53 protein-coding genes and 1 pseudogene (2 of these 54 only partly in view) are annotated in these 55,698 nt (G+C 65.2%); 22 read left to right on the forward strand and 32 right to left on the reverse strand.

The genetic code is table 11. The features are described 5' to 3' along the window. Both cysD and cysN read left to right on the forward strand, forming a co-directional pair. Positions 1 to 739, forward strand: the 3' portion of a protein-coding gene (gene cysD, locus CupriaWKF_RS29510) for a sulfate adenylyltransferase subunit CysD (protein WP_276101956.1). It extends 158 nt beyond the left edge of the window; the window shows 739 of its 897 coding nt (coding positions 159–897); the start codon falls outside the window, past its left edge; the stop codon is at positions 737 to 739. Next, entirely contained in the window at positions 739 to 2,661 is a 1,923-nt protein-coding gene (gene cysN, locus CupriaWKF_RS29515; protein ID WP_276101957.1) for a sulfate adenylyltransferase subunit CysN, read from the forward strand. Before cysD ends, cysN begins: the two co-directional genes overlap by 1 nt. Before the next feature lie 59 nt (positions 2,662 to 2,720). Here the strand turns inward: cysN and CupriaWKF_RS29520 are convergent. Continuing rightward, positions 2,721 to 3,133: pseudogene (locus CupriaWKF_RS29520) on the reverse strand (Hsp20/alpha crystallin family protein). A 24-nt stretch (positions 3,134 to 3,157) separates the two neighbouring features. After that, positions 3,158 to 3,598: an Hsp20/alpha crystallin family protein gene (locus CupriaWKF_RS29525; RefSeq protein ID WP_276101958.1), complete on the reverse strand. Its 441-nt coding sequence runs from the start codon at positions 3,596 to 3,598 to the stop codon at positions 3,158 to 3,160. 808 nt (positions 3,599 to 4,406) lie between these two features. On the opposite strand from CupriaWKF_RS29525, the gene CupriaWKF_RS29530 reads away from it, so the two are divergent. From CupriaWKF_RS29530 to CupriaWKF_RS29540, 3 genes are all read left to right on the forward strand, one after another. Further along, positions 4,407 to 5,540 (forward strand): helix-turn-helix transcriptional regulator, encoded by a 1,134-nt coding sequence (locus CupriaWKF_RS29530; RefSeq protein WP_276101959.1) that lies wholly within the window; start codon positions 4,407 to 4,409, stop codon positions 5,538 to 5,540. Between the two features lie 934 nt (positions 5,541 to 6,474). Further along, positions 6,475 to 8,130, forward strand: a complete 1,656-nt coding sequence (locus CupriaWKF_RS29535; protein WP_276101960.1) for a S53 family peptidase — start codon at positions 6,475 to 6,477, stop codon at positions 8,128 to 8,130. Positions 8,131 to 8,179: 49 nt separating this feature from the next. Next, complete coding sequence (locus CupriaWKF_RS29540) at positions 8,180 to 9,790, forward strand: peptidase S1 (protein ID WP_276101961.1); 1,611 nt, start codon at positions 8,180 to 8,182, stop codon at positions 9,788 to 9,790. A gap of 214 nt (positions 9,791 to 10,004) precedes the next feature. Here the strand turns inward: CupriaWKF_RS29540 and CupriaWKF_RS29545 are convergent, their stop codons facing one another. The 6 genes from CupriaWKF_RS29545 to CupriaWKF_RS29570 form a co-directional block, all read right to left on the reverse strand. Beyond that, the gene (locus CupriaWKF_RS29545) at positions 10,005 to 10,568 is read right to left on the reverse strand and encodes a hypothetical protein (protein ID WP_276101962.1); all 564 of its coding nucleotides are present in this window, start codon (positions 10,566 to 10,568) and stop codon (positions 10,005 to 10,007) included. Positions 10,569 to 10,756: 188 nt separating this feature from the next. Next, complete coding sequence (locus CupriaWKF_RS29550) at positions 10,757 to 10,981, reverse strand: hypothetical protein (RefSeq protein ID WP_276101963.1); 225 nt, start codon at positions 10,979 to 10,981, stop codon at positions 10,757 to 10,759. Positions 10,982 to 11,141: 160 nt separating this feature from the next. Next, positions 11,142 to 11,810 carry an anti-sigma factor gene (locus CupriaWKF_RS29555; RefSeq protein WP_276101964.1) on the reverse strand — a complete coding sequence of 223 codons (669 nt, stop codon included), beginning with the start codon at positions 11,808 to 11,810 and terminating at the stop codon, positions 11,142 to 11,144. Next, positions 11,800 to 12,414, reverse strand: coding sequence for an RNA polymerase sigma factor (locus CupriaWKF_RS29560; RefSeq protein WP_276101965.1), 615 nt, complete (start codon positions 12,412 to 12,414; stop codon positions 11,800 to 11,802). Before CupriaWKF_RS29560 ends, CupriaWKF_RS29555 begins: the two co-directional genes overlap by 11 nt. 57 nt (positions 12,415 to 12,471) lie before the next feature. Then, positions 12,472 to 12,993, reverse strand: coding sequence for a dethiobiotin synthetase (locus tag CupriaWKF_RS29565; RefSeq protein WP_276101966.1), 522 nt, complete (start codon positions 12,991 to 12,993; stop codon positions 12,472 to 12,474). A 146-nt stretch (positions 12,994 to 13,139) separates the two neighbouring features. Next, complete coding sequence (locus tag CupriaWKF_RS29570; RefSeq protein WP_276101967.1) at positions 13,140 to 13,457, reverse strand: DUF4148 domain-containing protein; 318 nt, start codon at positions 13,455 to 13,457, stop codon at positions 13,140 to 13,142. 309 nt (positions 13,458 to 13,766) lie between these two features. Between CupriaWKF_RS29570 and CupriaWKF_RS29575 the strand changes: the two genes are divergently transcribed. Continuing rightward, entirely contained in the window at positions 13,767 to 15,398 is a 1,632-nt protein-coding gene (locus CupriaWKF_RS29575) for an adenylate/guanylate cyclase domain-containing protein (RefSeq protein ID WP_276101968.1), read from the forward strand. 162 nt (positions 15,399 to 15,560) lie between these two features. Next, positions 15,561 to 17,768 carry a transglycosylase domain-containing protein gene (locus tag CupriaWKF_RS29580; RefSeq protein WP_276101969.1) on the forward strand — a complete coding sequence of 736 codons (2,208 nt, stop codon included), beginning with the start codon at positions 15,561 to 15,563 and terminating at the stop codon, positions 17,766 to 17,768. A 40-nt stretch (positions 17,769 to 17,808) separates the two neighbouring features. On the opposite strand, the gene leuD is transcribed toward CupriaWKF_RS29580, so the two are convergent. The 3 genes from leuD to CupriaWKF_RS29595 are packed head-to-tail and all read right to left on the reverse strand — an operon-like array spanning position 17,809 to position 20,846. Continuing rightward, positions 17,809 to 18,453, reverse strand: a complete 645-nt coding sequence (gene leuD, locus CupriaWKF_RS29585) for a 3-isopropylmalate dehydratase small subunit (RefSeq protein WP_276101970.1) — start codon at positions 18,451 to 18,453, stop codon at positions 17,809 to 17,811. Continuing rightward, complete coding sequence (leuC, locus tag CupriaWKF_RS29590; protein WP_276101971.1) at positions 18,446 to 19,864, reverse strand: 3-isopropylmalate dehydratase large subunit; 1,419 nt, start codon at positions 19,862 to 19,864, stop codon at positions 18,446 to 18,448. Before leuC ends, leuD begins: the two co-directional genes overlap by 8 nt. 19 nt (positions 19,865 to 19,883) lie before the next feature. Beyond that, on the reverse strand, positions 19,884 to 20,846 hold the full coding sequence (locus CupriaWKF_RS29595; RefSeq protein WP_276101972.1) for a tripartite tricarboxylate transporter substrate binding protein: 963 nt from the start codon (positions 20,844 to 20,846) through the stop codon (positions 19,884 to 19,886). A gap of 102 nt (positions 20,847 to 20,948) precedes the next feature. On the opposite strand from CupriaWKF_RS29595, the gene CupriaWKF_RS29600 reads away from it, so the two are divergent. Continuing rightward, positions 20,949 to 21,872: a LysR family transcriptional regulator gene (locus CupriaWKF_RS29600; RefSeq protein WP_276101973.1), complete on the forward strand. Its 924-nt coding sequence runs from the start codon at positions 20,949 to 20,951 to the stop codon at positions 21,870 to 21,872. Between the two features lie 27 nt (positions 21,873 to 21,899). On the opposite strand, the gene CupriaWKF_RS29605 is transcribed toward CupriaWKF_RS29600, so the two are convergent. After that, the gene (locus CupriaWKF_RS29605; protein WP_276101974.1) at positions 21,900 to 22,181 is read right to left on the reverse strand and encodes a hypothetical protein; all 282 of its coding nucleotides are present in this window, start codon (positions 22,179 to 22,181) and stop codon (positions 21,900 to 21,902) included. A gap of 255 nt (positions 22,182 to 22,436) precedes the next feature. On the opposite strand from CupriaWKF_RS29605, the gene CupriaWKF_RS29610 reads away from it, so the two are divergent. Then, positions 22,437 to 22,874 carry a VOC family protein gene (locus tag CupriaWKF_RS29610; protein WP_276101975.1) on the forward strand — a complete coding sequence of 146 codons (438 nt, stop codon included), beginning with the start codon at positions 22,437 to 22,439 and terminating at the stop codon, positions 22,872 to 22,874. A 187-nt stretch (positions 22,875 to 23,061) separates the two neighbouring features. Here the strand turns inward: CupriaWKF_RS29610 and CupriaWKF_RS29615 are convergent, their stop codons facing one another. From CupriaWKF_RS29615 to CupriaWKF_RS29645, 7 genes are all read right to left on the reverse strand, one after another. After that, complete coding sequence (locus CupriaWKF_RS29615) at positions 23,062 to 24,318, reverse strand: TolC family protein (RefSeq protein ID WP_276101976.1); 1,257 nt, start codon at positions 24,316 to 24,318, stop codon at positions 23,062 to 23,064. Continuing rightward, entirely contained in the window at positions 24,315 to 27,428 is a 3,114-nt protein-coding gene (locus CupriaWKF_RS29620; RefSeq protein ID WP_276101977.1) for a CusA/CzcA family heavy metal efflux RND transporter, read from the reverse strand. Before CupriaWKF_RS29620 ends, CupriaWKF_RS29615 begins: the two co-directional genes overlap by 4 nt. Further along, positions 27,428 to 28,516, reverse strand: coding sequence for an efflux RND transporter periplasmic adaptor subunit (locus CupriaWKF_RS29625; RefSeq protein WP_276101978.1), 1,089 nt, complete (start codon positions 28,514 to 28,516; stop codon positions 27,428 to 27,430). Before CupriaWKF_RS29625 ends, CupriaWKF_RS29620 begins: the two co-directional genes overlap by 1 nt. Before the next feature lie 83 nt (positions 28,517 to 28,599). After that, entirely contained in the window at positions 28,600 to 29,070 is a 471-nt protein-coding gene (locus CupriaWKF_RS29630) for a hypothetical protein (RefSeq protein ID WP_276101979.1), read from the reverse strand. A 139-nt stretch (positions 29,071 to 29,209) separates the two neighbouring features. After that, positions 29,210 to 29,527, reverse strand: coding sequence for a type II toxin-antitoxin system RelE/ParE family toxin (locus CupriaWKF_RS29635; protein ID WP_276101980.1), 318 nt, complete (start codon positions 29,525 to 29,527; stop codon positions 29,210 to 29,212). Beyond that, entirely contained in the window at positions 29,524 to 29,802 is a 279-nt protein-coding gene (locus CupriaWKF_RS29640) for a type II toxin-antitoxin system ParD family antitoxin (protein ID WP_276101981.1), read from the reverse strand. The genes CupriaWKF_RS29635 and CupriaWKF_RS29640 overlap by 4 nt, the downstream gene beginning before the upstream one ends. Before the next feature lie 293 nt (positions 29,803 to 30,095). Then, positions 30,096 to 30,560, reverse strand: a complete 465-nt coding sequence (locus CupriaWKF_RS29645; protein WP_276101982.1) for a carboxypeptidase regulatory-like domain-containing protein — start codon at positions 30,558 to 30,560, stop codon at positions 30,096 to 30,098. Between the two features lie 286 nt (positions 30,561 to 30,846). Here CupriaWKF_RS29645 and CupriaWKF_RS29650 point away from each other — a divergent pair, with 286 nt between their 5' ends. Next, on the forward strand, positions 30,847 to 32,403 hold the full coding sequence (locus tag CupriaWKF_RS29650; protein WP_276103278.1) for a bifunctional aminoglycoside phosphotransferase/ATP-binding protein: 1,557 nt from the start codon (positions 30,847 to 30,849) through the stop codon (positions 32,401 to 32,403). Here CupriaWKF_RS29650 and phaZ read toward each other — a convergent pair. The 3 genes from phaZ to CupriaWKF_RS29665 form a co-directional block, all read right to left on the reverse strand. Further along, the gene (gene phaZ, locus CupriaWKF_RS29655) at positions 32,378 to 33,547 is read right to left on the reverse strand and encodes a polyhydroxyalkanoate depolymerase (RefSeq protein WP_276103279.1); all 1,170 of its coding nucleotides are present in this window, start codon (positions 33,545 to 33,547) and stop codon (positions 32,378 to 32,380) included. The two genes, CupriaWKF_RS29650 and phaZ, sit on opposite strands and share 26 nt — an antisense overlap. Positions 33,548 to 33,881: 334 nt before the next feature. Next, a complete protein-coding gene (locus CupriaWKF_RS29660) occupies positions 33,882 to 34,220 on the reverse strand; it encodes a TraR/DksA C4-type zinc finger protein (protein ID WP_346348614.1) in 339 nt (112 codons plus the stop codon). Between the two features lie 52 nt (positions 34,221 to 34,272). Further along, a complete protein-coding gene (locus tag CupriaWKF_RS29665; protein WP_276101984.1) occupies positions 34,273 to 34,695 on the reverse strand; it encodes an Hsp20/alpha crystallin family protein in 423 nt (140 codons plus the stop codon). Between the two features lie 284 nt (positions 34,696 to 34,979). Here CupriaWKF_RS29665 and CupriaWKF_RS29670 point away from each other — a divergent pair, with 284 nt between their 5' ends. Together CupriaWKF_RS29670 and CupriaWKF_RS29675 are read left to right on the forward strand one after the other, a co-directional pair. After that, positions 34,980 to 35,444 (forward strand): DNA-binding response regulator, encoded by a 465-nt coding sequence (locus tag CupriaWKF_RS29670; protein WP_276101985.1) that lies wholly within the window; start codon positions 34,980 to 34,982, stop codon positions 35,442 to 35,444. Next, positions 35,437 to 36,210, forward strand: coding sequence for a helix-turn-helix domain-containing protein (locus CupriaWKF_RS29675; RefSeq protein ID WP_276101986.1), 774 nt, complete (start codon positions 35,437 to 35,439; stop codon positions 36,208 to 36,210). Before CupriaWKF_RS29670 ends, CupriaWKF_RS29675 begins: the two co-directional genes overlap by 8 nt. 79 nt (positions 36,211 to 36,289) lie before the next feature. Here the strand turns inward: CupriaWKF_RS29675 and CupriaWKF_RS29680 are convergent, their stop codons facing one another. The 5 genes from CupriaWKF_RS29680 to CupriaWKF_RS29700 form a co-directional block, all read right to left on the reverse strand. Beyond that, complete coding sequence (locus CupriaWKF_RS29680; RefSeq protein WP_276101987.1) at positions 36,290 to 36,937, reverse strand: response regulator transcription factor; 648 nt, start codon at positions 36,935 to 36,937, stop codon at positions 36,290 to 36,292. Position 36,938: 1 nt separating this feature from the next. Further along, positions 36,939 to 38,045: a PAS domain-containing sensor histidine kinase gene (locus CupriaWKF_RS29685; RefSeq protein WP_276103280.1), complete on the reverse strand. Its 1,107-nt coding sequence runs from the start codon at positions 38,043 to 38,045 to the stop codon at positions 36,939 to 36,941. A 230-nt stretch (positions 38,046 to 38,275) separates the two neighbouring features. Beyond that, positions 38,276 to 39,634 carry an MBL fold metallo-hydrolase gene (locus CupriaWKF_RS29690; protein WP_276101988.1) on the reverse strand — a complete coding sequence of 453 codons (1,359 nt, stop codon included), beginning with the start codon at positions 39,632 to 39,634 and terminating at the stop codon, positions 38,276 to 38,278. Between the two features lie 11 nt (positions 39,635 to 39,645). Beyond that, a complete protein-coding gene (locus CupriaWKF_RS29695) occupies positions 39,646 to 40,476 on the reverse strand; it encodes a universal stress protein (RefSeq protein WP_276101989.1) in 831 nt (276 codons plus the stop codon). 38 nt (positions 40,477 to 40,514) lie between these two features. After that, a complete protein-coding gene (locus CupriaWKF_RS29700; RefSeq protein WP_276101990.1) occupies positions 40,515 to 41,354 on the reverse strand; it encodes a universal stress protein in 840 nt (279 codons plus the stop codon). A gap of 227 nt (positions 41,355 to 41,581) precedes the next feature. Here CupriaWKF_RS29700 and CupriaWKF_RS29705 point away from each other — a divergent pair, with 227 nt between their 5' ends. Genes CupriaWKF_RS29705 through CupriaWKF_RS29715 form a run of 3 tightly spaced genes read left to right on the forward strand, consistent with a single transcriptional unit; the run spans position 41,582 to position 42,872 of the window. Then, the gene (locus CupriaWKF_RS29705; RefSeq protein WP_276101991.1) at positions 41,582 to 42,037 is read left to right on the forward strand and encodes a universal stress protein; all 456 of its coding nucleotides are present in this window, start codon (positions 41,582 to 41,584) and stop codon (positions 42,035 to 42,037) included. A gap of 31 nt (positions 42,038 to 42,068) precedes the next feature. Then, entirely contained in the window at positions 42,069 to 42,347 is a 279-nt protein-coding gene (locus tag CupriaWKF_RS29710) for a DUF1488 domain-containing protein (protein ID WP_276101992.1), read from the forward strand. 54 nt (positions 42,348 to 42,401) lie between these two features. Further along, positions 42,402 to 42,872: a CBS domain-containing protein gene (locus tag CupriaWKF_RS29715; protein ID WP_276101993.1), complete on the forward strand. Its 471-nt coding sequence runs from the start codon at positions 42,402 to 42,404 to the stop codon at positions 42,870 to 42,872. A 10-nt stretch (positions 42,873 to 42,882) separates the two neighbouring features. Here the strand turns inward: CupriaWKF_RS29715 and CupriaWKF_RS29720 are convergent, their stop codons facing one another. Next, the gene (locus tag CupriaWKF_RS29720) at positions 42,883 to 43,719 is read right to left on the reverse strand and encodes a universal stress protein (RefSeq protein ID WP_276101994.1); all 837 of its coding nucleotides are present in this window, start codon (positions 43,717 to 43,719) and stop codon (positions 42,883 to 42,885) included. Positions 43,720 to 44,186: 467 nt separating this feature from the next. On the opposite strand from CupriaWKF_RS29720, the gene CupriaWKF_RS29725 reads away from it, so the two are divergent. From CupriaWKF_RS29725 to CupriaWKF_RS29755, 7 genes are all read left to right on the forward strand, one after another. Then, positions 44,187 to 44,630 carry a universal stress protein gene (locus CupriaWKF_RS29725; RefSeq protein ID WP_276101995.1) on the forward strand — a complete coding sequence of 148 codons (444 nt, stop codon included), beginning with the start codon at positions 44,187 to 44,189 and terminating at the stop codon, positions 44,628 to 44,630. 60 nt (positions 44,631 to 44,690) lie between these two features. After that, the gene (locus CupriaWKF_RS29730) at positions 44,691 to 45,116 is read left to right on the forward strand and encodes a DoxX family protein (RefSeq protein WP_276101996.1); all 426 of its coding nucleotides are present in this window, start codon (positions 44,691 to 44,693) and stop codon (positions 45,114 to 45,116) included. 225 nt (positions 45,117 to 45,341) lie between these two features. After that, on the forward strand, positions 45,342 to 45,845 hold the full coding sequence (locus CupriaWKF_RS29735) for a MarR family transcriptional regulator (protein ID WP_276101997.1): 504 nt from the start codon (positions 45,342 to 45,344) through the stop codon (positions 45,843 to 45,845). A gap of 367 nt (positions 45,846 to 46,212) precedes the next feature. Further along, a complete protein-coding gene (locus CupriaWKF_RS29740; protein WP_276101998.1) occupies positions 46,213 to 46,989 on the forward strand; it encodes a GntR family transcriptional regulator in 777 nt (258 codons plus the stop codon). 78 nt (positions 46,990 to 47,067) lie between these two features. After that, positions 47,068 to 48,144 carry an aromatic ring-hydroxylating dioxygenase subunit alpha gene (locus CupriaWKF_RS29745; protein ID WP_276101999.1) on the forward strand — a complete coding sequence of 359 codons (1,077 nt, stop codon included), beginning with the start codon at positions 47,068 to 47,070 and terminating at the stop codon, positions 48,142 to 48,144. Further along, positions 48,144 to 49,100 carry a PDR/VanB family oxidoreductase gene (locus CupriaWKF_RS29750; protein ID WP_276103282.1) on the forward strand — a complete coding sequence of 319 codons (957 nt, stop codon included), beginning with the start codon at positions 48,144 to 48,146 and terminating at the stop codon, positions 49,098 to 49,100. The genes CupriaWKF_RS29745 and CupriaWKF_RS29750 overlap by 1 nt, the downstream gene beginning before the upstream one ends. Before the next feature lie 169 nt (positions 49,101 to 49,269). Beyond that, a complete protein-coding gene (locus tag CupriaWKF_RS29755) occupies positions 49,270 to 50,520 on the forward strand; it encodes an MFS transporter (RefSeq protein WP_276102000.1) in 1,251 nt (416 codons plus the stop codon). A gap of 210 nt (positions 50,521 to 50,730) precedes the next feature. Here the strand turns inward: CupriaWKF_RS29755 and CupriaWKF_RS29760 are convergent, their stop codons facing one another. The 4 genes from CupriaWKF_RS29760 to CupriaWKF_RS29775 all read right to left on the reverse strand — a co-directional run. Continuing rightward, positions 50,731 to 51,597 carry an amidohydrolase family protein gene (locus CupriaWKF_RS29760; RefSeq protein ID WP_276103284.1) on the reverse strand — a complete coding sequence of 289 codons (867 nt, stop codon included), beginning with the start codon at positions 51,595 to 51,597 and terminating at the stop codon, positions 50,731 to 50,733. Between the two features lie 20 nt (positions 51,598 to 51,617). Beyond that, the gene (locus CupriaWKF_RS29765) at positions 51,618 to 52,607 is read right to left on the reverse strand and encodes a Bug family tripartite tricarboxylate transporter substrate binding protein (protein WP_276102001.1); all 990 of its coding nucleotides are present in this window, start codon (positions 52,605 to 52,607) and stop codon (positions 51,618 to 51,620) included. Between the two features lie 89 nt (positions 52,608 to 52,696). Continuing rightward, a complete protein-coding gene (locus CupriaWKF_RS29770) occupies positions 52,697 to 53,800 on the reverse strand; it encodes a porin (protein ID WP_276102002.1) in 1,104 nt (367 codons plus the stop codon). A gap of 55 nt (positions 53,801 to 53,855) precedes the next feature. Continuing rightward, positions 53,856 to 55,698 carry the 3' portion of a feruloyl-CoA synthase gene (locus CupriaWKF_RS29775; protein WP_276103286.1) on the reverse strand. It continues 14 nt past the right edge of the window, so the window shows 1,843 of its 1,857 coding nt (coding positions 15–1,857); the start codon falls outside the window, past its right edge; the stop codon is at positions 53,856 to 53,858.

Below are 55,698 nucleotides of genomic sequence, written 5' to 3' on the forward strand. Positions count from 1 at the left end.
GTTTCCGCTGCTGCACGTCGATACCACGTGGAAGTTCCGCGAGATGATCGCGTTCCGCGACCAGACGGTCGAGCGCCTGGGCCTGGACCTGCGCGTGCATATCAACCCCGAAGGGCTGGAGCGCAACATCAGCCCCCACGAGCACGGCTCGGCCGTCCATACCGACGTGTGGAAGACGCAGGGCCTGAAGCAGGCGCTGGACCACTATGGCTTCGATGCCGCCTTCGGCGGCGCACGCCGCGACGAGGAGAAGTCGCGCGCCAAGGAGCGGGTGTTCTCGGTACGCACCGCGCAGCACCGCTGGGACCCTAAGATGCAGCGCCCCGAACTCTGGCACCAGTACAACACCCGCAAGCGCAAGGGCGAAAGCCTGCGCGTGTTCCCGCTGTCGAACTGGACCGAGCTGGACATCTGGCAATACATCTATCTCAACGACATCCCGATCGTGCCGCTCTACTACGCCAAGGAGCGGCCCGTGGTCGAGCGCGACGGCACGCTGATCATGGTCGACGACGAGCGCCTGCCGCTGCTTGCGGGAGAAACGCCGCAGATGCGCAAGGTCCGTTTCCGCACGCTGGGCTGCTACCCGCTCACGGGCGCGATCGAAAGCGAGGCCGACACGCTCGGCGGCATCATCCAGGAAATGCTGCTGGCGACCACGTCGGAGCGCCAGGGACGGCTGATCGACAGTGACTCGGCCGGTTCGATGGAAAAGAAGAAGCAGGAGGGATATTTCTGATGGAAACCCTGATCGACAATGCGCCCGCGATGGCGCAACCGGACGGCGCACAGGGCGATATTGCCCACTACCTGCGCGCCCAGCAAAGCAAGAGCCTGCTGCGCTTCATCACCTGCGGCAGCGTCGACGACGGCAAGAGCACGCTGATCGGCCGGCTGCTGTATGAATCGAAGATGCTGTTCGAGGACCAGCTGGCCCAGCTCGAAGCCGACTCGAAGAAGATGGGCACGCAGGGCGAGAATCTGGACTTCGCGCTGCTGGTGGATGGCCTGGCCGCCGAGCGCGAACAGGGCATTACCATCGACGTGGCCTACCGCTTCTTTGCCACCGACAAGCGCAAGTTCATCGTCGCCGATACGCCCGGGCATGAGCAATACACGCGCAATATGGTCACTGGCGCCTCAACCGCCGACCTGGCCATCCTGCTGGTGGACGCGCGCCGCGGCGTGCAGACGCAGACGCGCCGCCACAGCTATCTGGTGTCGACGCTGGGCATCCGGCGCGTGGTGCTGGCGGTGAACAAGCTCGACATGGTGGACTACTCGCGCGACGTCCACACGCGTATCGAAAAGGAGTATCGCGAGTTCGCGCAGCAGATCGGCCTGACCGATATCGTCTGCATCCCGATGTCGGCGCTGCGCGGCGACAACATCACCGCGCCCAGCGCGAATACGCCGTGGTACCAGGGCCCGACGCTGATGGACCATCTGGAAAGCGTGCCGATCGACCATGTGCCCGCGCAGGACGAGTCGTTCCGGCTGCCGGTGCAATGGGTCAACCGCCCCAACCTGGACTTCCGCGGCTTTGCCGGCACGGTCAGCGCGGGCGAGATCCGCCGTGGCGATCGCGTGCGCGCGCTGCCTTCCGGCCGCGAAAGCCGCGTCACCGCGATCGTCCGCGCCGACGGGGAATGCGAGTACGCCATGCGCGGCCAGGCCGTGACGCTGACGCTGGCCGACGAGATCGACGTCAGCCGCGGCGACGTGCTGGCGTGCGCGGAAGACCCGCCCGCGGTGGCCGACCAGTTCGAGGCCACGCTGGTGTGGATGAACGAGGACGCCATGCTGCCCGGGCGCCCCTACCTGCTCAAGCTCGGCACGCGCACCGTGGGCGTGACCGTGGCGCAGCCCAAGTACAAGGTCAACGTCAACACGCTCGAACACCTGGCCGCGCGCACGCTGGAGCTGAACGAGATCGGCGTGTGCAACCTGCACGTGGACCAGCCGGTGGCGTTCGATCCCTACGCGCGCAGCCGCGAGCTGGGGGGCTTCATCCTCATCGACCGCCTCACCAACAACACGGTCGGTGCCGGCATGCTCCACTTTGCGCTGCGCCGGGCGCAGAACGTGCACTGGCAGGCGATCGACGTGGACCGCCGCGCCCACGCCGCGCTCAAGCACCAGTCGCCGCGCATCGTCTGGTTCACCGGGCTGTCCGGCGCGGGCAAGTCAACCATCGCCAACCTGGTGGAGAAGCGCCTGCACGCACTCGGCCACCACACCTATCTGCTCGACGGCGACAATGTGCGCCACGGCCTGAACAAGGACCTGGGCTTCTCCGAGGCGGACCGCGTCGAGAACATCCGGCGCGTGGCGGAAGTGGCAAGGCTGATGCTCGATGCGGGACTGATCGTGCTGGTGTCGTTTATCTCGCCATTCCGTTCCGAACGCGAGATGGCACGCACGCTAGCCGGCGACGGCGAGTTCGTCGAAGTCTTCATCGATACGCCGCTGGCGGTGGCCGAGCAACGCGATCCCAAGGGCCTGTATCGCAAGGCGCGCCGCGGCGAGCTGAAGAACTTCACCGGCATCGATTCGCCTTACGAGCCGCCTGAGCGGCCGGAACTGCGCATCGATACTACGGCCGATACCGCGGAGCAGGCGGCGCAGCGGATCGTGGCATGGCTGCGGGACAGCCCTTAAGCGATTCAAAGAACGGAAACAGCGGTGCCAAGCCGCACCGCTGCTCCGCATTGGGCCCGTCAGCCAGCTGACACTTCGATTCGCCGAGGCTTGGCCTCTTCGCGGCGCGGGACGGTCACCTTCAGCACACCGTCCTGCAGGTTTGCCTCGATGCCAGCAGCATCCAGGTCAGCACTGAGCGTAAAGGTACGTGCATAGCGCGGCTGGCGCACCTCGGCATGTTGCACGCGCAGACCTGCCGGGGTAGGCACTACAGCTTCGCCCTCGATGCGCAGCTGACTGTCATGTACGTGCACTTCCAGCTTTTCCCGCGGCACACCTGGCAAGTCTGCCCACAGCACGACGCCGCTGGCGGTTTCGTAGAGATGTCGACCGCCGGGACCAGCGTCGTTGCCTGTGCGGTGTCGCGGCGCTGCGCAACCGCGCCCTGTCCCTGTTGCGTGTTCTGCGTGACTTGGGTGGAATCATTCATGGCTCGCTCCTTGACATCGATCATTTAGCTGACAGTAATGGCCCGCGGACGCGAGGTCTCGCGCTTGCCGACGCTGATCGACAGGCAGCCGTTGGCGTAGCGCGCCTGCACCTTGTCGGGATCGGCCGACTGCGGCAACTCGATCACACGGCGGAAACTGCCTGAGAAGCGCTCCTGCGCGTAGGCGCGCGCTTCGGCATCGCCCTCCGGCCGCGCCGCGGTGCGCTCGCCGCTGATCGTGAGCAGCCCCTTGTCGATCGACACGTCAATCTGGTCGGCGCGCATGCCTGGGGCGAATACGACCACCTCGATGGTGTCGTCGGTCGTGCCGATATTGACCGGGGGAAATGCCCCGAAACGCCCGGATCGCAAGCTCGATGGGAACCCGCCGAACAGGCTCGCCATCTGCCGTTGCATCCGGTCGAACTCACTGAACAAGTCAGTGCCGAAATAATATTCACTCATGGTTAGGTCCTCCTTCCAGTTAGCACGGATGGCGCCGGCCATTGCCACATGGTTGCCTGCCACCCGCTGGCACACCCGGTGGTTCATGCCGCTCGCACGGCTGCGGCGGCTTCGCAATGCTTATCTAGTGCCCTGTGGCGAGATTTCAAGACGTCAAGAACGCAGGCGACTGAAGTACACGTTCAAGTACTTTCCGGGAGCTGCGGAGTCTTGCGTTGCTGCCTGTGCGGCAAAGCCGGCTGTGAATGTGTATTAACAACTGCCGCGAAGGCGCCAATCCGCCCAGGGCTTCTCGCCCGACGACGATCGTGCCGTCAGCCTTGCCTTGTGGCTTTATATGGCCATTTAACTCTACGACCAAAGCGCGATGCCGCCGTTGGGCAGCGACTGTCTCTCGAAGAGCGGTCAGAAGCTGGCGCGCAAAGGTTGTGTCATGGCCATCCGCACCCAGCTCTCTCACGAGCGCAATTTGACGGCGAACGCGCGCGCGGCCGTCCGCTATGTATCGATCGCAAGTTGCAAGATCCATCCGGCTCTCCGGATAACATCCTCCTTTGAGGATACATCCGCCTGACCAGACACGGGCCGTCACAATGGTTCCTTTCAGGACGGCCGTGACAAAGAGAGTCAGCAGGCTACGTCGTCTTCGCAAGCATCATAGTTTCCAGCAACTATTCCCGATAGCATCCATCGTGGCTGCGGGAGAAACCCTAGGCCGAACGGACGATGAGGCGGTGGCCTCGGTCGGTACGATGGGAACGGCGGGATGCCCGCTTTTCCTGTTGCCCTGCATCGAGCCACCGTCATCATGCTTCCAGACTCCCTGCCGGCCACCGAACTCAGCGCCCTGCTCGCCCAGCTCTACCAGGGCCCGACCGAGGACATGCCCTGGGCGGGCTTCCTGGAAAGCATGCGCCAGCGCCTGGGCGCCGTCTTCGTCACGCTGGTGCTGCGCCACCCCGCCAGCAACCGACCCGGCCTGATCGTCAACGCCTCCGGCTTCGGCCCGCACCTGCCGGGCGAGCCCGCTTACAGCGAGCGGTATTACGCGCTGTGCCCCTTCCTGGACCTGCATCCGGACCGTCTCTTCAGCGCCGACGAACTGTTCGGCGAAGCCGGCTGGCTGGCGCACCCCTTCTATACCAAGTACCTGGAACCGCTCGGCCTGCGCTACATCCTGGCAGCCAACCTGGTGACGCCGGATGGCGTGGAATGTGCGTGGTTCGTGAGCCGCGGCCATGCCGGACAGGACTTCGGCGAAGCCGAGAAGGCACTGCTGCTCGGCCTGCTGCCACACCTGAAGCGAGCGGTCGACCTGCATGCCGCGCTCGACACGCTGCAATCCGAGCGCGCCCTGTACGCGGAAGCCGTGGACCGAATGCTGGTCGGCACCATCATCCTCGACGAGCATGGCAAGGCGATCCGCAGCAACGACGTCGCCGGCCGCCTCCTGCGGGAGCGCGACGGCCTCTATCTGTCAGACGACGCGCTGCACGCGCACTGCCCGGTGGAAAGCCGCAGGTTCCGCAAGATCCTCGAAGACGCCGCCCAGGCCCATGCGCTGGCCGCGCCGCGCAGTGAAGTCACCACGCTGAGCCGTCCCGCGGCACCCACGCCGCTCAGCGTACTGGTGCGCCCGATCCCGCTCAGGTACCGCACCGAATACAGGGCGCGCCGCCCCGCGGTGGTAGTGTTCATCCGCGATCCGGCAGGCACGCCGCGCAACCCGCACGCCAGCCTGCGCAAGCTCTTCCACCTGACGCCGACAGAAATCGAACTGGCCTTGCTGATGGTCGATGGGCTGACCCTGGATGAAGCGGCCGTTCGGCTTGGGGTCAAGAAGAACACGGTGCGGGCCCACCTGCGCGGGATCTTCGCCAAGACCGGGGCGACGCGGCAGGCGGTGCTGGTGAAGATGCTGCTTTCGAGCGTGGTCCTTTGAGGCGGGCTAACGTAGGCAATTGAGGCTCAGCGTTGGTTCTTTCCTGGGCTGGAGGTACCAGTTGGGGATTGCGGGGAATGGGTATTGATGGGGTTGTCGTTCTTGGCAGGCGCTGCTGTTTCGCCGGCGTAGCCGGCGAGTCACTTTTTGTCCGAGCGACAAAAAGTAACCAAAAAGCGCGTTTACTTGCTTGCCCTAGCGGGCGAATATTGATCGTAGTGTGCTGCGGGTGTTGTACGGGTATGGGCTTCAGAGTGTGCCCGGCTGCCTGCCGCGTGGTGCACGTCCGTGGGCAGGATTAGAGCGCTGATTGAACGAGCCCCGAAACTGTCCGTGGCCCCTGCTGCTACCGCCATCGTGTAATCGCCTTCGGCTGCGCTACGCGCAGAGCCCTAGTCTGAGCACCCAGGCCGCAGGCAAACCGCGCCGCAGCGAAGCAGAGAAACCGAACCATTGGCACTGGCGACGATTATGCCCGTCGCAAACCGACTAGGACGCGCGCGCAGCGCAGCCGTAGGCGTCCCACCACTGACGCTTTTGGAACGCTGTACCCGAGCCCTACATGGGGACCGTACAAGAGCCGGTTATCGGAGCAGGGTCGAATGGGCATCCACGCATCGCGAGACCAAAGCCGCTTGAAAACAAGAAGCGCATCGTTGATGGCCAGCCGCCAGGCGACGCGCTTCTGCCACTGTCCGTCGCCACGGCAAGGACGCCAAGCCCGCACTCCTGCCGGACCTGGCGCGATCGATCGATAAAGCCATTTTCGCAATCGATTAACACAGATATAAGCGACGTTCAGGAGGGGAACGCCTTTGACGAATCGACAGGCAATACCTAAGCTCGTTTGAGCCTGCCGCCGAAGCCGGAGGCAGGTGCGGAAGTCGCGCAACGCGCGGCCGCCGAACGGCAAGTGCCTGCGTCGGAGGGCAACATGGCGGACACCCACGTACTGCTTGCTGGCAGCCGCAGGCCGCTGCCGCACAACGCCATCCGGGTCCGCGACGTGGATCCGCACGCGATCGTCGACGTCACCGTCACGCTCAAGGGACCTCAGCTTCCCGCGCCGGGGCAGATGCCCGACAAGGCATTGTCGCGGCAAGAGATCGCACAGCGCTTCGGCGTGTCGGCGGAACAGGTCCGCAAAGTCGAGGACGTGCTGCGCGCCTATGGGCTCCAGGTCGTGGAGGTAAAGCAAGGTGGCCGCAGCATACGGGTACGCGGGCCGGCGGCGGCGATGATCGCCGCTTTCCGCCCCGAACTCGGCATCTACCAGGTCCCCGGACAGGGCCAGATCCGCGCGCGCCAGGGCATGCTGATGGTTCCGGCCGAGATCGCCGACGTCGTGGAAGGCGTGTTCGGGCTGGACCAGCGCCGGGTGGCGAAGCGTCATGCGCAGGCGGCAGCGCTGGTGCGCGCCGCCGCCCCGCTGACGCCGGCCGACCTCGTGAAGCAATACCGCTTTCCCGCCGGCGATGGGGCCGGCAAGGCGGTCGCCATCGCCGAGTTCGGCCAGAACCTCGGCAACGGGCAGGTGCTGCCGCCCGCCTACCTGCCCTCGGACGTCGCCGCGTTCTGCAAGCGCCAGGGCCTGCCGCAGCCCGTGGTGAGGATCGAAAGCGTGGGCCTGTCGCCGCTCAGCGAACAGCAGTTCAAGGCCGAGATCCAGGAACTCCCCAAGGACCTGCAGGATCTGCTCTTCATGCAGACAGCGGAGACGATGATGGATATCGAGATCGTCGCCGGGCTCTGTCCGAAGGCGGATATCGGCGTGTATTTCGCGACGTGGGGCGAGAGCGGCTGGATCAACCTGCTCGACGAAGTGACGTCGGGAAGCGGGCCGTTGCCGGTGGCGCTGTCCATCAGCTACGGGCTCGCCGAAGAGGCGCCGGACTGGAGCCATGGCGCGATGGCATCCATCAACCAGCGGCTCCAGATCGCGGCGATGCAGGGCATGACCGTGTGCGTATCGTCGGGCGACGACGGCAGCGGCTGCAACCAGCCGGGCAAGCGCTGCCATGTCGCGTTCCCGACCTCGAGTCCCTACGTACTGAGCGTCGGCGGCACCATGCTGGTGGCGCATGCGGACGGGAAGACCCAGGAAGTAGCGTGGTGGGAAGCGCCGGGCGAGCGCACGCAACAGGGCGGCGGCTCCACCGGCGGTGGCGTGAGCGTCCTGAACGCCAGGCCGCCGTGGCAAACCGTCTCGGTTGGGTCGCTGAATCCCGGCGCGCCGGACGGACGCGTGGTGCCCGATGTGGCAGCGCTGGCCGGGCCGCCGCTCTATGACCTGCTGCTCGACGGCCAGCCGTTGCCCGATGGCGGCACCAGCGCCGCCGCGCCGTTGTGGGCCGCGCTGGTGGCGCGCATCGACGCGGCGTTGCCGGCCGGCAAGCGCCAGCGTTTCCTTGCGCCGCTGCTCTACAAGGGCAACGTGGGACGCGCGGGCTTCAGCGACATCGTCTCGGGCCAGAACACCTCTCGTCCCAGCCCCGGCAAGGGCTATACGGCCACGTCGGGCTTCGACGCCGTCACCGGCTGGGGCGTGCCCAACGGCCAGGGCCTGCTCGAAGCCCTGGCCGCCGTCTGAGGCCGGTGGGATTGCCAAGCCGAACATCGCGAACACGGAGGCCAATGCCATGAGTCCGACGACAAGAAAGGAAGTCCCGCCCGATCAACCGCTCGTCGACACTACGCCATACGGGTATGGCCCTGACGATTCGGTCACCGACGTCACGGAGACAGCGGCCATCACGCAGCACACCCTGAAGCTCAATGGCAAGACGCTCGCCTACACGGCACGCGCCGGCCATCTGGTGACGACGGACCCAAGCAGCGCGATGCCGGCCGCCAAGCTGTTCTATGTCGCCTTCACGCTCAATGGCGCGACCGCGTCCGCGCGTCCGGTGACGTTCTTCTACAACGGCGGCCCGGGATCGTCCTCGGTCTTCCTGCTGCTCGGCTCCTTCGGACCGCGCCGGATCCGGACCAGCATGCCCGGCTTCACCCCGCCGGCGCCGTACGGCCTGGAAGATAACGAGGACTGCCTGCTCGACCACACCGACCTCGTCTTCATCAACCCCGTCGGCACCGGGTATTCCGCGGCGGTCGCGCCGGGCACCAACAAGGACTTCTGGGGCGTGGACGAGGACGCGGGCTGCATCAGGCAGTTCATCAAGCGCTATCTGACGGTGTTCAACCGCTGGAACTCGCCGAAGTACCTGTTTGGGGAGTCCTATGGCACGCCGCGCACCTGCGTGCTGACATGGCTGCTGCATGAGGATGGCGTGGACCTGAACGGCATCGTGCTGCAGTCGTCGATCCTCGACTATTCGCAGGCGGGCAATCCCGTCGGGCTGCTTCCGACGCTCGCCGCCGACGCGTGGTACCACAAGAAGGTCACGCTGTCGCCGGTGCCCGCGACGCTGACGGCGTTCATGGACGACGTGGAAGCGTTCGCCGTCGATGCCTACGTCGACGCGCTAGCCGGTTTTCCGAAGTCCGACCCGAAGGCGCTGAAGTACCTGAGCGCCATCCTCGGCATTCCGCCGGAGGTCCTGCGCTACTGGAAACTGGACCCGTCGACGGCAAACGGCTCGGTGTTCCTGACCAGCCTGCTGCTGGATGAGGGCCTGGCCGTGGGCGCATACGACGGGCGCGTGACGGCGCAGGACACGGGCATCGCCGAATACATCGCCCCGAATTCCGGCGGCAACGATCCCACCATGACCGCCGTCGGCGGCGTCTACACGGCGATGTGGAATGTGTATCTCAATGAGGCGCTGCAGTTCACGTCGACCTCGCCGTTCATGGACCTGAACGACCAGGCCTTCCTCAACTGGAACTTCGGCCACGTCGACCCCACCGGCGCGCAACGCGGCGGCGTCGAAGACCTCTACACGGCCGGCGATCTGGCCGCGGCGATGGCGCTGAACCCCTACCTGAGGGTGTTCTCGGCGAACGGTTACTACGACGCCGTGACGCCGTTCTTCCAGACGATCCTCAATTTCCAGAACATGCCGGCCGCGCATGCGGGCGTCGCGACGACGCTGACCGTCAGGAATTATCCTTCGGGCCACATGATTTACCTCGACAATGACTCGCGCACGGCGATGAAGGCCGACCTGTCTGACTTTTATGCGGGCTTGCAGCGGCATGTGGAGGCGATCCAGGCCGCGCTGCCGGCGCCTGAGCAGCAGGCGGTCTATGCGGCGCGGTATCGGCGGCGGTTGAGCCGGACGCCGTACTGAGCGCTTGCGGGTCCGCGTGGGGGCCTGGGCCGCGAGCAATCAGGCCCGCCGCATGAGGCTGAAGCTCTACGCGCTCGGCTCCCGGTCCGACAGGCCGGCCCGGAACAATGCGAGCGGGGTGACGTCTTCGGACTCCTTGATAGCGGGAGGAGTATCAGGCATTTGTTGCAGCGCGGCTTGCCTCATCGGGCTCCATCCTGGTGCCCGAACTGCGCTATGGCGAACTTGTCGTCAATCTCCCCCAAATCCTGGGCGGAAAGACAACCCATGGCAATGTCGGGTCCACGTGCGCGAAGTCCAGACAGCCCTCAAAAGTGCCGATACCCGGGTGCTCCTGAAGCACGGAAAGCGCGACGCTGACTTGTGCAGCTCTGTTGCCGCAACTGCCGATGCCATGGTGCGAATCGGCTGGCCATATCACACGCCCTCCGGTAACGCTGCCACTCTGCAGGGTACCGTCAGCCTGCCACCATTGCCACTCGCCGCCGAGGACAGCCGCTTCAACAGTGGCGTCCTGACTCGACCGCACCGGCCCAGAGCGGTCAAGGCTGACAATCCAGAAACCACCCTGGCCGGCGCCCACCCCCTGGCACGAATCAACGAGGCTGGTGTCCGTTCCTGAGAACGTCACCGTGCCGCCATCGTTACCGTCAGTCGTGACATCGACGCCAGAAACGCAGGCCTGGTGATGGAATTCCGTGTGGGCACAGGCAGCAAACCCCAGAACGAGCATCGTCGTCGCCACCGGGCGGACCAGAGCGGTCAAATCGGGTTTCATAGCGCACCCCCCAACACGTCTATAGCTTAGGCGATATCGGCCAGCAGATCGCCGGTGTCTTTGTGGATGGGGAGGGGATTGGGAAGGCGTGGAGGCGGAGCTTGGCGCGCCTGCCAAGCTACGCCACCTCCATCCGCGAACCAGGGCGGGCCTCGGCCCGCCCTTCTCTTGCCGCGCCTGATGCCGGTTTAGCCGTGCGCGCCGTCAGTGAACGGATCGCGCCGATCCGTGACGCTCCGCGCACCTTCCGAGTAGACGTCAAATTTGCCTGCCTTGGCCCCATCGGTGTAGGGATCGCGCGGCGCGTTGATATGCGTCTTGCCGTCGGTGGAATCGACAGGCAGGTTGCTTGCATGGGCCAGGGCCGCGAACGAAGTCAATGCGGCGAGAACAACAGTGGATAGGATTTTCACGACAGTCTCCTAATGAAACAGGGGTGGCTTCCATTCGCGTTGCCGTCAGGGCTACGCTCGGTATGTGCATGTCGGGCCCGCGTCCTGGAGGCCGTTGCCCCATGCCTTCGGGTTCGTCATGCACTTGTCCAACTGCGCCGGCATTCTCTTTATTCCCTGTTCAGTTGCCCAGTTCGGTCCGAATGGCCTGCGCGAACGCGTTCACATGAACCGGTTCCGCGTCGCTGATGGCCCAGAAGTCCATGCCTTTCTGGTGCCAATGGACAATCGAGTAGCCGTCGGATGAATCGGCCACCTGGGTTGAGACGCCGCTCGCCGCCGGAAAGACATAGAGATCGATCGGGTGCTGCTGGTAGCGGTAGATCAGGACCGCTACCCTGCGATGGTCCACGTAGTCGACGCGGCCGCCAGTCAGGGGGAAGTCCCCCGTCGGCAACTGGATCACCGGCGGCGCGTAGTCGAGCCGCCCGTTGAACCAGGGCTTCACTGTGTGCTGATCGGTTGACAACACGTCCATCGAGTGTTGCGACAACAGCGCGCGGACGTGGCTGGTCACGAGTTCCTGACCCATCCCGCCGGTTCGTTGCGGCGGCACCAGCGAGAGCATGGCAAACACCACGGCGGAAACGGCGGCCCCGGCAAGACCGCCACCTGCCAGCGCCAAGGCGGGATTCATCAAGCTCACCCGCCATGCCAGCCACGACAAGCGGCGCGATTTGCGTGGCAGGCTGGCCTCCACGCGTGCGCGCAGGTACGGTGGTGCACGGTAGTGAAGCGAGCCATCGCGCAACAGATCGGTCAGCGAAGTCATCGCCTTGTCATCGTCCATGATTGGCTCCCATCGAACGGCCCGGCACGGGCACAGGGGCAAGTGGAATGCGGCCGCCCGGGCCTTGCATCTGCGCGGCGCGAACTGCAGTGCAGAGAAGGTGGCGGCCGCGCGCCAGCCGCGACATCACGGTGCCGATCGGAATGCCTGCGACGCTGGCGATATCGCGATAGCTCATGTCTTCCAGTTCGCGCAGCACAAGCACCTCGCGATATTCGACCGGGAGTTGTTCGAGCGCGCGGTGTACCAGTTGCGCATCGTCACGGCGTACCGCCAGCGTTTCGGGATCGCTGCCGATATCGTCCTCCCATCCGGGTAGCCGCTCGTCGCCATGGAGGACTTCGTCAAAGGGCGTGCCGTCGGCGGCGTCGCACCGCCGGCGCCATTCGCTGAACCACGTGTTCCTGACGATGGCAAGCAGCCAGGCACGCGCATTGCCGCCGCGAAAGGTGCTGAAGAAGCGAAACGCGCGCAAGTAGGCTTCCTGCACGATATCGTCCGCGTCGCTTGCGCTGCCGCTCAGCCAGCGTGCCAGGTTGTAGGCAGCGTCGAGATGCGGCAGCGTTACCTCCGCGAAATGGCTGGACTCGTCAGTAGCGTTCACGGTGCCCTCCTCTGTCTTGCACCTGTCCTACCGTCGGCCGCCGCGATTTATTCCGGACTACGATTCGTTCAGGAAGTCCGGAAAGACCTGCGTGAGCACCAACAGGCCGTCGGGATTGAAGTAGAAGTGCATGGTCGAGTACTGCACACTGTCCTGCGCAAAGCGATAGCTCCAGACCTTCCGCCGCATCAGCGGGAAATAGGAGGTTTCCGCGGGCTTCCCGAAGTGGACCAGCACGTCCTGCATGGTCCACTCGCCGATCCTGGCCATGCCGAACTCTTCAGCGGTCAGCACCTGCCTGACACTGACGACGCGCCCATCCGGCCCGATCTGGGCTGCCCATTTGGCTTCGCCCGGCGCGGGATAGAGCCAGCGGCGGGAACCATCCGGAAGCCGATAGACCTCGCGCGGCGCGCCAAGCGTGGCTTGCAACTCCGCCTCGCTGGCGCCCGGCGCCACGGATTGCCACGCGGGACTTGCACAGGCGAACAGTAGGGCCGATGCAGCCAGCGCCGGCAGCACCCTCGCATACCGGACGCGGTGCACCAGGCCGCGCCCGTCTGGGAATGTTGAAATCATGGTTGAACTCCGACAGTCATGGTGAAACTCGCGATCTCCCGATCCATGGCCGGCCAGGCGGCTTCGACCGCAAGATGCTGCGCGACGTTCGCGCGCCTGCGTGATGCGTGGCTTGCCACCGCAGCCACGAAGCCCGCAGGCCTGTTTCATTGGGTGACGGTGGCCTGTGCCGGTCTGGCGGCCTCGGCTGTGGTGCCAGGCGCGGTGGCGGCTTGCGCTCGATGTTTCGCATCCAGCTTCTGCAATGCCTGCTGCAGATTGTCCGGATACCGGGTTTCACCGGGAGCGGCAGGGTTGTAGCCAACGGCCTCCAGTTCCTGGAGCTCTCTCAGGATGCCGGCGCGCGTGACCTGGGGCATGTCGTTCGATGCCGCGGGTTGTGCTTGGGCAACGCCGGCAGCAAGGTAGATGGGCGACGCAATGGCGAGCGCGCGATACAGCCATTTCAACGATCTCGTTTTCATCTCATAACTCCTTGGGAGGGGAAAAAAGCGCGCCTCTGTCCTTGGCGCGCTTGCATGCATAACCAGCGGGCTGTGCGCAAAATTCCCGCCGGCCCGCGAAGCGAGTGCAAGACGCGATTGGGAATAAAGTGGGAGCCGCGGCAGTCTAGCGAATGCCCCCTTGCCAGGTGCATGAGGCAAGCGGGTCCGTGTGACACCGCCCATAGGCTCCGGTTCGGGATACGTGGAGGGCCGCGCATGTCCGGATTTCCCTCTTTTCGCCGCTTGTGGCCAACCAGCGTGCGATCCGTGCGCCTGGCAACCGGCCTGGTGCTGTTCAGCTACGTCGGCACGCACCTGCTTAACCACGCTCTCGGAAATATTTCGCTCGCCTGGCTGGAGCGCGATCTGCTGGTCCAGAAGTTCATCTGGCAGGGGTGGGCCGGCACGATTCTCCTGTACGGCTCACTGGTCACGCATTTCTTCCTGGGACTGTGGGCCCTGTACGAACGGCGCTCGCTGTACTGGACCCCCGGTGAAATGGCGCAACTGCTGCTCGGCTTGTGCATCCCTCCGCTGCTGGCCAACCACGTCGTGAATACGCGCATCGCCTTTGCCGAGTTCGGCCTGGACAAGGGCTATGCGCAGGTGCTGTACGCGTTCTGGATCGATTCCCCATTCTTTGCCCGGGTGCAGCTCGCGCTGTTGGTAGTCGCCTGGCTGCACGGGTGCTACGGCATCTGGTTCTGGCTGCGATTGAAACCATGGTTCGGCGCATGGCGGAGTGCGCTGACGAGCGCCGCCGTCCTGCTCCCGGTGCTCGCGTTGCTGGGCTTCCTGCAGGGCGGACGGGAGGTGGTTGCCCTGGCGCAGGACCCGGTGTGGCGCGCCGCCGCGATCCGGCCGGCGACCATCGGCACACGACCGCAAAATCTGTGGCTTGCCAGGCTGCGCAATGATTTCCTGCTCTTCGATGGCGGCGCGCTGCTGCTCATACTGGCCGCGCGGCTGGCGCGCAGGTTCCGGGAGCGCAGGGGTGGACGGTACGCCATCCTGTATCCCGGCGGGCGAAAGGTGCTCGCGCCGCGCGGATTTTCGGTGCTCGAGGCCAGCCGCCTGGCCGGGATTCCTCATGCCAGCACTTGTGGTGGCCGGGCCCGATGCACGCTGTGCCGGGTCCGGGTACTCAGCGACGTGCCGCTGCCAGCGCCCTCCGGGGCGGAGCGGCGTGTCCTGGAACGGCTGCGCGCGGACCCGCAGACATTGCGCCTGGCCTGCCAGTTGCGGCCGACCCACGATCTCTCGGTGTGGCCACTGGTACCGCCGGCAGCATCGGCTGCCTTCCTGCAGCGTCGTCAGCAGGATGTCATGCCACAGGAGCGCTTCGCCGCGTTCATGTTCGTCGACATGCGGGATTCGACCAGGCTCGCCGCGGCACAATTGCCGTTTGACAGCATTTTCGTGGTCAGCCGCTTCATGGGTGCGGTCTGCTCCGCGGTGGTCCAGGCTGGCGGTCAGCCGAACCAGTTTCTCGGCGACGCGGTGCTCGCAATCTTCGGCTTGAGCAGCGAACCCTCAACCGCCTGTCGACAAGCGCTTCGCGCCGTGCCGCTGGTAGCGGCCAGGATTGACGAGCTCAACGCCTTACTTCAACAGCAGTTGCAGATAGGAATCCGGTTTGGCATTGGATTGCATTGCGGCCGCGCTGTCGTGGGGCAGATCGGGTTCAGCGAACATGTCACCTTCACCGCGATTGGCGATCCGCTGAACGTGGCCTCGAGGCTTGAACAGTTGACCAAGGAGATGGCGTGCGAGGCAATCGTCTCGGATCAGGTATTCCACCATGCCGGCGTTTCGGCCTCGGACCTGCCCGGCGTGGTTGCCCGCCTGCGGGGCCGCGATGAGCCGGTACCAGTCCGGGTGCTGTCCAAGGCATCGCAAATGCCAATGCCTGCGGCCTGACGCAATGAACGATCGCGTCCGGTGCAGGGGAGCGCGCCCCTTCCGATGACGGCTGCCCCGCAAATGTAAGCGTCTGTAAATGTCGGCTGTCCGACGCACATTTCGCCATGGAGCCCGCAACCGCTTTGGTACGATCGCGCTTTTCGTCCGCGCCCCGTCACTGTGAATCGCCACCCTGTCATTGTGTTTCGTGAGCTTTGCGCACGGTGGTTCGCCCACATCTGGCCGCTGGCAGCAGCCTGCAAGACGAGATTCCGACGCCTCCTGGATAGCGCCTGGCGCCGCATTCGCCGCCCGACACGACTGGGCATCGCCCTGACGCTTGCGGCCTTGTCGGCACTCTTCCTGCTGTGCACGGTCGCACTCATCCGCTCGACGCCGGCCCTCGGCGATATCCGCAAGGCCCGCATCGACCGGCCGGCCGTGATCGTATCGGCTGACGGAAGAATCCTGGATGAACTCAAGCCGGTCAATCGCGAGTGGGTGCCGCTCCGGCAAATCTCGCCCTACGTCGTGGCGGCCTTGATCGCGACGGAAGACCGCCGCTTCTATGACCATCCCGGCATCGACTGGAAGCGCACGGCGGCGGCGGCACTGCATACGCTTTCCGGCGACCGGCAAGGGGGTTCGACGATCACACAGCAGCTCGCGCGCAACCTCTATCCCGACGATATCGGCCGCGCGCCAACGCTGCTTCGCAAGCTCAGGGAAGCCGTCACGGCCTTCAAGATCGAAGCCGTGTACAGCAAGGACCAGATCCTCGAGACCTACCTGAATACGGTACCGTTCCTGTACAACGCCTACGGCGTGGAAATGGCCGCACGCACCTACTTCGGCAAATCCGCCGACCGGCTCGATATACTTGAAAGCGCGACGCTGGTCGGGATGCTGAAAGCCAACAGCACCTATAACCCTGTCCTCAATCCCGAGCGCGCGCTGCAGCGGCGCAACACGGTACTCGGGCAGATGCACAAGTACGGCAAGCTCGGGGCCGATGCCTACGCCCGGCTCGAGCGGCAGCCGCTGCGCGTCGACTTCGCGCAGCAGACGGAGCGGCCGGGCGCCGCCCCGCATTTTTCGGCGCAGTTGCGCAAATGGCTGATCGCATGGGCGGATCGCAATGGCTACAACCTCTACGCCGATGGCCTGGTCGTGCGCACGACGATCGATTTCCGCCTGCAAGCCATGGCAACGCAGGCGCTTGGCTGGCAGACGAACCAGCTGCAATGGATCGCGGACCAGGCATGGAACGAGCGAACCGGCTGCTGGCCGGGCAATGACTTGTTCCAGGCGTTCATGCGGCAAACGTCCGACTACCGCGCCGCGCGCGAGGCTGGAAAAACAGACCGGAATGCACTGAGGGACCTCGCTTCCAACCCCGCTTTCGTTCGCGCGCTCTGCCGCAGCAAGACCCAGGTCCAGGCCGGATTTATCGCGATCGATCCGCGCAGCGGTGATATCAAGGCATGGGTCGGCAGCACCGATTTCAGTGCCGAGCCGTTCGATCACGTGCAACAGGCGCGCCGCCAGCCGGGTTCGACATTCAAGCCGTTCGTCTATGGCGCGGCGTTCGCGGGCGGCGCCCGGCCGGGCGATACCATCGTCGACCGGAACGTGGCCATCCCCCTGCCCGATCATGCCATCTGGCGGCCGACCGACGCCGAACCGCCTACCGACCGGCCGATGACGCTGCGCGACGCGCTGGCGTTCTCGCGCAACCGCATCACGGCGCAGCTCATGCAAGCGCAGGGCCCGGAGAAGGTTGCAAGCCTGGCACGGGCGATGGGCGTACGCGAGAGCCCGCTCGAACCGGTGCCTTCGCTTGCGCTCGGCACGAGCCCGGTAACGCTCAGGGAAATGGTCTCGGCATACGCCACCATCGCCAACCGTGGCAACTACGTCGCGCCGCGCATGGTGACCCGCATCGAGGACTCCCATGGCAAGGCCCTGGCCGAGTTTCCCAGCGCTGCGCCAGCCCAGGCGCTACCCGCGGGGGCCGCGCTGACGCTGGTCGACGTGATGCGCGATGTCGTCACGCGCGGCACCGGCTCGGACATCCGGTCGCGCTTCGGGATCCGCGCTGACGTGGCCGGCAAGACGGGAACGACGCAGGACAACGCCGATAGCTGGTTCATCCTCATGCACCCGCAACTCGTCGCAGGCGCCTGGGTGGGCTTCGACGATGGACGTGTCACGCTCGGCAGCTATTGGAGCCAGGGCGCGCGCAGCGCCCTGCCAATGGTGGGCGCCTTCTATGATATGGCGCTGCGCGCGAGAGCGATTGATCCCGGCGCACGCTTCAGCCCCGAGAAGCGCCCGCCTCCCGCCGCCAGGCCCCGACAGCATCGCTTCCTCTTCTGGCGGTTCTGATACTTGAGCGTAGCGCCCGGCTTCCGCCTCTTGCGCGACCTCAGGTCGCGCCGAGGCGGTCGCGGGTGCGGCGTGCGACATTCCTTGTCCAGGGAAACGCGGACCAGTACTGGTCCGCGAACGCTTCAATCTCGGCCCGATGCCTGAGAGAGAGACCGATCATGTCGAGTCCTTCGATGAACATGCGGCGGTGCCGTTCGGACAGCTGGAACGGATGCTCGCCCACGGGCGTCCTGACCCGCATGGCATCGACATCGATGGTGATGGTGTTGCCGCTGTCCGCATCGACGGCATTCATCAGTGGCTCGATGACTTCGCGCGGGAGCATCACGAGCAGCAACCGGTTATTCATCGCATTGGAGTAGAAGATCTCTCCATAGCTGGGCGCAATGACGGCCCGGATGCCGAATTGCTGCAGGCCCCATACGGCATGTTCGCGGCTCGATCCGCAGCCGAAGTTCGCGCCGCCGACCAGGATGCTCGTGCCCGCATACCCGGGGCGATTCAGCACGAAATCCGGACGCGGATTACCGCTCTCGTCGAAGCGGTGATCGTACAGGATCCCCTGGTCGAGGCCCGCCTTGTCGATGCCGCGAAGAAACTGCTTCGGGATGATCTGGTCGGTGTCGAGGTTCTCGAAGCGGATGGCGGCCGCCTTGCCGGTGATTCGGGCGTGATCAGACATTGGCAATCTCCAGCTTGCGGACGTCGGTAATCTTCCCGGTAATGGCCGCCGCTGCAGCCATGGCCGGGCTCATCAGGTGCGTAATGGCGCCGCGTCCCTGCCTGCCTTCGAAATTTCGATTGGTGGTCGAGGCACAGCGAATGCCGTCGGCCAGGACATCGTCATTCATGGCGAGGCACATGGAGCAGCCCGGTTGCCGCCATTCGAATCCCGCCGCCGTCAGGATCGCGGCAATCCCTTCACGCTCGGCCTGGGCTTTCACGGCGCCGGATCCCGGCACGACCATCGCCCGGACGCCGCTGGCCACCCGCTTGCCGCGCACGACGGCGGCCACCGCCCGGAGGTCTTCGATCCGGCCGTTCGTGCAGGAGCCGATAAAGACATGCTGGATCGCGGTGCCTTCGAGCAATGTCCCGGGCGAGAGGCGGGTATAGGAAAGCGCCCGGTCGACGGCACGCTTGTCCGCTTCGTCCATCTGGTCTTCCGGGAACGGGATACGTCCGGAGACTGGCACCACCTGGTCAGGGCTGGTTCCCCAGGTCACATGGGGCTCGATCTCACCCGCGTCGAACGCGAAATCGAGGTCGTATTCCGCTTCGGCGTCGCTCTTCAGCGTCTCCCAGTACGCTAGCGCCGCTGTGCGCTGGGCTTCGTCCATATCCGGTGCGCGGCGCAGAACGTAGTTGGTCGACACCGCATCTGGCGCAATGAGCGCGCCGCGCGCAGCCGCTTCCACCGTCATGTTGCAAAGCGTAAATCGCGCCTCGACGCTGAGGTCCCGGATTGCCGAGCCGCAGTATTCAACCACGTAGCCGCGTGCCCCCTGAGCCCCGATCCTCCCGATGATCATCAGGATCAGGTCCTTGGCCGTCGTGCCTGCGGGAAGCTTGCCGTTCACGCGAATGCGCATGGTCCTGGCCATCCGGTAGACCAGCGTCTGGGTGGCGAGCACGTGCTCGACTTCGGACGTACCGATGCCGAAGCCCAGTGCGCCCAGCGCGCCGTAGGTGGTCGTGTGGCTGTCGCCGCAAATGACCACCATGCCCGGGCGGATCATGCCGTGTTCGGGAGCGATGACGTGCTCGATGCCTTGCAGCGCATCGTTCGTATCGAACAGCGGGATGGCGTGCTTCTCGCAGTTGGCCCGCAGGTTCGTCGCCTGCAGCGACGAGGCAGGATCCGCGATCACGCGAATCTTCGTGGGGTGCGTCGGGATGATGTGGCTGACAACGGAAACGTTCTGTCCCGGCATCAACACCGCGCGGTCTTGCTCGTGCAGCCCGGCAAAGGCCTGCGGACTCGTGTACTCGTTCATCAAGTGCAAGTCGCAGTACAGCAGGACGTTATCGTCATCGATCCTGGCGACAGTGTGAGAGTCGACCAGCTTGTTGTATAGAGTTCGTGGGGGCATGGCTGCTACCATTTCAAGATTATTCGGCGGTGATGCCGCGCTGCCTGATCAACTGGGCCCACATCGGCATCTCCTGTTCGAGTCGCTTGCGGGCCGCTTCCGGCGTTGTCGGCGTCGGTTCAAAACCTTCCTTGAGCATCCGGTCTTTCGTTGCCTGCGCCGTGAGCGTGGCATTCAGGGCTGCGTTCAGCTTGTCGATCACCGGCTTGGGCGTACCGGCCGGCGCGAATACCATGAACCACGTTTCAAAGTTGTAGCCAGGCAATCCGGCTTCCGCCGCCGTCGGCACGTTCGGCAAGAGCGTCGACCGCTTCGAACCGGTCACGGCAAGCGCGGTGAGCTTGCCGGCGAGCACATGCTGCTGAGCCGCGGATACCACCGGGAAGCTCATATCGACCTGACCGGCGATCGTGTCGACGAGGGCCGGACCGCCGCCACGATAGGGAACGTGGACGATCGATACGTTTGCCACCGACTTGAACAGCTCGGCCGACATATGGAAGGTGCTGCCATTGCCCGCGGAGCCGTAAGTCATCTTGTCCGGCCTGGCTTTGGCGAGGGCGATCAGTTCTTGCAGACTCTTCGCCGGGATCTTGTTGTTGACCACCAGGACATGCTGGGCCCCCGCGACCATGCCGATGGGAGCCAGGTCCTTCCGCGTGTCGTACGGCATGCGCGGGAACAGGCCGGGATTGATGGCCAGCGAAACCGTCTGCAGGCCAATGGTGTAACCATCAGCCGGCGACTTCGCGACCGCATCCACCCCGATATTGCCGCCCGCGCCGGCGCGGTTCTCGACAACCATCGTGCCGCCGAGGTTCTTCGACCACGCATCCGATACAAGCCGGGCGGCGATATCGGCGCTGCCCCCCGGGGCGTAAGGCACGATCAGGCGAATCGGCCGCTGCGGATACGACTGCGCCGACGCAGTTCCCAGAACTGCTGCACAGGCGACAAACGCGGCAAGGCGGGCAAGGCGCATGGGGAGTCTCCTTTGAACATGTTTTTGTGCAACTGATCGTAGCACTTGCCCCCAGAATCATAATTTAGGCAAAATTCATTCTTTATTGCCTGGAGTTCATGAATGGACAGCTTCTCCGACGTTGCCTTCTTCATGGCCATCAACAGACAAGGAAGCCTCGCCGCGGCAGCGCAGGAGCTTGGCGTGACGCCATCCGCAGTCAGCAAACGCCTGCTTGGGCTCGAGGCACGCCTGGGAGTCAGGCTGTTGAACCGGACGACCCGGCGCACCAGCCTGACTCCGGAAGGCGAGAACTATCTCGTCGAGGGCGCGCGCATACTTGCCGAACTGGAGACCCTCGAGCGGTCGGTGGGCGGCAGCGGCAGCACGCCGCATGGGCTGCTCAAGATTGGCGCGACGCTGGGCTTCGGACGCCGCCATATCGCACCGGCGCTGTCAGCGTTCGCCAGCGAATTCCCGAAGATCGAGATTCAACTCCACCTCAGCGACCGGCCGTTGAACCTGACCGAACTGGGCCTGGACGCAATCGTTCATTTCGGCGAAATGCCTGACGTGCGGCTCACCTCACGGCTGCTCGCCAACAACCGCCGCGTTCTGTGCGCGGCGCCGTCATACCTGGCGCGGGCGGGCCTGCCCGGCAGTCCGCGCGATCTCGCCCGCCATAGCTGCATCTTCATTCGGGAAGCAGACGAAACCTTTGGCACCTGGCACATGCGCAGCGGCGCGCAGCAGGAGACCATCAAGGTGCGAGGAAACATGAGCACCAACGACGGCGAATCGGCGGTCGCCTGGGCGCTCGACGGACAAGGACTGGTGGTGCGTTCCGAATGGGATATCGCAGAACAGTTAAGGGCTGGAACCCTGTGCAGGGTCCTGCCGCAGTGGCAGTTCACACCGGCCGATATCTATCTGGTCTACGGCGCCGGCAAGACCCGGACCGACAGAGTCAGGGTACTCGTTGACTTTTTACTGAATCGCTTTGCGAGCCATCGGCAGGCGAAACCGGGAGCCGGCGGCGCGTGGTAGGACAGTTCGTAGCGCGTGCTGCCGCAGTCAGGATGACGCCGACTGCAAAAGCTCGTCGACGCCCGGCGGTTCTTTCGGACGGCTTTGGCTGGTTTTGTTAGCGGTGCCCTCCGCGGCGGGCGGACTTGTCGTAACGCCCTGGTGACGGAGGTGGGCCGCGACCGTCTCGCACCATTCGAGCAACTGGTGCTTGTCGAGATCCGCGACGACGTCTTCGCCGAATAGATTCGAAAGCTCTAGCGCGACGCCGGTGAATTCGGCGCCGTCATCGCGAATGGTCAAGATGCCGTCGCCATCGTGGTCGTACATCTCAATTCTTGTGGCAGACATATCCCTTACCTCCTGAGGCTCCCTGACCGTCACTTGGTTCGCTCGCGTCATCCCAGGCGCTCCTGCCTTGGCGGTTCGCCTGGACTTGCGCCTTCTATGCTAGAAGATCGGCCACCCTGCCACCAAGGGAGACAAACCTGTGCAGGGGTCGTCACTAGGCGCATTTATTCGGCGCGCGCGGGCGAATCTGTCAGTGCCTCGTGGCACGCGATCATCCGCGGCAAAGGAGAAGCCATGGAAAAGATCCCAAAAGCCACAGCGCTATTCGTCGCCGGCTTTGGCCCGATTGTCATCGAAGCCCAGGCAAGCCGCGAGCTCTACGGCCTTGCCTTCGGCATCCCCTTCAAGGAAGAGAAGGGAGGATACCTCCATACGGAGAGCCTGAAGGGCGCAAACACTTTTGCGTTGTGGCCGCTCGCGCAGGCTGCGCAATCGTGCTTCGGCAGCGGGTCGTGGCCTGCCGATGTGCCCATCCCGCAAGCCTGGATCGAGTTTGATGTCGACAGCGTCGAAGCGGCTACGGCGGAACTGGAATCACGAGGGTATCGGATGCTGGTCAGGAACCGGCGCGAACCGTGGGGCCAGACCGTCAGCCGCTTCATCGGGCCGGAAGGATTGCTGGTCGGCATCACGTTTACGCCATCGATGCGGGGAGAGAACGTTGCGGCGTAGAAGGTGTGCGTCGATGATGAAGGGGGCTTTGTGGTGGTGACTGGCTTGTCGTGCTTGGCACGACAACCCCATCCTTCCCCATTCCCCCCGCAATCCGGCAAAGAACCAAAAAATGGCCACCAGGCATACCGAGCCAGCCGCCGGACCCCGAAAGGTATCGCATAGTCGGTTTCCAGCGCTGGCTGGCTTAATCGTCAAGATCCCACATCTGGTGAAGATCAAGACTGAGCCGGCTCCCGGCTTCCAACGCATCGACCCGCGCAAGCCGTTCGGCGAGCAAGGCCTCGGCAAGGCTGCGGCGCACCGCGAGCAGTTCCGCCAGGCCGGACTCACCCGCGCGATAGGCGCGCGTCGCGCGATCCGATGCAGTGCGTTGCAGGCTCACGGCCTCGGCCTGAGCCTGCGCCGACGAGCGCCTGCCAAGCAGGTTGCGGTACTGCACATCGAATTCCGTGCCAAGCCTGCGCTCGGCCGCCATGCGGCTGCGTGCGGCCGCCTCGGCGTCCGCGGCCGCCGCCGTGGCCGCCGCGCGGCGATGATCGCCGCCAAGCGGCATGGCGACGCTGACGCCAAGGATGCGCTCCGCCCCGCCCCGCTCGATCGTGACAAACATGCCGACCGTCGGATCAGGCTTGCGCTCCAGATCCGCCCGGGCCGCATGCCGCTGCGCCTGCGCTTCCTGCGCCATCGCCAGCCGGTACTCATGGCTGCCCCGGACGTAGTCCGTACGCAGTGCCTCGGGCGCTTCGGGGGGCACCGGAGGCAGCCGTGCATCCGGCGGGGAGCCGGGCTCTCCCAGCCCCGGATACCGCCCATGCAATTCGGCCAGCGCCGCCTGCTCGGCCGCGGAGGCCGTCGCGAGCGCGGCCTGCGTGCGGGCCTGATCCGACGCGGCCAGTTCCCCGTCGAGCCGCGCCGCGTCCCCCGCCTGAATGCGGCGGGTGGTCATGGCGACCAGTTCCCCGGCTGCCCGGGCATTTTCCTGCGCGGCCACGCGAGCCTGTCCGGCACGCATCGCGGCAAACCACAGCGCCAGGATCTGGCGCGACGATTCGTGCCGGGCATCCATGACCGCAAGGTCGCCGGCTTCGGCGGTCGCATCGGCCAGCCGCGCATCGGCGTCAGCCTTGCCCCACAGCCGCAGGGGACGTTCCACCGCGATCTGCCCTTCAGGGAAACGCTGCGAGGGCTCACGGACGCTGCGGCCCTGGCCAATCGCCCGCACCACCGTCTCGGCCGTGCCGGCACGGATCCCGACGGCACGCGCGAGCGTGGCATCCCGCCGTGCCTCGGCGGCCATCACATCGGGCGAGCCGGCGATGGCTTGCCGCACGGCCTCCTCGGCGGGCAGATAGTCGTGCGCGCCGCCAGCCTGCGCGGCAGCACTCCAGATCGCCATCGCGCCCACCGTTGCCGCAAGGGCGACAGACACCTTGCGCGTCATTGCATCTCTCCCTGTCGGATGGCGGGCCGCTGTCCTGGCAGGCCAAAACGCTCGTACAGCAGCGGCAGAAGCAGCAGCGTCAGCGCCGTCGAGGAGACCAGCCCCCCAGAGACAACAATGGCCAGCGGGCGCTGGATCTCGGATCCGGGCCCGCTTGCGAGCAACAGCGGTATCATGCCCAGCGCCGTGATGCAGGCAGTCATCAGAACGGGGCGCAAGCGGTCCCGCACGCCCGTCCGGACGGTCTGCGCAATGTCGAGCCCGGATTCCAGCAGCGTGTTGAAGTGCGACACCAGGACGACCCCGTTCAGCACCGCGATGCCGAGCAGCGCGATAAAGCCGACCGACGCTGGAACCGACAGGTATTCCCCCGACAGGCGCAATGCGGCGATGCCGCCTACCAGCGCGAACGGAATATTCGCGATCACCAGTACGGCCTGACGCACCGACCGGAATGTCAGCATCAGCAGGAAGAAAATCGCTGCCAGGGCCATCGGCACGACCAGAGCCAGGCGTGCCGCGGCTCGACGCTGGTTCTCGAATTGCCCGCCCCAGACGATACGCAGGCCTTTGGGAAGCGTCTTGAGACCGGCGACTGCCGACTGCGCCTCCTGGACGAAGCCAGCCAGGTCGCGGCCTTCCACGTTTGCCTGGATCACGGCGAACCTGGCGCCGTTCTCATGATTGATCCGCACGGGGCCGTCCACCCGCTCGAGGCTTGCCAGCGACGTCAATGGCCATGCCTTGCCGTCCGGCGCCGTAACCAGCAGGCTGGCAAATGCCTCGGGCGCCTGGCGCAATGCCGCGCCGCCACGCAGGATCAGCGGCGTGCGCACGATCCCCTCCGGCACCACGCCGATGCGGTCGCCCTCCACCAGCGCGCGCAATTGCGCCTGCAAGGCGTCTCCGGTAAAGCCCGCCTGGCCCGCGGCGGCACGGTCTATCGACACTTTCAGGAATTGCACGCCGCTGTTGCTGGGCGCAATCACATCGGCCGCCCCTTTGATGCCGCGCACGGTCGTCGCGATGATCTGTGCCGCCGCGTCGATGCCCGCGAGGTCGCTGCCGAAGAGCTTGATGGCAACGTCGCCGCGCGTGCCCGTCAGCATTTCCGAGACACGCATCTCGATCGGTTGCGTGAAGCCGTAGATCACCCCCGGAAAGCGCTCCATCGCGCGCCGGATTGCCTCGGCAATATCATCCTTGCTGCCACGCCACTGGTCCTTGGCCTTCAGCACCAGGAAGGTGTCGGTCTCGTTCAGACCCATCGGATCCAGGCCCAGGTCGTCGGAACCGGATCGCGCCACGATGGAACGGATTTCCGGGACTTCTTTCAACAGGGCCTGCTGTACACGCTGGTCCAGATCGAGCGAGGCCGCGAGCGACACGGACGGCGCCTTCTGAAGCTGCACGATCAGATCGCCCTCGTCCATGGTCGGCATGAAGGTCTTCCCCACGGACAGGTACAGCAGGGCTGCCCCGGCCAGCGCCACGCCCGCAGCGCCGAAGACGGTGCGGCGGTGCGTCGCGCTCCAGTCCTGCATCCGGGCAAAGCCGGCCGATACCTTGCGCATCAGCCAGGGAGGCTCGTCGGCATGCGAGAGCAGCAGCCACGAAGCCAGTGCCGGGACCACCGTGAATGCAATCACCACCGAGGAAGCCAGTGCCATCACGATGGTGAGTGCCACCGGCGCGAACAGCTTGCCCTCGAGACCCTCCAGCGACAACAGCGGCAGGAAAACGATGGCGATGATGGACACACCGGCCAGCATCGGCGGGGCCACGGTTGCCACCGCGTGGCGAATCGCCGCGCCGCGCAGCGCCTCGCCGGTCTGGTGCGCTTCGGCGCGTGCCAGGGCCGTTTCGATGTTCTCGACGACCACCACGGCTGCATCCACCAGCATGCCCAGCGCGATCGCCAGGCCGCCGAGGCTCATCAGGTTCGCGGTGAGCCCGGCGTAACGCATCAACAAGAAGGTGGCAAGCATCGACAGCGGCAACGTAGCCGCCACAACCAGCGCAGCGCGCACGCCGCCAAGAAACAGGTACAGCGTGATCACCACCAGCACGCCGGCCTCGGCCAGCGCGCGGACTACGGTATTCGCCGCGCGCGTCACCAGCTCCCCGCGGTTGTAGAAGATGCTCGTCGACATGCCCTTCGGCAGACTCGGGGCCAGTTCGTCCAGCCGCGCCTGTACCGCCTGCACCAGCCTGCGCGCATCGGCGCCGCGCAAGCCCAGCACGAGCCCTTCCACCGCCTCGCCCCGCCCGTCCTTGCTGACCGCGCCGTTGCGCGTGGCTTCGCCAAGCCGCACGGTGGCCACATCGCCTACCGTCACCGCTGGCGCGCCGGAAAGATCCTGCGCAGCCTCCACGACGATGGCGCGCAAGTCATCGAGCCCGCGTATGCCGCCTTCCACGCGCACCACCCAGTGCTCGTCGCCACGGTCGAGGCGGCCCGCGCCGTCGTTGCGGTTGTTCTTGTCCAGCGCCTGACGCAACTGGTCCAGCGTCACGCCGCGCGCGCGCAGGCGGGACGGATCGGGAATCACCTCGTAGCTTCGCACCTCGCCACCGAGCGCGTTGACGTCCGCCACGCCCGGCACGGTACGCAGGGCCGGCCGGATGACCCAGTCGAGCACGCGGCGACGCTCAGCTAGCGAGTAGTCATCGCCCTCGATGGTGAACATGAACATCTCGCCCAGCGGCGTGGTAATCGGCGCCAGGCCGCCCTCGGCGGTCGAAGGCAGATCCCGCGCGAGGCCGGCGAGCCGCTCCGAGACCTGCTGGCGCGCCCAGTACACGTCCACGCCTTCCTCGAAATCAATTGTGACGTCGCTGATGCCGTACTTGGACACGGAGCGCACGATGGTCTTGTGCGGGATGCCGAGCAGTTCCTGCTCGATCGGCGTCGAGACGCGCTGCTCCACCTCCTCCGGCGTCATGCCCGGCACCTTGAGCACCACCTTGACCTGGGTCGGGGAGATATCGGGAAAGGCGTCGATCGGCAGGTTCACATAAGCCCACACGCCCGCGGCGGCCAGTGCGCAGGCGGCAAGCATGACCAGCACGCGCTGGCGCAGGGAAAAATCGATCAGGCGGGCAAGCATCACTGGTCTCCCGCCATCAGGCCCTTCAGCGCGCCGATGCCCGCGACGGCCACGCGCGTCCCCGCGGGCAGGTCGCCGCGGACCACGGCATTGGCTTCGTCCGTGCTCTCCAGCGTTACAGGCTGGAATCGGAAGCCCTTGTCCGTGGCGACGAACACGCCTGGCGTACCCTGCAGGTAGGCCACGGCCGCCGCCGGCACGCGCACCCGTCCGGGCATGCCCTTCCCTTCCCGGCTGCGCAGCTTCAGCGTGACGTTGACGCTCTCGCCCGCGCGCAGGTCGCCACGGCGTTCCAGCGACGCGCGCACCCGCATCCCGGACGTGCCATCGCCGGCCGGTGCGACGCCAACCACAATGCCGGCCGCGCCGCGCCGCGCGACTTCCACGCGCTCACCCGGGGACGGCACCGGAATATCGCGGCCCACGAGGAGATCCAGTTCCAACGCATCCGGATCGACAATCCTGAACAGCGGCGACGCGCCTTCCACGCGCGCGCCAGGCACGGCGGCTACCTCCGACACGACGCCCTGGTGGCTCGCCACAAGCTGGGCTGCGTCGCCCGTTCCGGAAAAGACGACGCCCGCCGACGCCATTTCCGCACGCCGCGCCCTGGCCATGGCGGCGGCCTCGGTGGCCCGGGCCTGCGTTGCCTGCCAGCGGCTGGCAGCGATGATGCCGTCCTCGTAGAGCGACTGGTCGCGCACCAGGGCCTGCTGCGCAAGGCGGGCCTGCGAGTTCGCTTCCGCCAGCGCGCGCCTCGCGTCGAAGAGTTGCGGACTCAGGAAGCTGGCCAGCGGCTGGCCTGGACGCACGGTCTGCCCGATGGCTACCAGCACACGCGGCACGATGCCCGGGTAGGGTGCCGCCACGACATACTGGGCATCGGGCTTGAATACGACCCTGGCGTGCGTGCCAACGTCGAGGGTTTCGGCGGCGGAGACCGCGCTGGTGCGCACCCCAAGGGCGCGCGCGTGCTCGGCGGACAGCGGCACCGCCTGGGTCGCGGCCTGCGCGGCAGCGATGTGCGAAAACGACAAGCAGGTCAATGCAATCCACGCACGGACCTTATAAAGGTGTCTGAATGACATTCCTGACTCCAACATGCAGAGAGCACGCCCACCATAGACGGCGGCACATGCACGAATACCGGCAAGACGCCGGATAACGGGAATCAGGAGAACTGCGGTGGTGCCTGGGCGGGGGGCGGGTGGCTGAAGCAGTAGCGCCAGCGCGGAACGGGGGCGGGAGGGAAAGCAGACCGTCGCGTGGAACCACTGGCAAGCGCCGCCAGCAACCCCAGCGTCAGGATCGACAGAGCGGGGAGTACCCCTGGCTGGAGCAGCGCGGCCAACGCCAGCGGTCCGATCCCGGATTCGACATCCACTTCGAACGCGTCTGCGCTCGCCTGCGACGAATCGGCATGGGCATGATCCTCAAGCCCGGCGGACGCAGCAGTGCCCGTGGAAAAAGCCGCGGTACGGAAATGGGAATCAGTTTCCGCAGGTAGTCCGGCGTGCACGTGCAGGCCAGTCTGTTTCGGAGTTCCGAAATGGCCGTGCAGGAGCGGGGTCAGCAGTTGCGTCAGTACGAAAAGTACCAACGCCGCGCCCCGAAGCGAAGCACCTGGGATTGCACGCGACATGTGCGCATTGTAATGCAACCGGCGCGGACCTCGGCTTTCCGTCTTGCTAGCCGTTAACAAAAAATGTTGAAAACTGGGGCGCCAGGCAATTAGGCTGGTGCCCCAGTTTTTTGGCTCTTTGCAGTGTGTGGGGGCTCGATCAGTCGGTGTCGCGCAGGATCGATTCGTAGTCCTGGCCACCGTAGAAAAGACCAATGATAGAAACCTTGGCGGGATCTTCATCGACAGCGAAGGCGATCACTGCGCTGCCCTTGTAGTGGGTGATGCGCAGCCCGGGCTGCACGTCGTCCCGCATCGTGCCTCGATGCGGGAACGTGCCCAGGCTCTCGCAATAGCTGACGATCGCGCCGGTGTACCTCTGCGCAATGTCCGGCGAGCCCTCCTCGGCGATGTAGTTGTAGAGGTTTCCAATCTGCTCCCGAAACTCTGGCGTGAATTCGACGGGATAGGTCCTCATCGTGCCTTCGTCTTCTCCGCGTGTTTAGCGGCCAGCCCGGCGCGGATCTGGTCGGCGGTCAAGGCCCGGGACGGATCCGCCTTGAGGGCTTGGTAAGCAGGAACAACCTGTTCGCGGAGCCAGTTTTCGACAGCGCGATCTCTTGCAAGGAGCGCGCGAAGCCCGTCGCGGATTACCTCGCTTTCGCTAGCATATTCCCCGCTGCGTACCTTTTCCTTCACGGCCTGCGCCATCTCGGTAGGAAGCGTGACGCTCAATTGTTGAGTGGTTCGCATAGCACCCTCCAGTCGGTAGGATTAAATCCTACTCTTGAGAACCTCCACGTGTCTAGCCGACACGTATGCTGCATGCTGCATATCTCTAGGGGTGAGTTTCGGCGGTCTCCTCCGGCGAACCAGACTTGAGAGGAGGTTTCAGAAGAAAGCTGCCAATGAATTCGTCGGCAGCTCGGGAAGAGCGACCCTAGGCCTGACAAGGATTCCAGGGAGTTTTTTAAATTTCCAACACTTTTTGTTAACGGCTAGTCCGTCTGCCGAATCGCTTCCGCCCGCTCGTCCGCAGAGCCGCATCAGGTGGCAATCAGCGCTTCGCCGCCGGGTTGCCTCGACGGAAAGCGCAGGAGAAGATCAATGCCGGCGCCACTGCCTGTCACGGTAATGCTCTGGCTGACAATGACGCCTCCGTAGCGGATCAGCGCCCGATAGGTACCTCGCGGAAGATTCATATACAGGTACGGCCCTTCGCTGAGCACCAGGAGGACGATCTCGCGCCGCGCGTTGAAGAGCGTGACCGTCACGTCCGACAAGGCGCTGCTGTCGGCGCTGTCCACGAAATGCATGCGCACATTGAACTGCTTCGCCGCGCCACGCATGGCGGCCGCCTCGTCAATGCCGATCCCTCCGGAGACGTAGGAGATGCCGTTCAGTTGCCTCGGTTGCAGCGTCCCCTCCAGCGAAGTGGCTGTTGCAACGCGGAAACCGGCCGATGTGCCGACCGACAGCATCAGGCAGCATGTCGCAATGAAGGCGCGCATCCTCTACTCCTTGCGTGATGTGGCAATAAGGCACCTGGCCGCCCAATGGCTGCCGGCACCTTCCAGCCTTTGCAGACTAGGCGGCGCAAGAGCTTTCATCTTGTTATGGATCAAGGGTTGTGCCACCGTTGACGGCGGGTTACCCGCTGCCTGTCGCGCGTTGGCGGGCCGGCTTGCAACGCCGGGACATGACGGCTGCCAGCCAGTACACTCTTCGCAATCATCAGACAGTGGGTCGCCGGCCGTTTTGCCTTGGCGGAGCCCGGCTGACGGAGGGAAAGCTCTCATGGATGACACGGCATTGACGGCAGCGTTGACGCAGGCAGGCGCCTACCCGCATCCGGTCCAGGAAGTCCATGTCATCGAGACGCATATATCGCGGGTATTCCTCGCGGGTGCCTTTGCCTACAAGGTTCGCAAACCGGTGCGGTTCGACTTTGTGGACTTCTCCACCGCGCAGGCGCGCCGAGCCGATTGCGAGACAGAATTTCGCCTGAACAGCCGCCTTGCGCCGGAACTCTACCTCGGCGTGGTGCCCATCACCACGGATGACGGCGCAGGGGCCGTACGGGTCGAAGGCCACGGCACGCCCCTTGAGTATGCGGTCAAGATGCGGCGCTTCGAGCAGCAAGACCTGCTTCTCGAAAGGGTTAGGGCGCAGCGTCTGGACGTGGCTCATGTGGATGCGCTGGCGCGGCGCATCGCCGCCTTCCATCACGACCAGCCGCGCGCGGCCCCGGCCGAAGGCTTCGGCACGCCAGCGCGCGTTGACGCGACGCTCGCGGAGTGCCTCGGCGGCATCGCCCGGCTTGCTCACGACGCCGGCCTTGCCGACCAGGTCGGGCAGCTGATCCGGACCAGGGCGAGCATGCTGGCCGGTGCATTGCAGTCACGCCTGCGCCATGGCCATGTACGCGAGTGCCATGGCGATCTGCACCTCGGGAATATTGTATTGCTCGACGACAAGCCGACGCCGTTCGACTGCCTCGAGTTCAACCCCGGGCTGCGCTGGATCGACACCATCAGCGACCTTGCCTTCCCGTTCATGGACTTGCAGCATCATGGCCGGCAAGACCTTGCCTACCGGTTGCTCGACGTCTACCTGCAGCACTCCGGAGACTATGCGGGACTGGTCTTGTTGCCGTTCTACGTCGCCATGCGCGCGCTGGTGCGCGCGCGCGTGCTGCTGGAACGGGAGCACCAGCAGCAGAAGGCCGCCCGGTTACCACTGGTGGCCGCCCAGGTCGAATGCCACGACCTGCTGGCCCTTGCCCGGCGTACCCTGGCTCGCCGCAACGGTCCGCTGATCCTGATGCATGGCCTTTCCGGCAGCGGCAAGTCCACCGTCGCGGCGCAGATGAGCGAGACCGCAGGCATGGTGCGTGTACGCTCGGACGTCGAGCGCAAAAGGACGCGCCATGACATGCCGCCGGAAAACGGCTGGTATAGCGACACGCGGACTGAGCGGACCTACTATCGCCTGCTTGCCATTTGCCGGCTGGGCTGCAGCGCGGGCTTTCCCATGATTGCCGATGCGACCTTCCTCTTGCGCAGCCAGCGCGATCGCTTTGCGGCGCAAGCACGTCGCCTTGGCGTACCCTTCTATATTGTCGATTGCGAAGCGCCTCTGGAATCGCTTCGCGCCCGCATCGAGGCCCGGGCGCTGGCGCACCAGGATCCTTCGGAGGCCGACTGCGCTACGCTGGAATGGCAATTGCGCGTGCAGGAGCCACTGACCGTGGCCGAGCGCGCCTGCGTAGTATCCGCGAATCAGGCCACGGCGCTGATTGCCCGGATGGGAATCAGCGACAAGAACGTCACGATGCCAGGCCAGCGCGGCTGAGTGAACCATCCGATCGTCGACATTGCGCTGGCTCCTCTAGCCAGGCACGCAAAGCGGGATATACGCGGTTGCGCCACACGTCGCCACAGAACAAGTCATAGTGATCACAGCCGGGAACCGTGACCTTGGCGCGATGCCGGTCCGTCAGACCGGTGCATAGCGCATGCGTCGCGTGGGTCTGCCCGGCACCGGTGATGGTGTCGAGCTTGCCTTCCACCGTCAGCAGCCGGGTTGTGCGCATGGATGCCGGGCTTACCAGAACCCCATCAACCCACCACAAGCCGCGCGGCAGCAGGTATTCGCGAAAAACGATACGCATGGTATCCAGCAGAAATTCCACCGGCATGTCCATCATTGCCCCATAGCCTGCGTTGGTCCTCAACGCCTGGTCCACAGAGCGATGGCCGAGCCACAGGTAAGGCAAGGCATCCAGCATGAGCGAGAACAGCCGCTCCGGCTGGCCGCTTGCCAGGGTCGGCAGTTGCAGGAAGCCAGGATAGACGACCCGCCCGGCACCGGGATATCCGGGCGGCACGGCTCCCGTGCAGTTGGAAAGGAACACAGGCACGGGCATTGCCGCCGCAATGCGTCCGAGCCTGGTTGGGCGAAGCCGGGCATCCAGCGGGCCGCCCATCAGCGCCAGCGCCCGAATCTCCCGCGCACCGCTGGCTGCCAGGCGTGCGACCGCCGCCAGCGCCGGGACGGTGCCTTGGCAGATCGCCACCACGTCCAGGTTGGCCGGACCAAGCAGCGCCATGAAACGCTCCAGCACAAGTACACAATCATCCAGGCCGAATCGCCCCGCTTCAGGCGGTACATCGCGTGCGTCGATCCAGTCGGTGACATAGACATCAGCATCTGCGAGCATGGACTCGATGGCATCGCCTACGACCACCGCCCGGTGCCCGGCAAGTGGGGCACACAACATCCGCTGTACCCCCTTGCCTTCCCCCACCGAGAAACGGAGCAACCGGCAGAAGGGGGTTTCGGCAACGACAGTCTGCCGCACGGGCAGGCGCTGCCCATCCTGGAAAATCGGTGCGAGGTGGAACGACGGCGGTCCGAACTGGCGCATCGATGCCTGGAACAGCTCGTAGGCATAGGCAAACTGAGCGCTGCGCACAATCTCAGCCAAAGCGGTCATCGGCGCCACAACCGGAGAGGAGTTCATGCTGTCGTCAGGGATATCCGGACTCCTTCGCAAATACTTCGCGGGGGCCGCCTGCGTCGACCTGCCGTCGGCCGAAAGCAGCCAGTGCCTGGCTCAATGACCTGCCCATTCCAACATACTCGAGCATGAGCCTTGGCGCATGACGCAGTGCAAAGCGCCCTTCGCGGTAATTGCGATGTCGCGCTATGGCGCAGAACGTCTGTTATGAGGAGCCGACCCTCTCGCAGACTGTCGGGCGCGGTTCCGTGCGCGAGAACTCGCGATTACCCTCGCAATGGTTGCAACCCCGAACCTGGCGCCCCGCCCTTCAGCGGCCGCTGGCGTGCGGGTGCTCATGGCGGTGCTGGCAGGCCGTGCAGCGCTGGGCAGTCGGATAGGCCTGCAGGCGCGCGTAGGGTATGGCCTGCCAGCAGTCGATGCAGACGCCGTACCGACCGCCCTTGATCCGCGCCTTGGCTGCCTCGATATCGGCCAGTTGCATCCGATAGTGCTCGAGCATGGCGTCCTCCTGGCGCTGCAAGGCCCCTTCTTCCGCAAGATCGCCCCCGTCTCGCGCCTCAGGTTGCGTGAGAGGTACCAGCGGCGAGTCCGCAGACCCGACGGCGGCACGGATGCGGGCCTCATCCGTGTCCAGTTGTGCGGCCAAGGCCGCCTGTTCCTGCTTTGTCAGCGCCCGCATAATACGTCTCTTGATCAAACTACTTCACGGCAATCCGCTGCTGCGGTGAGCTTTCCTTCTTGGGCAACAGCACGCGCAGCACGCCGTCGCTGTATGTCGCGTCGACTCTGCTCTCATCGATATTTGCATCCAGGGTAAAGGCACGATGCATCGAGCCGCTGTAGCGCTCGCGCCGGATGACGCGCTCGCCCTCTTTCTGCTCGGAGGATCTTTCCACCTTCGCCGCGATTATCACGGTACCCCGATCCACCGAAACCTCGATGTCTTCCTTCTTCACGCCCGGCAGTTCCGCCGACAGCGTATAGCCACTATCCGATTCCGAGACGTCGACCTTGAATGCGAGGCCCGTATCGGCCGTCCCACGGAACGAGCGCAGCATGCCTTGCAGCATGTCGCTGATCGGTTCGACGGCAAACGGATCATAGTGCCTGAGGTTGGTCATGGTGCTCTCCTTGCAAGACTGATATGGAACCGGAGGATCCGGCTGTCTTCAGATTGGCAGTTCCGGATGGCAGTCATTTGTCCTGCATCAAGATGAATGCATCCCGCTATGAGCCGGCTGCCTCACTCACAGAGTCTCCCAAAGGCCGCCCGTCAGTCAGGCCGTCAGTCAGGCCGTCAGTCAGGCCGTCAGTCAGGGAAACCTGACAGCCCTGCCTCCAGGACTGACACAAGTCTCAGCACTGCCTGATTTCGAACCGCCGCGACACCCACGATACTGATCTCATGAGCAGCCGCCCCCAACTCGCCACGATTACCGTCTACCTCCTCGAACACGCCAGTGCCATCAGGACGCGGCAGTTGCGCATGCTTGAAGGCATCGTGGGCGTAAGGGTAGTCGGAACGGGTACGGATGCGGAAACCAACCTGCCAACGATCAAGGCGCTTCACACGGACGTTGTGCTGGTCGGACTGCGCGGCGGGCAGCCCCTGTGGCAAATCCGGCTGGTGGCGGCCGCGTTGCCGCGGAGCATTGTGATCGTGCTCACCAACAGCGCGGCCCCATTGATGCGAATGGCCTGCCTGAAGGCAGGGGGAAGCTACTGCTTCGACAAGACACTGGAAGTCAACCAATGGCGGGCTTCCCTGCTGAAGATTGCGGACGCAGCCCAACTCGGCCTGGGATCGCCGCGGTTGCGGACGCGACGGAGCCGTCTTGACACCAGCTTATCTGGAGACAGCGATGGTTGAAACTGGCGAATCGCTTTCGATTGAACTTGCCGAAGCTCCGGCTTCAACGCTTGCCGTGGCCGCTGCGCAGATGACGCCGAAGCCGGCGGCCCAGTGTTCGAGCTGCGCGCTACGGCACGTCTGCATGGCATCCAGCCTGGGCGACGCCGACGTCGTGCGCCTGCATGATGTGGTACGCAACTGGCGAATAGTCAGGCAAGGCCAGGCCCTGTACCGGGCCGGGGACCCCTTCCAGAGCATCTATGCGCTGCGTTCGGGGTCATTCAAGACCGTGCTTTCCCATGAGAACGGCCGGGAGTATGTGTCAGGCTTCTTCCTTCCCGGTGAAACGGTCGGCCTCGACGGCATCGCCACCGATGTCCATACCTGCGATGCCATTGCGCTGGAGGACAGCGCGGTCTGCGTCATCCCGTTCCACCTGCTCGAAGCCCTGTGCCGCGAAGTCAGGTCCTTGCAACAACATGTGCACAGGCTCCTGAGTGCTGAAATCGTCCGGGAGACGGGGCAGATGATGCTGCTCGGGAATCTGTCGGCGGAACAACGGGTGGCTTCCTTCCTGCTCAGCATCTCCGATCGTCTGCGACGCAGGGGTTATTCGTCCACGGCATTCACGTTGCGCATGACGCGAGAAGACATCGGAAGCTACCTTGGCATGACTCTGGAAACCGTCAGCCGGACTTTGTCGCGTTTCCAGCAGGAAGGGCTGATCCGGGTGCGGGGCAAACAGATCGAACTGCTCGACCAGGAGGCCCTCGACATGCGCTGAGAAGCCGAGGTGAGCTCGCTGCACCGGCAGTTGCGCTTCTCCCTGTCTGTATCGATCCGCACTGACGGCCGGGCATGGTTCAGAGCCCTTCGTCATCGTCGAACAGACGGTTGCGCATGGCATAGCGCAACAGTGCCGCCTCGCTTGGCATGTGCATCTTTTCCATTAGCCGCATCTTGTACGTGCTGACGGTCTTGGCACTGACGCAAAGGGCCGCGGCAATCGCCGTGAGCGGCTCGCCCAGCACCAGGCGACGGTACACTTCCAACTCACGGTCCGACAATCGCAGGTGGGGCGCCTGGCTGTACGGGTCCTGGAGGCTGGCGGCCAACTTGCCCGCGATCGCCTGGCTGACATAGGTGCCACCGCTGGCCACCTGGTCAATGGCGCACACCAGCTCGTTCGCCGCGCTTTCCTTGGTCAGGTAGCCTGCGGCGCCAGCCTGGAAAGCGCGCACGATGTATTGCTCCTCCGCGTGCATGGTGAGCACCAGAATGCGCAGCCCCGGTTGCTCGTCCCGCAGCAGCCGGATCAGCTCGAGTCCGCTGCGGCCCGGCATCGACAAATCCAGCAGCAGCACCTGCGGCGCGCAATCCCGCACCAGCTTGAGCACCTGCGTGCCGTCCGCGGCCTCGCCGGCCACCTCGAACCTGCCGGCGCGTTCCAGGATATGCTTCAGCCCGTCCCGTACCACGGCGTGGTCGTCTGCAATGAGTACGCGGATCATCTCAGGCCCCTTTCCATTGTGGGATCCTTACGGTCAGGCAGAACCCCGCACCCGGCACGCTGTCGATCGCCACCGTTCCGCCGAGCAGGCGTGCCCGCTCGCGGATCCCGAGCAGCCCCAGTGACTTGCGTGGCCCTCTGCCGGATGACTGCTTGTCCCAGCCCGCCCCATTGTCCTGTACGCGCAACTCGATCTGGCCATCCACTTGCGCCAGGTGAACGCTCACGGCCGTTGCATTGGCGTGCCGCACGGCATTGCTCAATGCCTCCTGCACGATACGGAACATGGCAATCGCGGTTTGCTCGGGAACATCGGCATCCACACCGTCCACGATCGCCGGCAATCCATAGCGCTTGGAGAAATCCGTGGCCAGCCACTCGATGGCGGTCAGCATGCCCAGTTCGTCCAGCAGTGCCGGACGCAGGTCACTGGCAAAGCGGCGAACCGACGCCACGGTATCGTCGATGACATCGTTCATGGCGGCGATGTCCCCGAGCAGACCCTGGGTGTCCCTGCCTTCCGCGACATCGGCGCCAAGCATGGCCATGTCCATTTTTAACGCACTGAGCCGCTGGCCAAGATCATCATGGAGTCCGCGTGCGATGCGCCGCTTCTCCTCCTCGCGCGCGGCCAGGATGCTGCCCGAAAGCTGCTGCAGTTCCTCGCGTGAGCGGCGCAACGCCTCGTCAGCGCGTACCCGTTCGGTAATGTCGCGCAGCATCACGGTGTAGAGCTTCGTGCCACCATCGATCGTCTGCGAGATGGACGCCTCGATGGGGAACTCGCTACCGTCCCGGCGCATGGCATAGAGCGCCCGTTGCCGCCCCATCTGCCGGTCAGAGATACCAGTGATGCCGAACCGACGCACGTGCGCTTCATGGGCAGCCCGGAAGCGCTCGGGAATGAAGTCATTGAGGTGCCGGCCGATCGCTTGTCCGGCTGGCCATGCGAACAGGGTCTCCGCCATCGGGTTGAACAGCACGACGCGCTGCGCGCCGTCGACAGAGATGATGGCCTCCATGGACGAACGGATGATCCCCGCCAGCCTTGCCTGGCTTGGGCCCGCCCGGCGAACCTGGCGCCCGGCGGCAAGCCGCGTCCCGCGCATCCTGATCGTATGAGGGGTCTTGCCCTTCGCCATGTCTGGTGCCCTGAGCGCACATTCCGGTTCCTATTGAAGGCACTATAGAAGCACGCCAGCGGAGTGCAACCTGCGCCTGCGCGAATACCTGGGGCCGGAATCCGGTGGCCCGGGAAACGTTTCTCAATCCGGTTCCAGGAATCTCGCAAGCAGTTTCCGGATGACGAAGGTCAGCAGGAGATAGCCTGCCAGGCGGCTCAGTCCAGGCGATAGGCCTTCCGATACTCCGGCATCGTCACCTGCCAACCCAGGCCCCGTTCCACCCGCTGGCGCAGCGCATCGCTGGCATCCGGCTCGCCATGGACAATGAATACGCGCCGCGGCTGCACATGGAATCCGCTGAGCCAGGTCATCAGTTCATTCGCGTCCGCGTGCGCCGACAGTCCCTGAATCTGCGCAACGGCGGCGCGGATTGGAACGTCCTTGCCATGGATACGCAGTTCGCGCTGTCCACCCGCGAGCGCCGCGCCGCGCGTGCCGGGGGCCTGGAAACCTGACAGCAGGATGGTGCAGCGCGGGTCGGTGCCAAGACTGGCCAGGTGATGCAACACGCGCCCGCCAGTCGCCATGCCGCTGCCGGCCAGGATCACCTTGGATGTGTGGTCCTGGTTGAGCCAGGCTGACTGTTCCATGCTTTGCACCGGGATCGGCAAGGCGCATACCGCTGCGCAGGTCGCGCGATTGATCCGGAGTTCGTCAGGATGCAAGGCAAAGATCTGGGTCGCATCGATGGCCATCGGGCTGTTGAGGTAGATGGGAATGTCGGGCATGCGCCTGTCCTCGATCAGCCGATGCAGGCAGTACAGCAAGGCCTGCGTGCGCCCAACCGCGAAGGCCGGGATAACCAGGCTCCCGCCCCGGCCCAGCGTGTTGTCGACAACCTTGGCCAACGCATCCAGCGGATTCTCGTCCGGATGGACGCGGTTGCCGTAGGTCGACTCGACCAGCAGGCAGTCCGCCTGGCGGACGAATTCCGGAGGCCGCATCACGATGTCTTGCTGCCTGCCCAGGTCGCCCGAGAAAACGATGCGCTGCCCGGCCACGTGCAGTGTCACCGCGGCGGCGCCAATGATGTGCCCGGCGTGGTGGAACTCCGCTTCAATATCCGGCGTGACCGCAAACCGCGCACCAAATGGCTTGGGCTCAAGCCGGCGCAGCGCACGCGCGGCATCTGCGCTGGTGTAGAGCGGCAGGGCCGGCCGATGGCGCGAGAATCCCTTGCGATTGGCATAGGCTGCGTCCTCCTCGGCAAGCGCCGCGCTGTCGGGCAGCAGGATGCCGCATAGTTGCGCGGTTCCCATGGAGCAGAACACCGTGCCGCGAAAGCCGTTGCGCACGAGCAGCGGCACATAGCCGCTGTGGTCGATATGCGCATGCGTCAGGATCACGGCATCCAGGTTGGCGAGGTCCACGGGGAGTGGCTCCCAGTTGCGCAATCGAAGCGACTTGAAGCCCTGGAACAGCCCGCAATCCACCATGACGCGGCTGCGTCCAGTGTCGAGTACATATTTCGAACCTGTGACGGAGTCCGTGGCACCGAGGAATAGGAGCTCCACTACGCCCCCTTTCAATGGGAAAGCAGCAGCGGCACAGGACAAGCGCGCATCAGGCTACGGGTCGTCCCGCCCATGATCAGCTCGCGGACACGCCAGTGACCGTAGCCACCGGCCACCAGCATCCCGGCGTCCAGCGTCTGCAATGCTTCGAGGATCACGGTCCCGACCGGCTCCGCGGTTTGTTCGGTATGGACCCCGGCAATGACGCCATGCCGCCTCAGATAGTGCCTCAGGCCGGCAACTGGCTCGCTGTTCGCGTCCGGGCTTCCCTTCTCATCCCAGACGGCGAGAATCGTCACCTTGCCGGCACACAGCAGCAGCGGCATGGCGTCGGCGACCGCGCGTGCCGCTTCACGGCCGCCATCCCAGGCGATTACCACATGTCCGCCGTGCAGCCGCGCGGGTTGTGGCGGCACGAGAAGCACCGGGCGGCCGGCATTCAGCAGCACCTGCTCCGCGATCCGCTGCATCTCGCTGTCCCCGGGGGGCAGCATGCCTGCCAGAACGATGATGTCGGCAACGCGTCCTTCCTGCGCGAGTACCCAGCCGGGTTCATCCTCCACGACATGGTGCGTGAACGGCGTGCCGTGCGCCGACCGGGCGACTGTTTCACTAAGCAGTTCGCCGGACGCGGCGGTGTGCGCAAGGCGTCTGCGGCGCGCCCGCTCGGCGTGGCTTGCGGCCTCCTCACCAGCGCGGAAAAGCGGGCCCAGACTGACGCCGGTTGCGCTGACGCCAACCAGATGTCCGCCAAAACGCGCCGCGAGTTCGGCGGCCATCCGGATGCGCGCCTGACAGCCCGCATCGCTACCGAGCGCGACCAGCACAGTCCTGTATTCCATGGCCTGTCCTTTTCAGATGACTGGATTGGTGTTCTCCGTCAATGCGACAGAAGCACCGGTACGGTCATCGACGCCAGGATCGTACGCGTCACGCCGCCAAGGACCAGTTCGCGCACCCGTCCATGCCCGTAGGCACCCATGACGATCAGGTCCGAGCCCAGGTCCGCAGCCCGGGACAGCAACATCTCTCCCGTATCGTTGCCGACGTCTGTCTCGATGTCATGGAGTTGCGCCTGCACGCGATGCCGGCTCAGCCACTCGACCGCATATCGCGCGGGAGAAAGCCAAAGGTCGGATGAGACGTCCGGCTTGCCCCACGAGACCACGTCCACCGACTCCGCGCGCCGCAGGAAGGGCAAGGCGTCGTGAATGGCCCGGGCAGCTTCCCGGCTGCCGTTCCAGGCAACCAGGATGGTCTTGCCAACCTTGGGAAACGCGCCCGCATAGGGCACGACCAGGGCCGGCCGTCCGCACTGCAACACCACGGACTCGACGAAATGAGGGTCGTCGAACGCCTCGTTGTCCGCCGGATCACGCTGGCCCAGAACGATCAGGTCCGCCGCGTGGGCATCTCCCTGTACGGTAGCCGCCGTTGCCCACTCGGTCGTACGCCACTCGGTCGGGATGACAAGCCCGTCCGTTGCGCCCAGGAATGCCTGGCGAGCCATTTCACCGGCATGACGTTGCCACTCCTTGTAGGAAGCCAGGTAACGGTCACCGTCCATCAGGTAACGGGTTGACCTTGGCTCCGGCTCTCCCAAGGCCAGCAAGCCAATCAGCGTTGCCTGATACTCCACCGCCAGTTGGACGGCGAGGTGCAGACGCTGGTGCATGTGGCGGCTGGCGTCGAGGTGAACCATGATCGTCGCGTAGTCCATGGAGAAGCTCCTTGTAGCGGCATGGCAGAGCCGCCCTTGCAATCTAGACGCCAGCGCCAGCCTGGACTTGTCACACATCAAGCTTCATGGCGAAGGCCCACCGGTTGCCAGACGCAAGCGCCCGTTTGACACACATCAAGCCGGTCTTCCCCGCGCAGCCTAGCCTTGATTCATGCCGACCGGTGCCTCCGCTGTCAGCCTGGCTCCCTGTCTCGAGAGGTCTCAGCATGTATCAGCGAATCCTCGTGGCTGTCGATGGCAGCCAGTCAGCCTCGCTCGCGGTCGACCAGGCCATCATTCTTGCCAAGGCGACCGGCGCGGAAGTCAAGGCGCTGTTCGTGGTGGATGACAACGATCTCTTCCTCGACTTGAAATACAGCGATCCGACAGACCTACTGGAGAAGGTCATGACCTACGGCCAGGCGACCCTGACCAGGACAGTGGACCGCTTCCGGGCCGCCGGGATACCTGGCGTGACACACCTGATCGAGCGCACGAACACTCTCGGACTGGTCGCCGACACCATTGCCGCGGAAGCCGACAAGTGGAAGGCCGACCTGATCGTGCTCGGGACGCATGGGCGGCGTGGCTTTCGGCGCACGGTGATGGGAAGCGTGTCCGAAGGCGTTATCCGCAGGACATGCTTGCCAGTCCTTCTGACCCGAAGCGAAGTGGAACGCTGACGGGTCAATGACCTGAACGAAGGGTGCTGTCATGAGTCAGATCGTCTTTCTCAACACCGAGCCGGCTTATTGCCCCGGAGGTCCAAGCCTGCAATGCGCGGCGCAGATAGATGGGTGTCATGCGTCATATGAGATAACAGCGGAGGCGCTGGAAGACCACTTCGGCGCCCGCTCCTATCTCCGTGAAGACCTCATCCCCGCCTTCCTGAACCATCGCAAGACGATCGAGGGAGTTGCTCGCGGCGTGTTCGAGATGACCGGCGCCTGTCACATCGTCCTGCATAGCGGGCACTTCCGGTTTGCCGCGTAGACGACGTCATGCCGCAGGCGCACAAGGGGCGAAGCGCGTGGGAGGGAACGAAAGATGAAAGTCGACGAGATCTGTTCACGCGGCGTGACTCACATTGCCATGACCGGCGGCCTTCATGAGGCTGCAAGGCTCATGCGCGACCACTGTGCCAGCGCACTGCTCGTCACGGATGGCATGCCGGGCCGGCTGTACGTCAGGGGACTGGTGACGGATCGGGACATCGTTGTCCATGGCCTCGCCGACGCTGACGGCTTCAGCGACAAGACCGTGGCCTCGGTCATGACGCAAGGTGTTCTTTCGATCGAACGGGACGCCCATGTAGGCGAAGCGCTGCGCACCATGCTCGCCCACGGCGTCCGGAATCTCGCGGTGGTAGGCGAAGACCGCGCGCTATTGGGGGTACTGTCCATCGATGAAGTCATCTGCGCGCTGGTTTCGGATATGGCCCTGGTGGCAGGCATCTTCCAGCGCGCGCGGACTGGCGACGCGCGCCATACCGAGCAGCCGCGCCTCTACCTTTTCTAGGATGCTGTTTTCAGTGCGAGAACAGCACCGGGACCGTCATCGATGCCAGCAAGGTCCGCGTCACCCCGCCCAGCACCAGTTCCCGCATGCGTCCGTGCCCGTACGCCCCCATTACGATCAGGTCCGCATCGAAATCCGCTGCCCTGGACAGCAGAAGTTCACCGATTGTCAGGTCGGATCCGCCCGGGCCATGCTCGACTCCCACGGTCACGCCTTGTTGCTCGAGAACACGTGCCGCGTGTCCCACCGGTGTGGCATCGGGACGCATTTCCTTGGCCGCAGTCGGCGCGCTCAGAATGCGCGCCTGTGCCCCCGCGATAAGTGGCAAGGCGTCATGCAGGGCTCGCGCGGCTTCGCGGCTGCCGTTCCAGGCGATCATCACGCGGGCGCCTGTCGCGGAGAAACTTCCGGCGCAGGGAACTACCAGGACAGGCCGGCCGCTCTCCAGCAGCAAGGCTTCGAGAATCTGTCGCGCGACGGGCCCCTCGGTGCCGTTCTCATCGTACTGGCCAGCCACGATCAGGCCGGCCTCGCGCGATTCACGCAGCACTGTCGACAGCGTATCGTGCTCCGCAGCGCGCCACTCGGCGCCGGCGGACAATTGCTGTGTCGACTCACAGAATGCCTGACGCACGCGCTCCCTGACCAGCCGGCGCCGCTGCATGTCGTCTTCGACAAACTGCCTGGCATTCTCCATCAGGTAAAACCAGGCGGGGTCGGGGATGAAACCCGCAAACAGCCCTATCAGGGGACACATATTGGATTGCGCCAACTGCGAAGCCAGCGCCAGACGCTGGTCGGAAGCCTTGCTGCCGTCCAATTGAACCAGAATGCTGCTGTAGCCCATGTTCACTCCTTCACGCCAGAGCGGGCCTGACCATGACCTGGCTCCGACTGCTGCCTGGCCAGGAGAACTGGCAGGCTGGTTTTCGCTCTGACCCCGCTGGCTAACGCGCAGCACCTCACAACTACACTAGGTCGCACGCGCCGCCAGGAGTTGGGCTGGATCAAGTTATTCACTGACGACTGCACTGACCAGCCAGAGTCGGGTACGCGAAGAGGGCGCCCAGCCACGATCGTCCTGCAAGGCCGCATCGACTGAGCACGCGGATTGACATGCATCAATGCCGGGGCGGTTTGGCTTCCTACGATCCAGTCATGGTCAGGGAGAGCGATTCCCGGCAGACGGTGTTGACCCTGCGCGGGCGGGCGAAAGCGGCAAGATCGCCTCATGGACGGGTGTCGCGTCCGTACCCTATCGTCACCACGGCGGCTCGTGAGCAGGCAGGGCTTCCCACTTGTAGGAGACTGAGCATGTACTCAAAGATTCTGGTTGCCATTGACGGCAGTGAGTGTGGCGAGCGGGGCCTGGAAGAGGCGATCGGCGTGGCACGCGCCTGTGACGCGGAACTGGAAATTGTCCACGTCATTGACGGCGGCTATGAGTTGGCGGAAGTGCGGGCCGGGCTGGTCAGGGAAGGACACAAGCTTCTCGCGCAGGCACAGGCAAGAGCCGAATCAAGCCAGGTGCGCAGCCACGCGATCCTGATCGACGAGATCCTGGCGATGGGTGACGTCGGCAACCAGATCCGGAAGATCGTGGAAGACAGCCACGCCCAGCTCGTCGTGATCGGAACACACGGCCGCAGCGGGATCCGTCGCATGCTGATGGGCAGCGTGGCTGAAAGCCTCGTACGCCATTGCAGCGTACCGGTCCTGCTTGTCAGGGCTCATAAGGACACCGAGGCTGCGTCCTAGCCGGCTGTGTCGGTCCCGGCGACGGCTTCGCTGACGCTCATTCGATTTCGGAGTACGGTCATGTCCACGACCACCATTTCCATCACGCCGACAACCGCTTCGCGGCTCTACTCGGTCGGCCGGGCCCTTCTTGGCTCGCTCTTCCTGATCTCCGGTTTCCTGAAAATGGGCAGCTTTGCGGGCTACTCCGCCTGGATTGCCAGCGCTGAACTGCCGTTACCGAATCTGCTGTTAGTGCTGACCATCCTGATCGAGATTGGTGGCGGCTTCGCCCTCATTTCGGGTTGGAATGCGCGGTGGGGCGCGCTGCTCCTTGCACTGTTCCTGGTGCCCACGACGGTGATCTTCCATGGCTTCTGGCGCGCCGATTCCGCAGACGTGATCAACCAGATCAACCACATTCTGAAAAACGTCTCGATCCTGGGCGGTATGCTGGTTGTATTCACGGTTGAGTCAACGCGGAACCGGAACGGACCCGCGGCCTGACCGATGGCTCAGGAGCAGCTGGGCGTGCTGCGGGCGCCAGATGCCCGTGCGCGGCCAATTCTTGTGATTTTTCCTATCTCAATGACCGATGGTTCATCCATTGAGTCAATTTGATATCAGCCTACCTGCAAATCGCATATCATTGACAGCTTGGAAACGCCTACGCGATTGCCTTGACTGGCCCCCTTGAGGAAGGGCGGCACCGAGGCAGGACAGATTACAAGAATGAGACGCCAGACCATGAAGGCATCCCGGGCGCAGACGCCCGAGAAGACGAGGGAGGGGGCGCCGTCGCCGGCGCAGGCACCTGCGGCGCTGCCCAGTCGGTTGCCTTACCTGATTGGACGTACCGACCGAATCGTCAAGCGCCGCCTGGGCGAGGTGCTGGCCCCGCACGGGCTGACCCTACCGCAGTTCACGGCGCTCTCCGTCTTGCACGCGCGCGGCCCGACCTCCAACGCGCAATTGGCCGAGCGCTCACTCATCTCGCCTCAGTCAGCCAATGAGGTGGTCAAGACGATGGAAGCGCGTGGCTGGATCGTGCGCCAGCCGGACCCTTTGCACGGGCGCATCGTGCTGCTCAGCCTCACCGAGAGCGCACGTGATTTGCTGCGGCAATGCGACGACACAGTTGCACAGATGGAGCGCGAAATGCTCGAGGGAATCGACGCCGCGCATGCGGTCATGCTGCACGAACTGCTGCAAAAGTGCGCGCGTAACCTGCGCTGATATACGACCATTGCGCTGGCCGTCGATCTTGGGGTGGTCGTACTTGAGTGCGCATGGACCCAACGCCCTTTTTGCAAGCTTCTTGTTCGTGATGTCGAAGCGGTCTGCGTGCCTGGTTCCGGCTTGCCCGAGGGGTGCTTGCTGAAGCACCCCCGCGCCTCAACGAGATCCACGCGAACCGTTGTTGTATCCAACTCGACGTCAGAGGTCCCTTCACACCCTGAAATCCAGGCAATTTTCCCCACGTTTACCCTTAGTTTTTCGATCTTTTCCTTGTCATCCTCCGGCAAGCTGAATACAGTTTGTATCCAACAAAGCGATTAAAGGCCGCCTGGTCCTGCGCGGCTCGCCCCACGGAGACATCCTGATGGACACGGACAACCACAACCTCAGCGACAGCAAGGCGGGCACCAGCACCTCCCAGGCCGTCCGCGCCCTGCTCGGCCTGCGCGAGCTGGTTCTTGGCGGCGAGTTGCCGCCCGGTGGACGCATTTCGGAACTATGGGTTTCTGAGCGCCTTGGCGTGTCGCGCACGCCAATCCGCGCGGCGCTGATCCGGCTGCAGGAGGAAGGGCTCGTCGAGCCGATCCCGTCCGGCGGCTTCGCGGTGCGCTCGTTCGACGAGAACGAAATCAGCGACGCGATCGAACTGCGCGGCACGATGGAGGGCCTGGCCGCGCGCCTCGCCGCCGAGCGTGGCGTCAGCACGAGCCTTCTTAACGCGATGCGCGACGTCATCGCGCAGATCGACAGCGCGCTGACCGGTGAACTGACCGCCGTGAAGTTCTCGCAGTACGTGGACCTCAACGCGCGCTTTCACCAGTTGCTGGCCGAGGCCTGCGGCAGCGCGCTCGTCGCGCGCCAGATCGACAAGGTCACGAGCCTGCCGTTCGCTTCCGCGAGCGCCTTCGTCATGGTGCAGTCGATCGGCGAAAGCGCGCGCGAGATGCTGCTGCTCGCGCAGTCGCAGCACTGCGCCGTGGTCGAGGCCATCGAACAGCGCGAAGGCGCGCGTGCCGAGGCGCTGATGCGCGAGCACAGCCGCATCGCCAACCGCAACCTGAAGTTCGCATTGCAGAACCAGCAGGCAATGTCACAGGTACTTGGAGGCAGCCTGATCCGGCGCGCCGGCCGCACCGCCTGACCCGCACCCCGGGTCCCTTCACCACCCTCTTCGTCAACCAAAGGATCCTGGCGCCTCGCGCGCCGGGAGGGGAAAGTCATGTTCCTGAAAAACACCTGGTATGTCGCCTGCACGCCCGATGAACTCGCAGGCAAGCCGCTCGGCCGCACGATCTGCAACGAGAAGATGGTGCTGTACCGTGATGGAAATGGCAGCGTCGCCGCGCTCGAGGACTTCTGTCCGCATCGCGGGGCGCCACTGTCACTGGGTTTCGTGCGCGACGGGCAACTGGTCTGCGGCTATCACGGCCTGACGATGGGCCGCGATGGCAAATGCAAGGCAATGACCGGTCAGCGCGTGGGCGGCTTTCCATCGATCCGCAACTACCCTGCCGTGGAGCGCTACGGTTTCGTCTGGGTCTGGCCCGGCGATGCCGCGCTCGCCGATGACACGCTGATCCCGCATCTCGAATGGGCGGTGAGCCCCGAGTGGGCGCATGGTGGTGGCCTGTACCACATCGGCTGCGACTATCGCCTGATGATCGACAACCTGATGGACCTGACGCACGAGACCTACGTGCACGCGTCGAGCATCGGCCAGGCCGAGATCGAGGACGCCGCGCCGGCTACGCGCGTGGAGGGCGACTCAGTGATCACGAGCCGCCATATGGAAGGCATCCTGCCACCGCCGTTCTGGGCCGCCGCGTTGCGCGGCAACGGTCTTGCCGGCGACGTGCCCTGCGACCGCTGGCAGATCTGCCGCTTCACACCGCCGAGCCATGTGATGATCGAGGTCGGCGTGGCCCATGCCGGCAAGGGTGGCTACCATGCGCCCCCCGAGCACAAGGCTTCGAGCATCGTCGTGGATTTCATCACGCCAGAGACCGAGACCTCGATCTGGTACTTCTGGGGCATGGCGCGCAATTTCAAGCCGGAAGACGCGGCGCTCACCGCGACCATCCGCGAAGGCCAGGGCAAGATCTTTGGCGAGGACCTGGAGATGCTGGAGGCGCAACAGCGCAACCTGCTGGCCAATCCCGAGCGCAAACTGTTGAAGCTGAACATCGACGCGGGTGGCGTGCAGGCGCGCCGCATCCTGGACCGGCTGCTCGCGCAGGAACAGATGCAGGAACATACGCAGGCCGCGCAACCGGTTGCACAGGCGGGAGCGGCATGATGCAGGTCCGGATTGCAAGCAAGACGGCCGCCGCCGACGGCATCGCCGTATTCGAGCTGGTGGCCGCCGATGGCGATGCGCTGCCGCCCTTCACCGCCGGCGCGCATGTCGACGTGCATCTCGGCGATGGACTGGTACGCCAGTATTCGCTGTGCAACGACCCGGCCGAGACGCACCGCTACCAGCTTGGCGTGCTGCGCGATCCCGTGTCGCGCGGCGGCTCGGCAGCGATGCATGCGCTCGTGCCTGGAAACACGCTCGAGATCAGCGCGCCGAAGAATCATTTCCCTTTGCACGCGGACGCCGGACACTCGGTGCTGCTCGCGGGAGGCATCGGCGTAACGCCGATCCTCGCGATGGCGCAGAGCCTCGCGCGCAGCGGCGCATCCTTCGAGTTCCACTACTGCACGCGCAGCGCCGCGAGCACGGCATTCCAGGAACGGATCGCTGGCGACGACTTGCGCGAGCGCACGTTCCTGTACCACGACGACGGGCAGCGCGCGGACCTGCAGCAGCTCCTCGCCGCGCCGCGTGCCCCGCGTGTCCCGCGTGCCAATACGCATCTCTACGTCTGTGGGCCGTCCGGCTTCATGGCCGCCGTGCTGGACGCGGCACGCGCTGCCGGCTGGCCCGAGTCCAACCTGCACCGCGAGTACTTTGCAGCGCCGGAAACGCCGTCCGCCCCAGGCGGCGCCTTCCAGGTGACAGTGCAGAGCACCGGCCGCGTCATCGACATCGCCGCGGATGAGACCGTGGTGCAGGCGCTGGCCGCGCACGGCGTGGAGATCCAGACCTCGTGCGAGCAAGGTGTCTGCGGCACGTGCCTGACGCGCGTGTTGTCGGGCACGCCCGATCATCGCGACGCCTACCTCACCGATGAGGAGCGCGCCGCCAATGACCAGTTCCTGCCATGCTGCTCGCGCGCCAGGAGCGGCATGCTCGTGCTGGACCTGTAGCCCCCCGCGGTATTGCAGTACGCCGTACCCCCGAAAGCCGCCCGTCCGTGGCGGTACTCAACAAATACATGGAGGTAGACAAATGCAGCCCGACATCAGGGAAACCATCAACCACGGCACGATGAGCCCCGTCCAGGTGATGGCAATCGCCATCTGCATCGTACTCAACATGCTCGACGGCTTCGACGTGCTGGCGATGGCCTTCACGGCATCGCACATTTCGACCGAGTGGCACCTGACCGGCAAGGAGATCGGCGTGCTGCTCTCCGCCGGCCTGTTCGGCATGGCGGCCGGTTCGCTGTTCCTCGCGCCGTGGGCCGACCGTATCGGCCGCCGGCCGCTGATCCTGATTTGCCTGGGCACGATCTCGGCCGGCATGCTGTGCTCGTCGCTCGCGCAGAATGTGCCGCAGCTCGCGGCTCTGCGCGCCGCGACGGGGCTCGGCATCGGCGGGATGCTTGCCAGCATCAACGTGATCACGGGCGAGTACGCGTCCGACAAGTGGCGCAGCACGGCGATCGTGCTGCAGGCGACCGGTTATCCGGTTGGCGCGACGATCGGCGGGGCTATCGCCGGCGTGCTGCTCGCGCATTACGGCTGGCGCAGCGTGTTCGTGTTCGGCGGCCTCGTCACGCTCGCGATGGTGCCGGTGGTCCTTGCGCGGTTGCCGGAATCGCTCGACTTCCTGATCACCCGGCGCCCCGAAGGCGCGCTCGACAAGCTCAACCGCTTGCTCGCGCGCATGGGACGCGCGACCGTCGCCGCGTTGCCAGCGCACGAGGCAACACAGGCGCGGGAGGCCGGCGACGTGCGCAGCCTGTTCCGAGGCAGCCTGGCGATGCAGACGCTGATGATCTGGATGTCGTTCTTCCTCGTGATGTTCACGTTCTACTTCGTGCTCTCGTGGACGCCGAAGCTGCTGGTGGCTGCGGGGATGTCAGCGCAGCAGGGCATCACGGGCGGCGTACTGCTCAACGTTGGCGGCATCGTCGGCGGCACCGCGTTCGCGTTCCTCGCCGCGCGCATCGGGCTGCGGCCGCTGCTGTGGAGCTGTTTCATCCTGACCGCGCTGATGATGATCGGCTTCGGCCTGTACGCAAGCACGCTGTCGGCGGCCTTCGTGCTGGCGATCCTGATCGGCGCCGGGATCTTCGGCTGCATGGTCGGCCTCTATGCGTACGCGCCGATCCTGTACCCGGCGCAGACGCGCACCACGGGCATGGGGTGGTCGATTGGCATGGGGCGCTTCGGCGCGGTGCTCGCGCCGCTTGTGGCGGGTGCGCTGCTTGATGCGGGCTGGCCGTCGGCGCATCTGTATTACGTGTTTGCGGTCCCGCTGCTGGTGGCGATTGCCAGCGTCGGGCTGCTGGGGAGGTTGAAGGCGGCCGTTGGTGAACCGGTGCGGGTCGGCGCGCACTGATTCTGTGCGGGCCGCGTGGGATTGGGTAATGATGGGGTTGTCGTGCTTGGCGGGCGCTGCTGTTTCGACGGCGTCGCCGACGGGGGTTTTGTGGTGGTGACAGGCCCCGTCTTGCTGGCAAGCACGCCAAACCCCAGCCCTCCCCCACTCCCGCAATCCGGCAAAGAGCGCCTGGCCGCATGCCACCACCCCAGACACGCTCGCCCCCCATCACCCACCGAGACCCAGCAACCGCACGGCGTTGTCCTTGAGAATGCCCGGCATCACCTCCGGCCGGAACCCGGCCTGCTTGAAGTCATCCATCCACCGCCCCGGCGTGATCAGCGGAAAATCGCTACCAAACAGCACCCGGTCCTTCAGGAGCGTGTTGGCGTAGCGCACGAGTTGCGGCGGAAAATACTTCGGACTCCAGCCGGACAGGTCAATCCACACATTCGGCTTGTGCATCGCCACGCTGATCGCCTCGTCCTGCCACGGAAAGCTCGGGTGGGCCATCACGATCTGCATGTCGGGAAACGCGATCGCCACGTCGTCCAGATGCATTGGATTGCTGTACTCGAGCCGCAGCCCGCCACCGCAGCGCATGCCTGAGCCAATGCCGCTGTGTCCCGTATGGAAGATCGCGGGCAGGCCGTGCCCGTTGATGACCTCATAGATCGGCCACGCCATCCTGTCGTTCGGATGAAAGCCCTGCACGGTCGGGTGGAACTTGAAGCCCTTCACACCATGTTCCTCGATCAGCCTGCGCGCTTCGCGCGCGCCGAACTTGCCCTTGTGCGGGTCAATGCTGGCGAAGGCCATCATCATGTCGCTGTTGGCCTTCGCCGTCGCCGCGATCTCCTCGTTGGGGATCCGGCGCCGGCCCAGGTTCGATTCGCTGTCCACCGTGAACATGATCAGGCCGATCCGTCTCTCACGGTAGTAGGCGACGGTCTCTTCGATCGTCGGCCGGCGCTTGTTGCCGAAGTATTTGTCGGCGGCGGCGTCGTATTCCTCGCCGTAGTTATCGAACGGGTTCCAGCAACTGACCTCCGCGTGGGTGTGGAAGTCAATCGCCACAAGGTTCTGGTGATCCATCATGGGCTCCCCGGACGCCATCAAGATTCAGCCGTGAAGCCGACCTTCTTCACGAGCAGGCCCCACTTGCGGTATTCGGCGTCCATCGCGCGCTTCATGTCGTCGGGCGACGAGCCTTTCGCCACCAGGCCGATCGAGAAGAAGCCGTCGACGATCGCCGGATCCCTGAGCGCGTTGTTGATCGCGGTGCCTGCCGCGGCGAGCACGGCTGGCGGCGTCCTGGCCGGCGCCAGGAAGCCGAACCACTCGTCGGCCACCACTTCCGGATAGCCGAGCTCCGCGAACGTCGGCACGTCCGGCAGGTACGGCGCGCGCGTGGCGCCGGAAGTGGCCAGCACGCGCAGCTTGCCGCTTTTGACGAACGGCAGGTAATCGCCGGTGAGCGTGAAGCTCGAGGCGATCTGCCCGGCCACCACGTCGTTGACCGCCGGCAGCGAGCCACGATACGGCACGTGGCGCAGGTCGAGACCCACGTTGAGGCCGAACAGCGCGCCGACGAAATGCGGCGTCGATCCCGCGCCCGGCGAGCCGTAGTTGGCCTCCTTCGGGTTGGCCTTCGCCCACGCGATATAGTCCTTCACCGTGCGCACACTGGCCGGCACCGCCGGTCCGACGGCGAGGGCGAACGTCATGTAGGCGGCCGTGGAGATCGGCGCGAAGTCCGCCGGCGAATAGCTGAGCTTCGTATAGACGTGCGGATAGGTCGACAGCGCCGATGCCTGCGAGAGCGCCAGCACGCTGCCATCGGCGGGCGAGGCCTTCAGCAGTTCCAGCGCGATACGCCCGCCCGCGCCGGGGCGGTTGTCCACCACCGCGCCGCTGCGCGAGAACGCCGTGTTGGCGAACTTCTCGCCGACGCGCCGGGCCACCTGGTCGCCCACGCTGCCAGCCGGAAAACCATAGAGCACCTTGGCCTGCGGGACCGCCTGGGCGAGCGCGGCCAGCGGCGAGAGCGCGCCGCCCGCGGAAGCGGCCAGCAACGCCTGAAGAACATCGCGGCGTGTTGTCATGACTTGTCTCCTCGTTGTCGTGTGTCGGGCGCCACGGCGTATCTCGTTGCCGCCTCGTGGCGCCCTTGCCTGCCTCTCGCAGGCGGCGGTCAGAAGATATGCTTGATGCCGGTCATCACGCCGAGCTGCTGGCCGCCCGGGGCCGTATTGGAGCCGGGGGCGCCGCCGCTGACCGAGAGCGTCAGCTGCCCGTCGTTGTTGATGTAGCCGGCCGTCGCGTAGACCGACGTGCGCTTCGAGAACGCGTAGGTGCCGCGCAGCGCGTAGAGCATCGCCTTGTTCTCGCTATTGTGGAACTTGTAGTAGTAGACCTGCCCGGCGAGGTTGAAGGCCGGGGTCACGTCGTAGGAGATGCCACCGTAGATCATGTCGCTGCGCGGCGTCGGGCTGCTGTCGTTGTCGCGGCGGATCCAGCCGAGGCCGACCTTGGTCCGCGAGAAGATTGCGTAGCCGCCAAGGAACAGGCGATCGTCCGTGAAACTGCTGCGCGTGAGGCCGGCGAACGCACCGGGGCCGCCGCGCAGCGAGTCGTAGGCGGCGGACAGGCCGATCGTCGGACCGAGGCCCTTGAACTCGTACAGCAGCATTGCCGACCATTCGCGGCACGCCCGCTTGTCCGCTGCGTTCTCGCCGGCACAGTTCTGGCCCGCCGGGCTCGGCCCGGCATTGACCGTGTCGCGGCCGAAGCTGTAGGTGGCGCCCACCGTCAGGCCGTTGAACGTGCCCTTGTAGGCAAGCGCATTGTCGGCGCGCGCGTTCGGCAGGTAGCTGTCGAGCGAGCCGGAGGCATAGATGTTCGGACCGAGGATGTCGGCGTCCAGCGTCGCCCAGAACAGCATCGTGTACTGGCGGCCGAGGCCGACCTGACCCCAGGGACCGGAGAGCCCGACCATCGCCTGCCTGCCGAACAGGCGGCCGCCCTGGCCCGACGCGCCGGCGTCCGGCGTGAAGCCGGATTCCAGCACGAACACGCTCTTCAGGCCGCCGCCGAGATCCTCGCTGCCGCGCAGGCCCCAGCGCGACGGCACCGTGCCGGTCAGCGTCGGCATGCGTACCACGCTGTCCTTCGCGGCGCCGATGTTGTTGACGTACTCCACGCCGGTATCGATGACGCCATACAGCGTCACCGATTGCGCGCCCGCGATTGCCGGGACCGCCGCCAGTGCCGCAAGCCCTGCCCGTCCTAACTTCATCTGCTGTCTCCTCTTGTGATGGCCGACCACCCTGTCGGCGTTGTTCTTGTTGTGCTTACCGGCTCTGTGGCGTGGCTTCCCGCACCTGGATCACCCGGCCGTCGCGGCCGGCGTCGTCGTAGAGCGCGTCGACGAGCGCGGCACGGCGCGTGAGCACCGCGCGCTGGTTGATCGAGCCCTTGTCGGTCAGCTCGCCGTGATCGAGCGACGGCGCCTCTTCGAGCAACAACAGCCGCGCGACCCGCGTGGCGCTGCCGGTGGCGGTGAGGTCGAGCGTTTGCAGCATCGCCGCAAAGGCCTCGCGCACCGGCGCGGACGACAGCACCTCCCACGTACCCGCATTGGCCGGCAGGCCGGCCAGGCGGCGGCATTCCGCCAGTTGCGGGAACACGAGCAAGCCGATCTCGTCGCGGTCCGCGCCCGCGATCACCACGTCCTGCACGTAGGGTGCACCGGCGCTGATCGCTCGCGCACGCAGCGGCCCGACGCTCACGAACGTGCCGGTGCTGAGCTTGAAGTCCTCGGCAATGCGCCCGTCGAACTGGAAACCAAGCTCCGGCCGTCCGGGATCGACGAAGCGCAGCGCATCGCCAGTGCAGTAGTAGCCTTCCTCGTCGAACACCTGCCGCTCGGGATCGGGCGCCGCACGCCAGTAGCCCGGCATCACATGCGGTCCGCGAAAACGCGCCTCGTACTTGCCGTTGACCGGCACCAGCTTCAGCTCGCAGCCCGCGGCCGGCAGGCCGACATAGCCGGACTGCGCGACCGGCCCCGTCGTGAACATGCTCGACGGCGCCGTCTCCGTCATGCCGAGGCCGGACATGATGTGGATGCGCTGTCCGCAATGCGCCTCGGTGACGCGCTCGAGCCGGTCCCACGCCTCCTGCGACAGTCCCGCCGCGGCAAAGAAGTAGAGATTGACGCGCGAGAAGAACGTCTCGCGCAGCCGTGCATCATGTTCCAGCGCCCTACTGAGCTCCTCCCAACCCTTGGGCACGTTGAAGTAGATCGTGGGCGCGATCTCGCGCAGGTTGCGCAGCGTTTCATCGAAGCCGCCCGGCACGGGCCTGCCGCCATCGATGTAGAGCGTGCCGCCGTTATAGAGCACGATGCCGACGTTGTGGCTGCCGCCGAAGGTATGGTTCCAGGGCAGCCAGTCGACCAGCACCGGCGGCACGCGGGCGAGCTCCGGCATCGCCTGGCGCAGCATCTGCTGGTTGCTGCACAGCATGCGGTGCGTGGTCGTCACCGCCTTCGGTAGCCGCGTGGAGCCGGAGGTGAAGAGGAACTTGGCGATCGCGTCCGGGCCGACCGCCGCATGGGCCGCGTCAACGCTGCCGGGACGCGTCTGCGCGAGCGCGTCGAACGACGTCGCGGCACGGCCGGGCAGGATGCCATCGCGGGTCACGACTTCCACGCCGGCGGGCACCACGGCCTCGATGGCCCGCGAGAAAGCGCGACCGTCGGCGGCGTAGACCAAGCCCGGCGTCAGCAAATCGAACACGTGCCGCAGCTTGCCGAAGTCCCCGGAGACCAGCGAGTACGGCGGTGACACGGCCGAGAACGGCACGCCGGCCCAGAGCGCGCCGAGCGCCAGTTGCAGGTGCTCGAGATCATTGCCGGAGAGGATCACCAGCGGCCGCTCGGCGGACAGCGAGCGGTCCACCAGCGCCTGCCCGATCGAGCGCGCACGCGCCAGCATCTCGCTATAGGTGATCGTGATCCAGTTGCCGTCGGGGCCGCGCTGCGCCACGAGCACGCGCTCGGGGTGGCGCGCGGCGCCGGTGGCAAGGCAATCGGACATCCGTTGCGGATAGTCCTGCAGCGCTTCGCGCGAAAGCACGCGCCAGATCTCGCCGTCGCGATGGAACTCGGCCTCGGTGCGCCCGATGGCGACG

The sequence above is a fragment of the Cupriavidus sp. WKF15 genome, assembly GCF_029278605.1.
Taxonomy (GTDB): Bacteria; Pseudomonadota; Gammaproteobacteria; order Burkholderiales; family Burkholderiaceae; genus Cupriavidus.

Bases quoted from the DNA above. Each gene is read 5' to 3' on its own strand.
- cysN (WP_276101957.1), top strand. From the start codon at position 739: ATGGAAACCCTGATCGACAATGCGCCCGCGATGGCGCAACCGGACGGC.
- CupriaWKF_RS29525 (WP_276101958.1), bottom strand. From the start codon at position 3,598: ATGAGTGAATATTATTTCGGCACTGACTTGTTCAGTGAGTTCGACCGG.
- CupriaWKF_RS29530 (WP_276101959.1), top strand. From the start codon at position 4,407: ATGCTTCCAGACTCCCTGCCGGCCACCGAACTCAGCGCCCTGCTCGCC.
- CupriaWKF_RS29535 (WP_276101960.1), top strand. From the start codon at position 6,475: ATGGCGGACACCCACGTACTGCTTGCTGGCAGCCGCAGGCCGCTGCCG.
- CupriaWKF_RS29540 (WP_276101961.1), top strand. From the start codon at position 8,180: ATGAGTCCGACGACAAGAAAGGAAGTCCCGCCCGATCAACCGCTCGTC.
- CupriaWKF_RS29545 (WP_276101962.1), bottom strand. From the start codon at position 10,568: ATGAAACCCGATTTGACCGCTCTGGTCCGCCCGGTGGCGACGACGATG.
- CupriaWKF_RS29555 (WP_276101964.1), bottom strand. From the start codon at position 11,810: ATGGACGATGACAAGGCGATGACTTCGCTGACCGATCTGTTGCGCGAT.
- CupriaWKF_RS29565 (WP_276101966.1), bottom strand. From the start codon at position 12,993: ATGATTTCAACATTCCCAGACGGGCGCGGCCTGGTGCACCGCGTCCGG.
- CupriaWKF_RS29570 (WP_276101967.1), bottom strand. From the start codon at position 13,457: ATGAAAACGAGATCGTTGAAATGGCTGTATCGCGCGCTCGCCATTGCG.
- leuD (WP_276101970.1), bottom strand. From the start codon at position 18,453: ATGTCTGATCACGCCCGAATCACCGGCAAGGCGGCCGCCATCCGCTTC.
- leuC (WP_276101971.1), bottom strand. From the start codon at position 19,864: ATGCCCCCACGAACTCTATACAACAAGCTGGTCGACTCTCACACTGTC.
- CupriaWKF_RS29595 (WP_276101972.1), bottom strand. From the start codon at position 20,846: ATGCGCCTTGCCCGCCTTGCCGCGTTTGTCGCCTGTGCAGCAGTTCTG.
- CupriaWKF_RS29600 (WP_276101973.1), top strand. From the start codon at position 20,949: ATGGACAGCTTCTCCGACGTTGCCTTCTTCATGGCCATCAACAGACAA.
- CupriaWKF_RS29605 (WP_276101974.1), bottom strand. From the start codon at position 22,181: ATGTACGACCACGATGGCGACGGCATCTTGACCATTCGCGATGACGGC.
- CupriaWKF_RS29610 (WP_276101975.1), top strand. From the start codon at position 22,437: ATGGAAAAGATCCCAAAAGCCACAGCGCTATTCGTCGCCGGCTTTGGC.
- CupriaWKF_RS29615 (WP_276101976.1), bottom strand. From the start codon at position 24,318: ATGACGCGCAAGGTGTCTGTCGCCCTTGCGGCAACGGTGGGCGCGATG.
- CupriaWKF_RS29620 (WP_276101977.1), bottom strand. From the start codon at position 27,428: ATGCTTGCCCGCCTGATCGATTTTTCCCTGCGCCAGCGCGTGCTGGTC.
- CupriaWKF_RS29625 (WP_276101978.1), bottom strand. From the start codon at position 28,516: ATGTCATTCAGACACCTTTATAAGGTCCGTGCGTGGATTGCATTGACC.
- CupriaWKF_RS29630 (WP_276101979.1), bottom strand. From the start codon at position 29,070: ATGTCGCGTGCAATCCCAGGTGCTTCGCTTCGGGGCGCGGCGTTGGTA.
- CupriaWKF_RS29635 (WP_276101980.1), bottom strand. From the start codon at position 29,527: ATGAGGACCTATCCCGTCGAATTCACGCCAGAGTTTCGGGAGCAGATT.
- CupriaWKF_RS29640 (WP_276101981.1), bottom strand. From the start codon at position 29,802: ATGCGAACCACTCAACAATTGAGCGTCACGCTTCCTACCGAGATGGCG.
- CupriaWKF_RS29645 (WP_276101982.1), bottom strand. From the start codon at position 30,560: ATGCGCGCCTTCATTGCGACATGCTGCCTGATGCTGTCGGTCGGCACA.
- CupriaWKF_RS29650 (WP_276103278.1), top strand. From the start codon at position 30,847: ATGGATGACACGGCATTGACGGCAGCGTTGACGCAGGCAGGCGCCTAC.
- phaZ (WP_276103279.1), bottom strand. From the start codon at position 33,547: ATGACCGCTTTGGCTGAGATTGTGCGCAGCGCTCAGTTTGCCTATGCC.
- CupriaWKF_RS29665 (WP_276101984.1), bottom strand. From the start codon at position 34,695: ATGACCAACCTCAGGCACTATGATCCGTTTGCCGTCGAACCGATCAGC.
- CupriaWKF_RS29670 (WP_276101985.1), top strand. From the start codon at position 34,980: ATGAGCAGCCGCCCCCAACTCGCCACGATTACCGTCTACCTCCTCGAA.
- CupriaWKF_RS29675 (WP_276101986.1), top strand. From the start codon at position 35,437: ATGGTTGAAACTGGCGAATCGCTTTCGATTGAACTTGCCGAAGCTCCG.
- CupriaWKF_RS29680 (WP_276101987.1), bottom strand. From the start codon at position 36,937: ATGATCCGCGTACTCATTGCAGACGACCACGCCGTGGTACGGGACGGG.
- CupriaWKF_RS29685 (WP_276103280.1), bottom strand. From the start codon at position 38,045: ATGCGCGGGACGCGGCTTGCCGCCGGGCGCCAGGTTCGCCGGGCGGGC.
- CupriaWKF_RS29695 (WP_276101989.1), bottom strand. From the start codon at position 40,476: ATGGAATACAGGACTGTGCTGGTCGCGCTCGGTAGCGATGCGGGCTGT.
- CupriaWKF_RS29700 (WP_276101990.1), bottom strand. From the start codon at position 41,354: ATGGACTACGCGACGATCATGGTTCACCTCGACGCCAGCCGCCACATG.
- CupriaWKF_RS29705 (WP_276101991.1), top strand. From the start codon at position 41,582: ATGTATCAGCGAATCCTCGTGGCTGTCGATGGCAGCCAGTCAGCCTCG.
- CupriaWKF_RS29710 (WP_276101992.1), top strand. From the start codon at position 42,069: ATGAGTCAGATCGTCTTTCTCAACACCGAGCCGGCTTATTGCCCCGGA.
- CupriaWKF_RS29715 (WP_276101993.1), top strand. From the start codon at position 42,402: ATGAAAGTCGACGAGATCTGTTCACGCGGCGTGACTCACATTGCCATG.
- CupriaWKF_RS29720 (WP_276101994.1), bottom strand. From the start codon at position 43,719: ATGGGCTACAGCAGCATTCTGGTTCAATTGGACGGCAGCAAGGCTTCC.
- CupriaWKF_RS29725 (WP_276101995.1), top strand. From the start codon at position 44,187: ATGTACTCAAAGATTCTGGTTGCCATTGACGGCAGTGAGTGTGGCGAG.
- CupriaWKF_RS29730 (WP_276101996.1), top strand. From the start codon at position 44,691: ATGTCCACGACCACCATTTCCATCACGCCGACAACCGCTTCGCGGCTC.
- CupriaWKF_RS29735 (WP_276101997.1), top strand. From the start codon at position 45,342: ATGAGACGCCAGACCATGAAGGCATCCCGGGCGCAGACGCCCGAGAAG.
- CupriaWKF_RS29740 (WP_276101998.1), top strand. From the start codon at position 46,213: ATGGACACGGACAACCACAACCTCAGCGACAGCAAGGCGGGCACCAGC.
- CupriaWKF_RS29745 (WP_276101999.1), top strand. From the start codon at position 47,068: ATGTTCCTGAAAAACACCTGGTATGTCGCCTGCACGCCCGATGAACTC.
- CupriaWKF_RS29750 (WP_276103282.1), top strand. From the start codon at position 48,144: ATGCAGGTCCGGATTGCAAGCAAGACGGCCGCCGCCGACGGCATCGCC.
- CupriaWKF_RS29755 (WP_276102000.1), top strand. From the start codon at position 49,270: ATGCTCGACGGCTTCGACGTGCTGGCGATGGCCTTCACGGCATCGCAC.
- CupriaWKF_RS29760 (WP_276103284.1), bottom strand. From the start codon at position 51,597: ATGGATCACCAGAACCTTGTGGCGATTGACTTCCACACCCACGCGGAG.
- CupriaWKF_RS29765 (WP_276102001.1), bottom strand. From the start codon at position 52,607: ATGACAACACGCCGCGATGTTCTTCAGGCGTTGCTGGCCGCTTCCGCG.
- CupriaWKF_RS29770 (WP_276102002.1), bottom strand. From the start codon at position 53,800: ATGAAGTTAGGACGGGCAGGGCTTGCGGCACTGGCGGCGGTCCCGGCA.